47 protein-coding genes, 1 tRNA gene and 2 pseudogenes (2 of these 50 cut by a window edge) are annotated in these 57,671 nt (G+C 43.9%); 45 read left to right on the top strand and 5 right to left on the bottom strand.

Annotated features, from left to right (window positions below; translation table 11 throughout):
• From G636_RS0106400 to G636_RS21160, 8 genes and pseudogenes are all read left to right on the top strand, one after another.
• On the top strand, positions 1–638 hold the 3' portion of the coding sequence (locus tag G636_RS0106400) for a thiamine diphosphokinase (RefSeq protein ID WP_026507367.1). The gene continues 22 nt to the left of window position 1, outside the view; the window shows 638 of its 660 coding nt (coding positions 23–660); its start codon lies off the left edge, out of view; its stop codon occupies positions 636–638.
• 27 nt (positions 639–665) lie between these two features.
• The gene (locus G636_RS0106395; RefSeq protein WP_035778973.1) at positions 666–1,658 is read left to right on the top strand and encodes a serine hydrolase domain-containing protein; all 993 of its coding nucleotides are present in this window, start codon (positions 666–668) and stop codon (positions 1,656–1,658) included.
• Positions 1,659–1,893: 235 nt separating this feature from the next.
• Positions 1,894–2,259: a DUF7674 family protein gene (locus G636_RS0106385; protein WP_026507365.1), complete on the top strand. Its 366-nt coding sequence runs from the start codon at positions 1,894–1,896 to the stop codon at positions 2,257–2,259.
• Positions 2,260–2,369: 110 nt separating this feature from the next.
• Positions 2,370–3,182, top strand: coding sequence for a hypothetical protein (locus G636_RS0106380; protein ID WP_196803047.1), 813 nt, complete (start codon positions 2,370–2,372; stop codon positions 3,180–3,182).
• Positions 3,183–3,256: 74 nt separating this feature from the next.
• A complete protein-coding gene (locus G636_RS19405; protein ID WP_330363922.1) occupies positions 3,257–4,537 on the top strand; it encodes an RHS repeat-associated core domain-containing protein in 1,281 nt (426 codons plus the stop codon).
• Between the two features lie 186 nt (positions 4,538–4,723).
• Positions 4,724–5,146, top strand: coding sequence for a polymorphic toxin-type HINT domain-containing protein (locus G636_RS17555; RefSeq protein WP_051226613.1), 423 nt, complete (start codon positions 4,724–4,726; stop codon positions 5,144–5,146).
• 72 nt (positions 5,147–5,218) lie between these two features.
• Positions 5,219–6,412 carry an ATP-binding protein gene (locus G636_RS0106365; protein ID WP_026507363.1) on the top strand — a complete coding sequence of 398 codons (1,194 nt, stop codon included), beginning with the start codon at positions 5,219–5,221 and terminating at the stop codon, positions 6,410–6,412.
• A 12-nt stretch (positions 6,413–6,424) separates the two neighbouring features.
• Positions 6,425–6,559: pseudogene (locus G636_RS21160) on the top strand (ATPase); the annotation flags it as partial.
• A gap of 93 nt (positions 6,560–6,652) precedes the next feature.
• On the opposite strand, the gene G636_RS0106355 reads toward G636_RS21160, so the two are convergent.
• Positions 6,653–6,736, bottom strand: a tRNA-Leu gene (locus G636_RS0106355).
• 52 nt (positions 6,737–6,788) lie between these two features.
• Complete coding sequence (locus tag G636_RS20475; protein ID WP_242826929.1) at positions 6,789–6,977, bottom strand: hypothetical protein; 189 nt, start codon at positions 6,975–6,977, stop codon at positions 6,789–6,791.
• A gap of 22 nt (positions 6,978–6,999) precedes the next feature.
• On the opposite strand from G636_RS20475, the pseudogene G636_RS0106350 reads away from it, so the two are divergent.
• From G636_RS0106350 to G636_RS0106325, 6 genes and pseudogenes are all read left to right on the top strand, one after another.
• Positions 7,000–7,164: pseudogene (locus G636_RS0106350) on the top strand (hypothetical protein); the annotation flags it as partial.
• A 169-nt stretch (positions 7,165–7,333) separates the two neighbouring features.
• A complete protein-coding gene (locus G636_RS19400) occupies positions 7,334–9,670 on the top strand; it encodes a GGDEF domain-containing protein (RefSeq protein WP_196803046.1) in 2,337 nt (778 codons plus the stop codon).
• Between the two features lie 70 nt (positions 9,671–9,740).
• Complete coding sequence (locus G636_RS17545; protein ID WP_051226610.1) at positions 9,741–10,757, top strand: tRNA-dihydrouridine synthase family protein; 1,017 nt, start codon at positions 9,741–9,743, stop codon at positions 10,755–10,757.
• Between the two features lie 259 nt (positions 10,758–11,016).
• The gene (gene mgtE / locus G636_RS0106335; RefSeq protein ID WP_026507361.1) at positions 11,017–12,372 is read left to right on the top strand and encodes a magnesium transporter; all 1,356 of its coding nucleotides are present in this window, start codon (positions 11,017–11,019) and stop codon (positions 12,370–12,372) included.
• A 387-nt stretch (positions 12,373–12,759) separates the two neighbouring features.
• The gene (locus G636_RS0106330; RefSeq protein WP_035778969.1) at positions 12,760–14,769 is read left to right on the top strand and encodes a methyl-accepting chemotaxis protein; all 2,010 of its coding nucleotides are present in this window, start codon (positions 12,760–12,762) and stop codon (positions 14,767–14,769) included.
• Between the two features lie 2 nt (positions 14,770–14,771).
• Positions 14,772–15,755, top strand: coding sequence for a sugar ABC transporter substrate-binding protein (locus G636_RS0106325; protein ID WP_026507359.1), 984 nt, complete (start codon positions 14,772–14,774; stop codon positions 15,753–15,755).
• Positions 15,756–15,915: 160 nt separating this feature from the next.
• Here the strand turns inward: G636_RS0106325 and G636_RS0106320 are convergent, their stop codons facing one another.
• Positions 15,916–16,560 carry an orotate phosphoribosyltransferase gene (locus G636_RS0106320; RefSeq protein ID WP_026507358.1) on the bottom strand — a complete coding sequence of 215 codons (645 nt, stop codon included), beginning with the start codon at positions 16,558–16,560 and terminating at the stop codon, positions 15,916–15,918.
• A gap of 185 nt (positions 16,561–16,745) precedes the next feature.
• On the opposite strand from G636_RS0106320, the gene G636_RS0106315 reads away from it, so the two are divergent.
• The 13 genes from G636_RS0106315 (at position 16,746) to mscL (ending at position 31,042) form a co-directional block, all read left to right on the top strand.
• Positions 16,746–17,918, top strand: coding sequence for an NAD(P)-dependent malic enzyme (locus G636_RS0106315; RefSeq protein WP_026507357.1), 1,173 nt, complete (start codon positions 16,746–16,748; stop codon positions 17,916–17,918).
• Between the two features lie 200 nt (positions 17,919–18,118).
• Positions 18,119–19,354 carry an EAL and HDOD domain-containing protein gene (locus tag G636_RS0106310; protein ID WP_026507356.1) on the top strand — a complete coding sequence of 412 codons (1,236 nt, stop codon included), beginning with the start codon at positions 18,119–18,121 and terminating at the stop codon, positions 19,352–19,354.
• A 23-nt stretch (positions 19,355–19,377) separates the two neighbouring features.
• Positions 19,378–19,596, top strand: a complete 219-nt coding sequence (locus tag G636_RS17540) for a DUF6465 family protein (protein ID WP_051226608.1) — start codon at positions 19,378–19,380, stop codon at positions 19,594–19,596.
• An 81-nt stretch (positions 19,597–19,677) separates the two neighbouring features.
• Positions 19,678–20,565 (top strand): metallophosphoesterase family protein, encoded by an 888-nt coding sequence (locus G636_RS17535; RefSeq protein ID WP_051226606.1) that lies wholly within the window; start codon positions 19,678–19,680, stop codon positions 20,563–20,565.
• Positions 20,566–20,855: 290 nt separating this feature from the next.
• Positions 20,856–21,140, top strand: coding sequence for a co-chaperone GroES (locus tag G636_RS0106295; protein WP_026507355.1), 285 nt, complete (start codon positions 20,856–20,858; stop codon positions 21,138–21,140).
• A 131-nt stretch (positions 21,141–21,271) separates the two neighbouring features.
• Entirely contained in the window at positions 21,272–22,888 is a 1,617-nt protein-coding gene (gene groL, locus G636_RS0106290; RefSeq protein ID WP_026507354.1) for a chaperonin GroEL, read from the top strand.
• A 560-nt stretch (positions 22,889–23,448) separates the two neighbouring features.
• Entirely contained in the window at positions 23,449–23,973 is a 525-nt protein-coding gene (locus tag G636_RS0106280; protein ID WP_026507353.1) for an adenine phosphoribosyltransferase, read from the top strand.
• 10 nt (positions 23,974–23,983) lie between these two features.
• A complete protein-coding gene (locus G636_RS0106275; protein WP_035778966.1) occupies positions 23,984–26,275 on the top strand; it encodes a RelA/SpoT family protein in 2,292 nt (763 codons plus the stop codon).
• A 128-nt stretch (positions 26,276–26,403) separates the two neighbouring features.
• A complete protein-coding gene (locus tag G636_RS0106270; RefSeq protein ID WP_035778964.1) occupies positions 26,404–27,054 on the top strand; it encodes an MBL fold metallo-hydrolase in 651 nt (216 codons plus the stop codon).
• 3 nt (positions 27,055–27,057) lie between these two features.
• Positions 27,058–28,611 carry a coproporphyrinogen dehydrogenase HemZ gene (hemZ, locus tag G636_RS17530; protein ID WP_051226604.1) on the top strand — a complete coding sequence of 518 codons (1,554 nt, stop codon included), beginning with the start codon at positions 27,058–27,060 and terminating at the stop codon, positions 28,609–28,611.
• 20 nt (positions 28,612–28,631) lie between these two features.
• On the top strand, positions 28,632–29,657 hold the full coding sequence (gene hflK, locus G636_RS17525) for an FtsH protease activity modulator HflK (RefSeq protein WP_155832330.1): 1,026 nt from the start codon (positions 28,632–28,634) through the stop codon (positions 29,655–29,657).
• Entirely contained in the window at positions 29,657–30,532 is an 876-nt protein-coding gene (hflC, locus tag G636_RS0106255) for a protease modulator HflC (protein WP_026507350.1), read from the top strand. Before hflK ends, hflC begins: the two co-directional genes overlap by 1 nt.
• 48 nt (positions 30,533–30,580) lie before the next feature.
• A complete protein-coding gene (mscL, locus tag G636_RS0106250; protein ID WP_026507349.1) occupies positions 30,581–31,042 on the top strand; it encodes a large conductance mechanosensitive channel protein MscL in 462 nt (153 codons plus the stop codon).
• 207 nt (positions 31,043–31,249) lie between these two features.
• Here the strand turns inward: mscL and G636_RS17520 are convergent, their stop codons facing one another.
• Positions 31,250–33,361 carry a hypothetical protein gene (locus G636_RS17520; RefSeq protein WP_035778963.1) on the bottom strand — a complete coding sequence of 704 codons (2,112 nt, stop codon included), beginning with the start codon at positions 33,359–33,361 and terminating at the stop codon, positions 31,250–31,252.
• 762 nt (positions 33,362–34,123) lie between these two features.
• Here G636_RS17520 and G636_RS17515 point away from each other — a divergent pair.
• The 6 genes from G636_RS17515 to G636_RS0106210 all read left to right on the top strand — a co-directional run bounded on the left by G636_RS17515 (position 34,124) and on the right by G636_RS0106210 (position 43,059).
• Positions 34,124–34,582, top strand: a complete 459-nt coding sequence (locus G636_RS17515) for a winged helix-turn-helix transcriptional regulator (protein WP_330363920.1) — start codon at positions 34,124–34,126, stop codon at positions 34,580–34,582.
• 365 nt (positions 34,583–34,947) lie between these two features.
• Positions 34,948–36,021, top strand: coding sequence for an ABC transporter ATP-binding protein (locus G636_RS0106230; protein ID WP_026507348.1), 1,074 nt, complete (start codon positions 34,948–34,950; stop codon positions 36,019–36,021).
• Positions 36,014–36,832 carry an ABC transporter permease gene (locus G636_RS0106225; protein WP_242826928.1) on the top strand — a complete coding sequence of 273 codons (819 nt, stop codon included), beginning with the start codon at positions 36,014–36,016 and terminating at the stop codon, positions 36,830–36,832. Before G636_RS0106230 ends, G636_RS0106225 begins: the two co-directional genes overlap by 8 nt.
• On the top strand, positions 36,832–38,712 hold the full coding sequence (locus G636_RS0106220; protein ID WP_035778960.1) for an extracellular solute-binding protein: 1,881 nt from the start codon (positions 36,832–36,834) through the stop codon (positions 38,710–38,712). The genes G636_RS0106225 and G636_RS0106220 overlap by 1 nt, the downstream gene beginning before the upstream one ends.
• A gap of 7 nt (positions 38,713–38,719) precedes the next feature.
• Complete coding sequence (locus G636_RS0106215) at positions 38,720–41,131, top strand: ATP-binding response regulator (RefSeq protein WP_026507345.1); 2,412 nt, start codon at positions 38,720–38,722, stop codon at positions 41,129–41,131.
• A gap of 14 nt (positions 41,132–41,145) precedes the next feature.
• Positions 41,146–43,059 carry a sensor histidine kinase gene (locus tag G636_RS0106210; protein ID WP_026507344.1) on the top strand — a complete coding sequence of 638 codons (1,914 nt, stop codon included), beginning with the start codon at positions 41,146–41,148 and terminating at the stop codon, positions 43,057–43,059.
• 6 nt (positions 43,060–43,065) lie between these two features.
• On the opposite strand, the gene G636_RS17510 is transcribed toward G636_RS0106210, so the two are convergent.
• The gene (locus G636_RS17510) at positions 43,066–44,376 is read right to left on the bottom strand and encodes a tRNA(Met) cytidine acetate ligase (protein ID WP_051226602.1); all 1,311 of its coding nucleotides are present in this window, start codon (positions 44,374–44,376) and stop codon (positions 43,066–43,068) included.
• Positions 44,377–44,552: 176 nt separating this feature from the next.
• Here G636_RS17510 and pta point away from each other — a divergent pair, with 176 nt between their 5' ends.
• The 12 genes from pta to G636_RS0106145 form a co-directional block, all read left to right on the top strand.
• On the top strand, positions 44,553–45,551 hold the full coding sequence (gene pta, locus G636_RS0106200; protein WP_026507343.1) for a phosphate acetyltransferase: 999 nt from the start codon (positions 44,553–44,555) through the stop codon (positions 45,549–45,551).
• Positions 45,552–45,578: 27 nt separating this feature from the next.
• On the top strand, positions 45,579–46,769 hold the full coding sequence (locus tag G636_RS0106195) for an acetate/propionate family kinase (protein WP_026507342.1): 1,191 nt from the start codon (positions 45,579–45,581) through the stop codon (positions 46,767–46,769).
• 163 nt (positions 46,770–46,932) lie between these two features.
• A complete protein-coding gene (gene rpmF, locus G636_RS0106190) occupies positions 46,933–47,118 on the top strand; it encodes a 50S ribosomal protein L32 (RefSeq protein ID WP_026507341.1) in 186 nt (61 codons plus the stop codon).
• A 145-nt stretch (positions 47,119–47,263) separates the two neighbouring features.
• Positions 47,264–48,271 (top strand): phosphate acyltransferase PlsX, encoded by a 1,008-nt coding sequence (plsX, locus tag G636_RS0106185; protein WP_035778958.1) that lies wholly within the window; start codon positions 47,264–47,266, stop codon positions 48,269–48,271.
• Positions 48,272–48,354: 83 nt separating this feature from the next.
• Complete coding sequence (gene acpP, locus G636_RS0106180; RefSeq protein ID WP_026507339.1) at positions 48,355–48,585, top strand: acyl carrier protein; 231 nt, start codon at positions 48,355–48,357, stop codon at positions 48,583–48,585.
• Between the two features lie 96 nt (positions 48,586–48,681).
• Positions 48,682–49,380: a ribonuclease III gene (gene rnc / locus G636_RS0106175; protein WP_026507338.1), complete on the top strand. Its 699-nt coding sequence runs from the start codon at positions 48,682–48,684 to the stop codon at positions 49,378–49,380.
• Between the two features lie 35 nt (positions 49,381–49,415).
• Positions 49,416–52,973, top strand: a complete 3,558-nt coding sequence (gene smc / locus G636_RS0106170) for a chromosome segregation protein SMC (RefSeq protein WP_026507337.1) — start codon at positions 49,416–49,418, stop codon at positions 52,971–52,973.
• A gap of 53 nt (positions 52,974–53,026) precedes the next feature.
• Positions 53,027–53,947: a signal recognition particle-docking protein FtsY gene (ftsY, locus tag G636_RS17505; RefSeq protein WP_207640245.1), complete on the top strand. Its 921-nt coding sequence runs from the start codon at positions 53,027–53,029 to the stop codon at positions 53,945–53,947.
• 78 nt (positions 53,948–54,025) lie between these two features.
• Positions 54,026–55,252: a threonine ammonia-lyase gene (gene ilvA, locus G636_RS0106160; protein ID WP_026507336.1), complete on the top strand. Its 1,227-nt coding sequence runs from the start codon at positions 54,026–54,028 to the stop codon at positions 55,250–55,252.
• 1 nt (position 55,253) lies between these two features.
• Positions 55,254–56,123 carry a YitT family protein gene (locus G636_RS0106155; RefSeq protein ID WP_026507335.1) on the top strand — a complete coding sequence of 290 codons (870 nt, stop codon included), beginning with the start codon at positions 55,254–55,256 and terminating at the stop codon, positions 56,121–56,123.
• Positions 56,107–57,174: a glycoside hydrolase family 25 protein gene (locus G636_RS19395; RefSeq protein WP_051226598.1), complete on the top strand. Its 1,068-nt coding sequence runs from the start codon at positions 56,107–56,109 to the stop codon at positions 57,172–57,174. Before G636_RS0106155 ends, G636_RS19395 begins: the two co-directional genes overlap by 17 nt.
• A 10-nt stretch (positions 57,175–57,184) precedes the next feature.
• A protein-coding gene (locus G636_RS0106145; RefSeq protein WP_026507334.1) for an AraC family transcriptional regulator crosses the window boundary here: on the top strand, positions 57,185–57,671 show its 5' portion. It continues 410 nt past the right edge of the window; only the first 487 of its 897 coding nucleotides appear in the window; its start codon is at positions 57,185–57,187; its stop codon lies beyond the right edge, outside the window.

Genomic DNA, 57,671 nt, shown 5'->3' with positions numbered 1-57,671 from the left:
TCGTTGCTGCCGGCTCTTTTGTACCTGTTGAGCTGGACAGGGCTGATGGCGATTACCTCATAGCCTGTGACAGAGGCTTTCGTTATCTGAATCTCATGGGGATACTTCCTGATCTGATCATAGGTGATTTTGACTCTCTCAAGGATTCGCCGGATGATCTGCGCAGCATGGCGGAGATAGCTGCTTCTGATCCTGACAGGATCATCAGGCTAAGCGAGCACAAGGATGACACCGACACCATGGCTGCAGTCAAGGAGGGCTTTAAGAGGGGCTACAGAAAGTTCTATATCTATGGGGCTCTGGGCGGAAACAGAGTGTCCCACAGCCTGGCTAATATACAGACACTTCTCTATATCAAGCACAGAGGTGGCAAGGGCTATATCATGGATGAGAAATCCATGATCATGGTCGCTGAAGACGAAAAGATAGATTTTAAAGCGGGTATGACAGGCTATCTCTCTGTATTTGCCCTGGGAGATAAGGCTGAGCACGTGACCATAAAGGATATGGAATATGAAATGGAGGACGGCATTATAACTGCTGATTTTCCCATAGGCGTCAGCAATAGCTTCCTTGCTGACAGAGCAGGGAGCGTTGAAGTGCAAAAGGGGAGCCTGCTTATAGTGGCCGAATGGTGATGAAGGTATTTTTGAGGAGGGGATCAAATGGTTTTTTCAGCTGCTACTTCACAGGAAATAGACAAGCTCTATAAGAAAAGACAGCATGTGGAGCTGACTATTGGGCTTTTGAAGGATGGAAACAAAGAAATCAGTCACTTTGGTCCTGACAGAAAAGAAGATGGAGACATAGACAAGATATATGCAGTTGGCTCTATCTGCAAGACTTTTACTGCGTCACTTCTGGCAAAATATCTGTCTGAGGGTAAGCTGGAATTGTCAGCGGGTATAGATAAATATATCCCGGGACTGCCTGAGCGTTATTATCCAACCCTGGAGAGGCTGGCCTCTCATTCGTCAGGCTTTAAGACGCAGCCCTATACCTTCTGGACCACGCTTCCTGTGCTGCTGAATATGAATAGAGAAGGCGGACTATTCCATACCAATCCTTTCAGGGGCTATCCTAAAGTGGATGATATGATGAAGATCATCCGCGATACAGTGCTGGAGGATAAGACCTATGACTTTGTGTATTCAAATATAGGCATAGGTATCCTGGGATACATAGTAGGCCAGATAAACGGCGAAGGCTACTGGGATAGTATGAACCGCTATATCAAAGAAGATCTGGGCCTTAAGAATACCTTCCTGGGCAATGTATCTATGCCCGGTTACGACAAAAAGGATCAGCCCTGTCGCTGCTGGCAGTGGGAAAAGGAAGATGTGATCGCTCCTGCAGGAGGCCTGTGTGCTACTGTGGATGATCTGCTCACCTATGCACAGATCAACCTTGATGGCTCAAAGCCTTATCTGTCTGCTTGTCATGAGGTACACGGCCCGTGTGAAAAGAATGCTGACAGTGGCCTGAGCTGGAGATTGGAAAAGGATATGCCTGTAAGCTGGCATACAGGATCTGCAGGCGCATTTAACTCCTTTATAGGAATAAACAGAGAGACGAAGCGCGCGGTGGTTGTATCTGTCAACTACGGCCTGGTCAATGCTGAGCAGATCGGCTTCTCAATCCTTAAGAATGATCTGTGAGTGGGTCTGACCGGTACGCTGTTTTTACGCAGCCAAGCTGGAGCCACCTCCAAGACCACTGAGGATAAAAAGAAGCTCTATACGAATATTTGCAAAAAGCTCAAGAAAGGCTTATAGGCTTATATAAGCTCATTGCTTCAGGAGAATTTGGGCTTAATGATTTAGATATTGTGGAAGCTTTGGTGTATGACTTAGAAAAATCAATTGCTCTATTCGTAAAATGAGGAACTAGGCTATGACTACAGATGATTTTATAAAGACGATGGTATTATTTTTTCCTGGAACGAAAACAGATATTGAGGAACATATAAATGAATATGGGGAAAGATTGGATACGATTGTTATTGAAGATTTTATAATGCCTGAAGTAATTGGTATTTTGAAAAAAGATACTGATGATGAGTTGATAAAAGCAGTATTTGGTTACTTTGAAGATGTGTCTATTTATGCTGATAAAAAACTCCATGATGTTTTTTTGTCTACAGCTCTGGAAATATTAGGAAATGATAGGTTGATTCTTGAAAAAGCTAAAAAATATATGGGGCCAATAACAACAGCTCTTCAGATAGAAGCAGATGCGTATATTGGAAGAATCAATTAATTACATATCATTAACAAAGCTAAAGAAAAGTATCAAGCAGTACACCGGCCTTTGACCTTTGTACTGCTGCTTTTTTGATGAAGAGGCGAGTGTACAGATGTTTTGTTTTTTTGAGGGGAAAGGAAAATACGATGAAGTATTATTCTTATTATGTAGAAGGTTGTGAGAATGAAAGTAAATGGAAAAAAATTCTTTCATGCCTGATCGATTACAGTGATGAGTTTTCACTGATTTATTACAAGCCAGATGGTAAAGCTAATAGTACTGCTAAAAAAATGATAAAGAGTTTATCAAAGTATAAAATTGAAAGCAGGACAGTTACCTGTTGGCCCGGAACAACAATTCTTGATGAAGATGAGAAGTCATACAAATTGTACTTGTTCAAATCAGATCGGGAAGTATATGAGCAATTAGCAGAAGTTCCCACCTTATGGGACTGGGATGGATTCGACTATCCTATGGATATCGCATTTTATAAAAATGGTTATGCATGGTTTGCGTCTTGTTCTCACGAACACCTTAATTGGCTGTATCTACAACGTAATAAGGATTTTCCAAGCGCTTCATTTTTTGAGAACAACGGACTGCAGATATTCAGTGATATAATTGTTGATGAAAGTGAACTGTTTTCTTATATATTAGAATACAAAGAAAGAGATGGATCTAACAGTAAAAGAAATATCGAACATGTTGTAAAAAAAGATGTTTCTTTTCAATATTTGGAGGATATTTATGGAGAAAGTGATGTATCAGTCAGTATTAAGGATAAAGAAATAAGAATAACTGCTGATAGAAATGGTCTCATGGCGATAGGTAATCAGTTTTTGAATATGCTTCAGATTGGATATGCCAGCGGAAGTGAAGTTGTTGTTGAAACAGGTAAAGGAAAAGGTGCATTCAAAATCGTGATTACCAAAAAATAAACAGGGCTGTATACAAGATTATTGCCGGTAAGATGCCTTTTTCTTGCCGGCAATAATATTAGGTTTACCTTTGAATAAAACTCATAAGCAACTATGAGTACGACCTCTGGGGCAACATCATCTCTGTGACCAAGGCTTCATCCACATCTGATCCAAGTGGAATCCTTGACAGGAACCCTCTCCGTTACAGAGGCTATTACTACGATGCGGAGACTGGCTTCTGCTACCTGAATGCAAGATATTATGATCCGGTAGCGCATAGGTTCATAAGCCCTGAGCCTAATTTTACAGCAGGTGTATTTGACACAGGCACAGGTCTGACGGCATACAATGTATATGCATATTGCGGTAATGATCCTGTAAATCTGTGTGATTCCACAGGCCAGTTTGTAATAACAACAGCTGCCATTTGTATTGGTGTAGGAGCTGCGGTTGGCATGGCCATTGGCGGCATTGTTGGAAATGTTGTTGCTACCAATCAAGGATTAGATGTATGGCAGAAAGCAAAGTATGTTATATCAGGTGCTTTGTCAGGAGGAATACTTGGAACTATAGGCGGAGATATGATAGCTCCTGCATTAGTTTCTATGTCTGGCATAACTGGATTGTTTGTTACAGGCGGTGGTGTAACATTTCTAAATCAGTATAATTACATTGTTCAATGTGTTGGCAATCCCGTCGAAGTTCTAGGAAGAGGAAGTACAGGACGAATAGTAGCAAATAACCTAAATGAGCAAATGGCAATGCATCAAGTTATGTCTGATCCTTTAAAATACGCTGAGCATCTTAAGATGATAATAATGTCTGATACTCGCTGGCTAGCGGAAGAGGGGTGGATTAAGATGCAGGCTGTTATCGAACATAGTGATAGAACTCGAACGGTGATACACTTTGTATATAATGTAGTTACAAAAGCATTTGATGATTTTAAATTTAATAGAAATGAGGTAGATGTGGATAACATAAAAATATCTAAAATATGGCAAGATTATATGATGTTTGAAGTAAGGGTAATTGCCTATAATGAATATATAAATGCATATCAGGATATATATTTGGACGAAAAATCTCTACTGCAATTATCAGATAGTTTTGCTTCATATATTGAGAATTATAATTGCTGTTATGATTGGAATAATAGAGAAAAGGAACGATTGTTTTCTATAAGACTATTTCCAGCAGATATTCATGGACATGTGAAAATTGAGTTAGATATGGCTATATATGATAGTAAAATAATTGATCATAGGTGCAAGTTTTTTGTGGAAAGTGAATTGGGGCTAGTAGAATCCTTTGGCAAGAACCTTAAAGGTATTATCCAAGGAAAAGTTGGAACAGAAATAGTATTGCAGTAATACAATTCTTAAATGGTAATGGCGGACAAATAATCCACCATTACCTTCTTTATCGGGCACAGTTATAATTGCAGCTATCGCCTTTTTGCCAGTGGAGGGAACCTTAAAAAGACTGGGCAAGTAGCCATAGACGGTGCATGTGATGGCTTTATGTCCGGAGCTATTAGTGGCGCAATAGTAGGAGGTATGAACTCGCCATACTGCTTTGCCTTTGGTACTCTAGTCGCGACCAGTGAAGGATCTGTCCCCATAGAGGAAATACAGGCAGGTGACTATGTTCTGTCAGAAGATCCTGATACCGGTGATGTCACTTGCCAGATGGTATTAGAGACCTATGTCAATGAGACTGATGAGCTGATCCACCTGACTATCAGTAAGGATGGCGAAGATGGCAAGAAGGCTGAGACGGAGGAGATAGTAACAACTCCTACTCATCCCTTCTATGTGAAGGATACCGGCTTTGTAACAGCAGAAATGCTGGCAGTAGGTACAATCCTTGTAGATAACGAAGGCAATGAGATCCACCTTCAGAACAAGCGTTGGCAGCACCTAATAGACTCAGTATCGATATATTATTTTGAAGTCGCTATCTCTAGTAGAGGTATCTGATCTTTTTATTTCGCAAATTTAAAAATTGTTTAAATTTGCGAAATGAAGTATACTGTTTATGAGGTGAAAAATATGAGACTAATTCAAAGGAATCACTATTTAAACGCCCTCTTGGCGGTAAAAGATATTCCAGATATTAAAGTTATAACAGGCGTTCGCAGAAGCGGAAAATCAAAACTTATGGATGCACTCATTGATAATATTTCGCAAGAAAAAACCGCTAATATTGTACGCATTAAGTTGAATCTAAAAAAGAATGAATCTTTTCTTGATGGAGATAAACTTTATGCGTACATCGAACAGCAATATGATGCAGAAAAGAATAATTACCTGTTTATTGATGAAGTTCAGATGTGTGAGGGCTTTGAAAGAGTTATCAATAGTATATATGAGGAAGAATTGTATGATATATACCTTACCGGATCTAATGCATTCCTTCTTTCAAGCGATCTTGCGACATTGTTTGGTGGAAGAGTATTTGAAATAAAACTATATCCGTTTTCATTTAATGAGTATTTGAAATACTATCCATCTGATGATGTAGATGTTGCATTTGATGATTATGTTAAAAAAGGTGGGATGGCTGGTTCTTATTTATATAAGACAGAAGAAGATGCCAGAAAATATGTTAATGGAATATACAGGACTACCATCACAAAAGATATAGTAACAAAATTTAAAATTGAAAATGAAGATCTGCTGGTTATGATAGGTAATTTCTTGATGGATAATGTGGGCAATCAGACTTCTATAAGAAATGTAGCAGCAAAACTTACATCAGGAACCTATAAAACTAATGATAAAACTGTTGGTGCTTATATTGATTATTTATGTCGCTCTTTTTTGTTTTATCAAATTCAGCGATATGATATCAAAGGGAAAAAATATCTTGAGTCAGATAAGAAATATTATCTTGCAGATTTATCATTTCGTTTTGCTGAATTAGGAACCAAGGATGCGGATTATGGACATCTTTATGAAAATATAGTGGCACTGGAACTGCTACGTAGAGGATATGAAGTATATGTTGGAAAACTATACGCAAAAGAAGTTGATTTTGTTGCTATAAAAGAAGGCGAAAAGCTATATATACAGGTATCTGATGATATTTCGCGAGAAGAAACATATAATAGAGAACTGTCACCTCTTTTGAGTATAAAGGATGCTTATCCGAAAATGATTATTGCAAGGACAAAGCATGAAGAGACTCAGCATGAGGGTATAAGGATACTTGATATTGCAAGGTGGCTTTCTGATTCGCAATAATAATAAAATTTTAAAGATGTTGCTGCTATGAAGGAGGCACTATCCAATATTATAGGCGCGTATGAACGCTACTTTGCAAAACACCCCAAGCTTAGCGAGTTCCCAAAGGTTTCTATGATTTGGAAATCTTTGCCGTCACAGCTTGCACCTACGGCTTTTGGTGAGGGTAACCGACTGTTTACGGAGTTTCAGGGGCTCACATAAAAATCCCCCGGAAGAAATCTTCCGGGGGATAATGCGTGCCGATAATGGGACTCGAACCCATACGCCATTGCTGACAACAGATTTTGAGTCTGTCTCGTCTGCCAGTTCCGACACATCGGCATCCAAACGCTTGTTTATAATATCACAGCGAAAAACAATATTCAAGAGAAATTCAGATTAATTGTTTTAGTATATCAATGTAACTAACTGTTAGTTGCGAAGGCGTCAAAAATGCGGGAAGTATATATCCGATTTCCATATGATCGTCTACCTTCAGGGGCCTTGCGATAATATTGGGACCGTTTAATTCTTCGCTGATAACGCCGCTGCATATTGTGTAGCCGTTTAGACCGATCAGCATGTTGAACAAGCTGGCTCTGTCGCTGGGATTATCTGAAATGGATACATATTTTGCTATGGCAAGGGGCTATCAGGGTGAGAAGGGCGATGTCAAAGCTCTTGCCATGAAGAAGTGGTTTAATACCAACTACCACTATATCGTGCCTGAGCTTGAGGATGATACAGAGATTCGCCTCTCAGGTAGGAAGCTGCTATCAGCACATACAAGGAGATCATAGACCTACTGGTCAGTGATACAGATGGGATCCATTTATATACCATGAATGATCCCAGGATTGCGCGCAGGATATGTGAAGGCATACGGAATATAGTTTAGTTATTGTCAGTCGAAGCCGATATATCTAAAGATAGTTTTATGTGTTGTTTTATGCTTTTGGGCAGATAAGGGAGACAATCATGGACGTGGCTTCTACCTTGTTTTTTCTGGGACTGATACTTGTTGCTGATGTTGTGGGACTGATGTGGGTCCTCTTTGAAAGGCGGCCTTCATATAAGGAATTTGCAGGCATGTTTGGCCTGGGATTTCTGGAAGTCTTTATCAATATGATCTGCAGCGTTGCAGGTAATGTTGATACTATTTTGCTGCTGGAATCCCTGTATTATCTGGGCTCTACAGTACAGCTCATGTTCGTCTGGACTTTGGTCTGGGATTATTCCATCAAATCAAGGAATAAGAAGATCTTTTCACTGGTAGGTATCATAGGAGATTGTGATATCATCCTGATGCTGACTAATATCAAGAAAAATACCGTGTTTACAGTGGAGATGGAGCCCACACTGGAAAACGGTAACAATTATGTCCTGCATCATCAGTATCCGGGAGCATATATTCATTTTGGTATCCTGATCATATTCAGCCTTTTCACACTGACGCCCCTTGTTTACAAGTATATAGTATCAAGAGGTGTATATCGCAACAGATACGGCACCATACTTTTTGTATTCCTGATCGCTACCATGGTGGGCCTGTCCAATGGCTATCTTAACCTTAATAAGCTTATCCTGCAGAGCAGCAATGTACTTATTGTATTTGCCTGCTATTTTGTAATGTGCCATTTAAGCCCCGAGCAGCTGACCAAGATCACTATACACGAGACATTGAGAAACCTTAACAGCGGCCTGTGCGTATTTGATGCTGAGGGACATATCATAGAATCCAATGAGCTTGTTTTTGACTTTCTACATCTAAACAGAGGAGATGTGGAAGCTCTTAAGATTAAGCTTGATGAAATTTTGGCAGTCAGGGATGCCCGTAATAAGGACAGGGACAGCTGGATGATAGAGATTCCAAATCTGGATAATTCTGTCAGATATGTCAAGGTGGATTCCGGACGGATCAAGGACAGACACGATGAGCTTATAGGTCATTATATCAACGTATCCGACAGGACCCAGGAACAGATAACCCTGCAGGCTGAGCATTTCAAGGCTACCCATGATGAACTTACGGGACTCCTCAATAAAGAGGGCTTCTATGAGGCTGCATCCGAGAGGATGAGAAAGTATCCCGAGGATGACTATATAGTGATCTGCACCAATGTCAGGGATTTCAAGATGGTCAATGATCTCTTTGGCTTTGATAAGGGCAATGAGATCATACAAAAGATGGGTGCCATGCTCTCTATGGCTCTGCACAAGGAAGAACTTCTGGGAAGGACTGTGGCGGATCAGTTTGCCATATTGTCCAGAAAGAGTATATACGATGAATTTTATTTTCTGGACCAGCTTAGAGGTATTACTAATATTATCACGTCCAGTTATTATACTATGACGATACATTGCGGCGTTTATGAAGTATCCAATCATGAGATGGATGTATCACTTATGTGTGACAGGGCCAATATGGCTATCAGCACCATCAGTGATTTCTCTGAAAATAAGATCGCTGTTTATGATGACGAGATGATGTCCACCATACTCCATGACAGACAGGTGGCCAACCACCTTGACAGGGCTGTTGCAAGGAATGAGTTCCTGATCTATCTCCAGCCTCAGGTTGACCCTGAGGGCCGTCCTCTTGGCGCGGAAGCGCTGGTAAGATGGAATGATCCCGGCAAGGGAATCCTGGCTCCCGGTGCATTTATAAGTATCCTAGAAAAGACCGGCTGCCTATATAAGCTGGATCTTCATGTGTGGGAACTGGCTGCGCGGCAGCTATGCGACTGGAAGGGCACGGTATTTGAGAATCTCCATATATCCGTAAATATCTCGCCCAAGGATTTTTATTATCTTGATATCTATAAAATATTTACAGGACTGGTAGACCGTTATAAAATAGACCCTGCAAAACTTAAACTTGAGATCACAGAGTCAGCTCTTATGAATGAGCCTGATAGGCAGTTTAAGATAATTAACAGGCTTCATAATGTAGGCTTTGAGTTTGAGATAGATGATTTTGGAACAGGCTACTCATCACTGAGCATGCTCAAAGATATGCCTGCGGATGTTCTCAAGATTGACATGGAGTTCCTTCATGAGACAGAGAACAGGGAGCGCAGTAGGATGATCCTGGATTCAGTCATCAGCCTGGCGCATCAGCTTGATATGAAGGTTATCACCGAAGGCGTGGAGAAGAAGAGCCAGGTGGAATTCCTCAGAGATATGGGCTGCTCCATCTTCCAGGGATATTATTTCAGTAAGCCTCTTCCGGTTGATGAATTTGAAGAGAAGTATGTGGGCATGATGAAGCACTGATACAGTTTATGCAAGGAGTTTTTTCAAAAGAAGAGAAGGAGCTTTCTCTTCTTTTGTTTTGGACAAAGATATGAAGATAACTTATGCCCCTATGGAGGGGATCACAAACGTATATTACAGGAGACTTCACAGGGAACTATTTGGCGGTATCGATCATTACTACACTCCCTTTATCAGTGTGTTTTCAGATCATAATATCAAAAAGAGGGATCAAAGAGAGGTAGACCCTGAGAATAACAAGGGGCAGGATCTGATACCTCAGCTGCTTACCAATTCGGCTCCTGACCTGGTATGGGCATTTCATTATCTTAGGGACATGGGCTATGAAGAGATTAACCTTAACCTTGGCTGCCCTTCCGGTACTGTAACTGCCAAGAAAAAAGGATCAGGCTTTCTTAGAGATACGGCGGCTCTAAAGAACTTTTTTGATGAAGTCTTTGACTGCCTGGGAGATGAAGGAGAGCTCTTGTCTGTAAAGACCAGGATAGGAATAAACAGCCCTGATGAGATGGAGGCTATATCAGAAGTATATAAACTATATCCCATTAGGGAGCTGATCATCCATCCCAGGGTTCAGAAGCAGTTCTACAAGGGATTGCCTGATATGACAGCCTTTAGGAAGGCATATGAGATATCACCCTCCAAAGTGGCCTATAACGGTAATATCTTTAATACTGATGACTATGCCAAGGTGGTAGAGGCCTTTGGTCAGGGGGAGGATAGCAAGCTCTCTTCAGTGATGCTGGGAAGGGGGATAGTCGCAGACCCTTCGCTTGCAAGGCAGATAAAAGGCGGAGAGATCATAAATAAGGATGAATTTCGCTTTTTTTTAACTGAGCTGGAAGCTATATACAGGCAGGAACTTAGGACTGACAAGAATGTATTCTTCAAGATGAAGGAGCTGTGGTCCTATATGTCAGGCTGCTTTGAAGGCTCTGACAAGTATCTGAAGAGTATGCTCAAAGCAAAGGACTGGACAAGCTTCAAAGCCGGCGAAAGGGCACTTATGGACTGCTGCAGGATAAGAGCCTTGGAAGGCGGCCTGGAAGATGTCAATATAAAAAAAATAGCTGATGAGTGGGGATAAAAAATCAAGTGATATTATAAAAACATGATACAAAGCGCTCAAATTGTGGTATTGTAATTCGGTAAATACAAATTCTTACAGATTAGCTATCATTATAACAGGCATATGTCTGTGATAATTATGATCTCTAAGAACTAACCTGTTGACCGTGTCATTTGAGAAAAGGAGGTGGTTTTAATGAAGGAAAAACGTATTAGTACTGACAACCCTGTGCCCCGATTATGCACTCTATTAAAACCAAATCCTAAGGAGAAATGGCATGGAAGAGAAGAACTATCTGGAGCTGATCCGCAGCCTTCTTGCGGATAAGCGCTTTAATGATCTGAGACAGCTTCTCACCGATATGCAGAGTGTAGACGTGGCACTTGTAATGGGTGAGATGAAGGATGAGGAGTCCCTGAAACTGTTCAGGATACTCCCAAAAGATATGGCGGCAGATGTATTTGCCGAGCTGGAAAGTGATGATCAGCAGTATATCATCCAATATCTGTCAGATCGAGAAGCATCCAACATCATCAATAATCTGTACGCAGATGATGCGGCAGATTTTCTGGAGGAGATGCCGGCAGGCATTGTAAAGAAACTCCTCGCAAACGCAAACCCTGAGACCAGACAGGATATAAATCACCTGCTCCGTTATCCCGAAGATTCCGCAGGCTCTGTAATGACAGTGGAGTACGTGGATCTGAAGATGGATATGACCATAGGGCAGGCTATAGAGAGAATCCGCAGGATCGGACTTGATTCCGAGACTGTCAACATCTGTTATGTGCTGGATTCCAGGCGTGTCCTTGTGGGCACGGTTGCCCTCAGGTATCTGCTCATACTATCAGAAGAGTCCATAATAGGGGATATCATGAATGATAATGTTATCTCCATCAATACCATGGATGATAGGGAGGATGCAGCAAGGACCATAGCCAAGTACGGCTTTACCGCCATGCCTGTTGTGGATAATGAGAGGCGAATGGTGGGTATCATCACCGTGGACGACGTAGTGGACATTCTGGAAGAAGAGACCACGGAAGATATTGAAAAGATGGCAGCTATCGTTCCTTCGGATAAGCCTTATCTGAAGACCGGTATCTTTGAGACCTACAAGAAGAGGATGCCCTGGCTACTCCTACTTATGATAAGTGCCACCTTTACCGGTGCTATCATTACAAGTTTTGAAAATGCGCTTTCAAAGTACGTGATACTGACGGCTTATATACCCATGCTGATGGATACCGGAGGTAATGCCGGTTCCCAGGCCAGTGTATCCATTATCCGTGGTATATCCCTGGATGAGATCAGATTCAGTGATATATTCAGGACCTTATGGAAGGAGATAAGGGTAGCAGCTATATGCGGCCTGACTTTGGCTACTGCCAATTTTATAAAGCTCCTTCTCCTTGATAAGATCGGTATAGCTATTGCGCTTACTGTATGTCTTACACTGGTAATGGTAGTCATTATCGCTAAGTGCGTAGGTTGCCTGTTACCTCTGCTATCAGACAGGATAGGCCTTGATCCCGCTGTAATGGCCAGTCCTATGATCACCACTATTGTGGATGCTATATCACTGCTCACATATTTCAAGATCGCATCCACGCTTCTTCATCTTACTGCTTAGCGGATGAAGAACTGTTTTTATAATTGCATAGTGGCTTTATAGTTTCTGCCGGAAGCTTCTTAAGCTTTCCGGCAGATTTTTTATGCCCTGCTGATATATGTAATGAATACAAGGATGTATTTGGACATGCTTAGAAGTGTATGGATGCACTTCTATGTCGTGAATACAAGGATGTATTTGGACATGCTTAGAAGTGTATGGATGCACTTCTATGTCGTGAATTGCAGTTGATTACATGATCATAAATGCGTCCATGTTTTCAATAGATATGTTTTTGATCTGAAAGAAAATAAATTAATTCGCTGAGTTTTCCGATATACAAGTAGGCAGTTTGTGTGCTGCCAATTAATACCGATCGATGTCATTATTTAAGAAAGGATAGTGAGAATGGCTAAGAAGGAAAGAATGGTATCTATCAAAACCAAGCTTTTGGGCACCATCCTCCCGGTAGTTATCGTCATCGTACTCCTTTTGGTGGGTATATCTTATTTTATTTCCAAGAATATATTGACGGAATACTCTAGAGGACTGTTAAGCTCGTCTGTTGAAAGTCAGGCCCATGAGATTGAAGCCTGGCTTGAGGAGAATCTGTCTGCATTTCAGATCGTAAAGCATACTATTGAAGGTATACAGCCCGGTGATGATGAGCTGCAGAGTATCCTGAACCAGTATTATGGCTTTAATGATAACTATCCCAAGGGCCTGTATATTGCTGATGAAAACGGAAATCTCATGGCTGCCGAGGAATCTGAAATGACTGAAGCAGATCCCACCTCATCCGTCTGGTACAAGGAAGGACTGACCAGGCTGAACATGGGCTTTACCAGTGCCTATGTGAATTCGGAGGGAGACGCGGTCATCAGTGCATCGGGTATCCTCAATGATGGCTCCGGTGTGATGAAGGTAATATCTGCTGATCTGTCCCTTCAGAGGATCAGTATCATAGTTAACAGCTTTGTACAGATGGACGATGCTCAGACCTTCCTGATCAATTCAAGAGATGGTATGATCCTGGCTCATCGTGACAATACGCTGATATCCAAGAAGATATCCGCTCTGTCAGACTCTTTTATGGCAGGAGTAGAAGAGAAAAGGCTGGCCCATGATTATTCAATGGAAGAGATAGACAAGAATATCACTTCCTTTACAGATGTTGAAGGAACTGACTGGATACTGGTATCCTACATACCTACCTCTATAGTATATTCTGACGTGGAGAGGATCAGGAATACCATGATCATCATAGGTGTGGTATCGCTGATACTTTTGGGTATCCTGATCGCAAGAGTGGTACATGTTACCATTCGCCCTGTCAAGGAACTGACTGATGTGATCACAGCCATGACTGATGGTGACTTTACAGTAGATGTGAGGACCCGGAGTAATGACGAAATCGGCCTCATGAGTAAATGCGTAGAGAAGTTTATAGACTCCATGAGAGGCATGATATCATCTATTTCCGGTGTATCCACCAAGCTGCGGGGACAGGCTGATAACAGTACCAATGTATCAGAGCAGATGTATGATGCCTCCCGTACACAGAGCAGCTCCATGCAGCAGCTTAACAGTACCGTTGAGCAGCTGTCTCAGTCTGTTAATGAGATCGCTGAAAATGCTACCACTCTTGCAATGGTAGTTGCTGATACCAGAGAAGACGGCAGACAGGTTGAGAGCAAGATGAAAGAGACCGTCGAGGTCTCCAAAGAAGGCAAAGCTGACATGCAGAATGTGGACAGCGCTATGCGCAGTATCAATGAATCTGTGCTGGGTCTGCAGGAAGCCATTGATAAGGTTGGTAAGTCCTCGGAAGAGATCACCAATATCACAGGTGTTATCAGCAACATAGCAGAAGAGACCAATCTCTTGTCCCTCAACGCCTCTATAGAGGCTGCAAGAGCCGGAGAAGCAGGCAAGGGCTTTGCTGTTGTAGCTACTGAGATCGGCAAGCTGGCACAGAGCAGTGCGGAATCTGTACAGAATATCGAGACTCTCATAACAGAGATCAATGATCTGGTCAAGGCAGCTGTTGGTCAGGCTGATGACAGTGTTAAGAATATCAACAGCAGTAGCGAGCTGGTAGGCGGAGCGCTTACCACTTTTGATACCATCTTTGGCAATATAGACGAAGTGGGCACTCTTGTCCAGCAAATGATAGAGAAGGTAGAAAAGGTTGATGAAGTTGCAACCAATGTTGCTGCTATATCACAGGAGCAGGCAGCCAGCTCTGAAGAGATTCTGGCAACATCTGATACCATGGTGGAACAGGCCAATAATATCACAGGTAACAGTGAGACTGTGGCGGCTGATGCCAGAGAGCTGACAAGTTCTGCCCAGGAACTGGCTGATCAGGTTGCTGCTTTCAAGATAGATAGTACAGCTGACGCTGCGGAGGGATGATTATGAAGAGAAAGCTGAGAGTTATTATATGCATTCTTTTGACAGGTATCATGTTGTGCAGCGCCTGTGGTAGTTCAGGAGGTGCTTCAGGAAAGGGTACCAGGATACTCCTGACTATGTATAATGAGGCAAAGCCCGGAAGCTTTAGAGGGTCACTGGTGGAAGCTGCGCAGAATAAGGCGGCCTCGGAAGGAGCCAGCCTGGAGGTGGTATATGCCGATAATTCCATTGAGACCCAGGTTGAGCAGATCAAAAATGCAGTGAGTCAGAAATATGACGTTATCATATGCGGAGCTGTGGACGCAGATACTGCCGTGGAACTGGAAGCCAATGCCTCGGGTATACCTATAGTATTTATTTGTAACTGCCCCGAAGATAAGAGACTAAAGGCTGACAAGTATATATACGTTGGCTCTGATGAAAATGTAGCAGGCCAGTTCCAGGCTGAGTATATCCTTAATAAAATCTCATCCAAGTCGGAACTCAATGTTATGATCATCAAGGGACCCAGAGGTCAGTCCGCAACCAGCGGCAGGACTCAGGGAGCAAAGAGAACTCTTGAGGACAGCGGCAAGACTATCAATTATGTTTTTGAAGATTATGCAGACTGGGATAAGGGTATAGCAAGAGATATGTTTGATATCTTCATGCAGACCGGCAATCCTCTGGACTGTGTACTTTGCAACAATGATACAATGGCTATGGGTATCGTAGAGTATTGCCAGGAGAATGGCATAGATCTGGGCGGACTTCCCATACTGGGCGTAAATGCTGCTTCTGATGCCTGCGAAGCCATTATAAACGGAGATATGGCTCTAACAGTATATCAGTCAGGTCTGGGACAGGGCGAGGCCAGCGTGGAAGCTGCTATCAAGCTGGCAGGCGGACAGTCTGTCAAAGGAATGGAAGGCGCGACAGAAGATAATAAATATGTCTGGGTACCCTTTGAAAAGGTAGACAGCTCCAATGCTGCTCAGTATAAGTGATGACAGGACTTTAGACCAGAGGTGCATTAAGATATAAAGCCGGTTAAGAGCAAAGCTTACTTGATATGCTTTTAAGCATTAAATCTTAAAAGCAGGAGGTATGTGAAAAGTCGCATACCTCCTGCTTTATCTTGCGTGATTCTGTGAGAAATACAGCTTATCAGTGGTTTACTTCCGAATAACCAAATCCATTGCAGATGGCGGTGATCCTGGTGCCGCTCTGACAGAGCTTGCATGATTCCGGAGTATAGGAGATATAATCCGGCACATCTGACTTGCCAAAGAGGTAATTGATCTGGTGTCCGGATACGCTGGTGCCTGCTGAGAATATAGCGGATACTCCGTTAACATGGCCACCATAATATTCAATGCCTGAGATGGCCCTGTTAACTGTCTTGCCGGTGGTCATGGATGCCAGCAGCAGCAGTACATGCTTTTGCTCTACCATCATCAGCATATTATCTCTGAAGATCAGCTGACCAGTCTGATCATACTCGGGAGAAACTACATAGATGGTCTTGTGCTGGTTCATAGACAGGATACCGGCTTTGGTCAGCTCATCAGCAAGATAAGCACCTATGACCTCTGTGCCGTCCATACAGATAATGGTGTCGATGATAGTGGAAGAGATGTAGGCCTGGGCCATGGCAGAGGCTACGGCTCTTGCCTCGGACCTTCTGGTCTTCATGGTAGTCATATCAACATAATAATTGATATGGGAATTGGGAGTTACGAAATGTCCCGGAATAATCTTTAGTGCTATGTCCGGGTACTTCTTAGAGTAGACTTTGTTGTACTGTAACATGACCACGCTCCATTCCGGGGAATCCCCCAAACTGATATTTATATTAATTCTATAATAACATGTGACAAACTATTTTTTAATAGCTTTATCATCTTGAATTGATAACTCTTTTGGGCTATAAATAAGTGAATGCGAAAATAGTGGATCACTTTTTTGTAAAAAATAAAAGAAACAGGGGAAAAGAAATGGACTACGCAAAGGAATCACTAAAAAAGCACTATGAATGGGCAGGTAAGATCGAGATAGGTCTGCGTGCTCCCGTAGACAGCGCAGAGGCCCTGAGCCTGGCTTATACACCGGGAGTAGCACAGCCCTGCCTGGAGATCCAGAAGGATATCAATAAGAGCTATGAGCTCACCAGGAGATGGAACACTGTTGCAGTGGTTACTGATGGTACTGCTGTACTGGGGCTGGGTGATATAGGACCCGAAGCCGGTATGCCTGTTATGGAGGGTAAATGTGCTCTTTTCAAGGCTTTTGGTGATGTAGATGCTATACCGCTGTGTGTAAAGTCCAAGGATGTGGATGATATTGTCAGGACTGTAGAACTTCTCCAGGGCTCCTTTGGCGGAGTCAATCTTGAAGATATATCCGCTCCCAGGTGTTTTGAGATAGAAAAGAAGCTTAAGGAATGTACAGATATCCCGATCTTCCATGATGATCAGCACGGTACTGCAGTTATCACTCTTGCAGGCCTTATGAATGCGCTGAAATTCGTGGGCAAGAAGCTGGAAGATGTGAAGATCGTGACCAGCGGTGCGGGAGCTGCAGGTATTGCTATCATCAGACTGCTGATGGCTATGGGCCTTAAGAACGTCATCATGACAGACAGGCAGGGAGCTATCTATGAGGGAAGAGATGGTCTTAACCCTGTTAAAGAAGAGATGGCAAAGATCACAAACTTTGCTCACGAAAAAGGAAGTCTTGCTGAAGTGATAAAGGGCGCCGATGTATTTATCGGTGTATCTGCCCCCGGTACTCTGACAGGAGATATGGTAAAGACCATGGCAGCAGATCCCATCATCTTTGCCTGTGCAAATCCTACACCTGAAATATTCCCTGATGAAGCAAAGGCTGCAGGTGCTGCTGTCATCTCCACGGGAAGGTCTGATTTCCCTAATCAGGTCAATAACGTACTGTGCTTCCCCGGTATATTCAGAGGAGCTCTGGATGTTAGAGCAAGTGATATAAATGATGAGATGAAGATCGCTGCTGCCAGGGCCATAGCAGGTCTTATATCAGATGATGAGCTTTCAGCCGATAATATCCTTCCTAAAGCTTTTGATCCCAGGGTAAAGGATGCAGTTGCAAAAGCTACCGCAGAAGCTGCCAGAAGGACAGGTGTTGCAAGGATCTGATAGGGCCTGTCTGCTGACGCAGTTCTACGGGTACGGGGCTTATAACCCCGCACCCGTAATCAAGATATTCCCACCACCTAAAGGTGGTGGGTTATCTTGATTATTTTATATATTAAAAGAATAAAAAACTATCAAAATCACGACAATGAGTGTACAATATAAAGTAGATAACGAAGTCTGACGAAGAAGGAGGATATCAAATGCTTGCAACTTTGATACCTTTATTTGACGACAAGATGGAAGTGAAGGCCTATTCTATCCTGGCCAAAAGAGAAAATACGCTGGTCAATCCCCGCTATCAGGGAACCGCATCTCTTGACGGCGCAGGAGAAGTGGACGGATTTGAAGTGGTCAACAGCATAGGCATGGACGCACTTGCCAGTGACAGCGAGCTCTTTATTGAGGTCAATAATATATCTGTATTTGCAGATATACCTTCACTTTGCGAGGGTGATCATAGCAGGCAGGTGCTGATCATAGATTCTTATGTCACTCCGGAAGACATCTATGTGAACAGGCTAAAAGAGCTCAAGGCTGATGGCTACAAGCTGGCTATGAAAAAGCTCTCTCCGGCACAGTTTGAAAACTACAAGACAGTGCTGGATCTGTGTGACTATATCCTTTTGGATCACAATAAGATCGATATAGTCAAGGCACATCTCTACTTTAGTCACATGTACCCGGATATCAAGCTTATCGCTGTTAATGTCAACAGCAAAGAAGATTACGATAAGCTGGTATCTGAGAAATCGGGATATGATTTCTACGAAGGTGAGTTCTTCAGGATGCCCATTACCAGCAGCGACACTGAAGTGGCTCCTTTGAAGGCTACATACATACAGCTCCTTAACGTGGTAAATGATCCTGATTTTGAGCTGACCCAGGCAGCTGATGTCATAGGTCAGGATACAGCTCTTGTTATCTCTCTTTTGGAGATGGTCAACAGGATCACTGTCAGCTCCAATATTTCCTCAGTAAGGCAGGCTGCTGCACTATTGGGACAAAAGGAGCTTAAGAAATGGATCACCACAGCAGTGACCAGAGAACTCTGCGCAGACAGGCCCAGTGAGATAGCAAGGCTGTCTATGATCAGAGCCAGGTTTGCAGAGAATCTGGCACCTTCCTTTGGAATGGGCGTAGCCAGTTCCGAGCTCTTCCTTATGGGACTGTTCTCTGTGCTTAACCTGATCCTGGATAAGCCCATGGAAGAAGCACTTAAACTTGTCAATGTTACCAAGGATATAGAAAATGCTCTTTTGAACAGAAACGGCAAGCTTTATCCCGTTCTCGATTTTATAACTAATTATGAAACAGCATCCTGGCAGGAAGTCTTCAGGCAGATCATCGTAGGAGAGCTTGACATGGATGAGGTATACAAGGCATATCTGGATGCCCTTGTATGGTATAGAAAACTGGTCGCACCAGCTAATAAATAATCATATATGGAGGAAGAATCGAAATGGCAGCTAAGGCAGCAGTAAAGACAAATGTTGAGATCCAGTATGACGGCAAGAGCGTGACTTATGATGAGATCCTGACAAAGGCAAAGTCATTCTGGACCGGCGAACTGGGCAAGAAGGCATCAGAGCTTAAGACCCTTGACCTGTATGTTAAACCTGAAGAGGGCAGGGTATATTATGTGGCTAATGGCGTAGATTCCGGCTCGTTTGAACTTTGATAGTTTCAAGATATGTGAATTTCAGGGCCTGCTATCCTTATTGGATGGCAGGTCTACTTTTGTAGATGGAGATATTGATAAATGGATATAGCTGTATTTAGCGATATACATGCCAATCACAGCGCGCTCCAGGCTTGTTTTGACAAGGCGGTGAGCCTGGGTATCACTCACTTTGTCCTCCTTGGGGATTATGTGAGCGATTGCCCTAATCCGGGCAAGACCATGGAGCTCATCTATATGATGAAGAAGTATTTTACCTGCTATATGATCAGGGGGAACAGAGAGGACTACCTACTGGATTACAGGAAAAAAGGGGAAAAGAGATGGAAAAAAGGTTCTGCCAGTGGAGCGCTTTTGTATACATATGAGAATCTGACGGTCAAAGATCTGAATTTCTTTGACTCTTTGCCAATATATGATATCTGGAAAATGAAGGGGATGCCTTCTTTTGAGTATTGTCACGGTTCACCCACGTCCTCCAGGGAACTTATGCTGGAAAAAGGGCGTAATACCAGAAAGATAGTGTCACATTTAAAGACAGGACTACTGCTTCATGGTCATCATCATGAGCAGGAAAGCTATAGCTACAAGGATAAGAAGGCCGTTAATCCCGGATCTATAGGTGTGCCCTGGAATCATGGTGGCAAGACCCAGTTTGCAGTGATCAGAAGCGAAGGAAGGAGCTGGGAAGAAGAGTATTATGCTCTTGATTATGACAGAAAAGAGATATTATCCGAGTTTGCTTCTTCCGGCCTGTCAGAGATGGCACCAGCCTGGGCTGCAGTCACTATGCATACCATAAGGACGGGGCTGGACCTCAATGAAGCTGTTCTCCTAAGAGCTACCCAGCTGTGTGAGCAGGAAAGGGGAGAGGCCAGATGGCCGGATATACCTGAGCGCTATTTTGCCCTGGCCCTCAAGGAATACAGGATAGACCTTAATGGCAAGGATATTCCTCTTAAAAAATAAAAAAACAATAAATAAAGAAGAAGCTAATTCTTACTGAGCCTGTAAACGCCCATGAAATGGGCGTTTTGCGGGCTTTTATCATGTCCCTTTCATGGGTGCAAAGAGTAAATAAGAGAATAAACGAGTATATAAGAGATTATGCGAGAAATACATTGGATATATTTGCATATCCGGGTTTGCAACTTGTATATTGTAAAAGTATTATATCTTTTGTGAGTTAGCACTCGATAGATGTGAGTGCTAACAAAATGAATACGTTATTTTTTTATCCATATAAAGGAGGCTTTATCATGAAATTAACACCACTTGCAGACAGAGTTGTATTAAAGCAGCTTGAAGCAGAGGAAACCACTGCATCCGGAATCGTACTTCCCGGTAAGGAAAAGGAAAAACCCCAGCAGGCAGAAGTGATCGCTGTAGGCCCCGGCGGAGTTGTTGACGGCAAAGAGATCAAGATGGAAGTTAAGGTTGGCCAGCATGTTATCTATTCCAAGTATTCAGGAACAGAAGTTAAGCTGGATGATGAGACCTTCATCATTGTAAAGCAGAATGATATCCTGGCTGTTATAGAATAATAGCTGATCAGGAGTCGTTTGATATAAACAATTGATCCGGATATCCTTTCCGGTATCATTTGCCGGAAAATAATACTCATTAGCAATAAGAATTCAATACTTATAAAGATATAACTTTAGGAGGTTTTATCATGGCAAAGACGATCAAATCAGGTGATGATGCACGTATGGCAATGGTTGCCGGCGTCAACAAGCTTGCAGATACAGTAGGCGTTACAATCGGACCTAAGGGCAGAAACGTAGTTATCGATAAGAGCTACGGTGCTCCCACTATCACAAACGACGGTGTGACCATCGCCAAAGAGATCGAGCTTGAAGATCCCTATGAAAACATGGGCGCTCAGCTTGTTAAGGAAGTAGCTACAAAGACCAATGACGTAGCAGGTGACGGTACAACAACAGCTACAGTACTGGCTCAGGCTATGATCAACGAGGGTCTCAAGAACCTGGCTGCAGGTGCTAACCCTATCGTACTGAGAAAGGGTATGAAGAAGGCTACAGACGCTACAGTTGAAGCTGTTAAGAAGATGGCTACAAAGGTAAGCGGCAAGGAGCAGATCGAGAGAGTTGCTGCTGTATCATCAGGTGATGATGAAGTAGGTAAGATGATCGCTGACGCTATGGAGAAGGTATCCAACGACGGCGTTATCACAATCGAAGAATCCAAGACCATGCAGACAGAGCTTGATCTGGTTGAAGGTATGGAATTTGACAGAGGTTATATCTCTGCATACATGGCAACAGATATGGACAAGATGGAGGCCAACCTTGAGGAGCCTGCTATCCTGATCACTGATAAGAAGATCTCCAACATCAACGATATCCTGCCTCTTCTGGAGCAGATCGTTAAGACAGGTCAGAAGCTTCTGATCATCGCTGAGGATGTTGAAGGCGAAGCTCTTACAACACTGATCGTAAATAAGCTGCGCGGCACATTCAATGTAGTAGCTGTTAAGGCTCCCGGATACGGCGACAGACGTAAAGAGATGCTTCAGGATATCGCTATCCTGACAGGCGGTAAGGTTATCTCTTCAGACCTTGGCCTTGAGCTCAAGGATGCTACTCTTGATGACCTTGGAAGAGCTAAGAGCGTAAAGGTTACCAAGGAGAAGACTACAATCGTAGATGGCGAAGGTGACAAGGACGCTATCGATTCCAGGATCGCTCAGATCAAGAAGCAGATTGAAGATACAACATCTGATTTCGACAGAGAAAAGCTTCAGGAAAGACTGGCTAAGCTGGCTGGCGGTGTTGCAGTTATCCGCGTAGGTGCAGCTACAGAGACAGAGATGAAGGAAGCTAAGTACAGAATGGAAGATGCTCTGAATGCTACAAGAGCAGCTGTAGAAGAGGGTATCATCTTCGGTGGCGGAAGTGCTTACATCCACGCTTCCAAGGAAGCAGCAAAGGCTCTTGAGAACCTTGAAGGTGATGAGAAGACAGGTGCCAAGATCGTACTGAAGGCTCTTGAAGCTCCTCTCTTCCGCATCGCAACTAACGCAGGTCTTGACGGATCCGTTATCGTAAACAAGGTTAAGGAATCCGAAACAGGCGTAGGCTTCAATGCTTACACAGAGCAGTATGTAGATATGGTTAAGGACGGTATCCTGGATCCTGCTAAGGTTACAAGATCCGCTCTTCAGAACGCAACATCAGTTGCTTCTTCATTCCTGACAACAGAAGCAGCAGTAGCTACTATCAAGGAGCCCGCTCCGGCAGCTCCCGCAGCACCTGCTGGGATGTATTAAAACAGGTTCATAAAAAGAGGGGTCGGCAAGCTCGCTTGCCGGACCCCTCTTTTTCATGAACCGCCCTGATATGAGGAAGTAGCCCTTTGCGAAGCAAAGGAGCGGTTTCCGAATATTCGTGTTTTAATCTCAATATGTATCATTTGGAGAATATTCTATTTTGCTGTTCACTCGCAATCACAAGAATTGTTGCGCAGCTGTAGAAGTATATTTTACAAAGTGAGCATTTACTTCAGATGACAGTTTTACTTATTCTTCATATGCAGCCTTCAAAACGCCCACGAGAAAGATGTTTGAGGATGGCGAAGGGGGATGTAATCATCCTTCGCCAGACGAGTTTCTTTCGAGTGCGGCGTATTGAAAAGAAGGCTGCAGAAGAATTTAGTAAAACGTCATTTGAAGTATGGCGAACGTGGAAAATAACTTCTATAGCTGCGACAATCTAATAATGTTTGCGAGTTTAACTATCCAATAAGCCCCGCCATTCTTGCATCCAGAGTCTTTTCCTGCTAGAATATGCTTATATTCATGCGCCATAACGGCGTTAGGAGGAAGATGAAATGAAAGAACTTAAAGATTACGTACGTACTATTCCTGATTTTCCCGAAGAAGGAATCATGTTTCGTGATATTACTACCGTAATGCAGGATCCCGATGGCCTTAAGCTTGCTATTGATACTATGCAGGACAAGGTAAAGGATCTTGATTTTGATGTGGTAGTAGGTGCTGAATCCAGAGGCTTTATCTTTGGTACACCTATTGCATATAATCTGCATAAGCCTTTTGTACTGATCAGAAAGAAGGGTAAGCTTCCGGCAGAAACTGTTTCTGTTGATTATGATCTGGAGTATGGAAAGGCTACTCTGGAGATGCATAAGGACAGCATCACTCCCGGTCAGAAGGTACTGATCGTGGATGATCTTATAGCAACAGGCGGCACTACAGAGGCTATGATCAAACTGGTCGAGTCCTTGGGCGGCGAGGTTGCAGGTGTTCTGGTAATGATGGAACTGGCGGGTCTTAATGGCAGAGACAGAATCAAGGGATACCGCCTTGACAGTGCAGTAGTATACGAAGGCAAATAATACTGACGTTATGATAGAACAACGCTTTGATGACGGCAAAATTGAATCCATAAAAGAATTTCAGGCTCCGGAGGATCTCTACAGGGGCCTTATTGAGCGTGTTCGTAAATATCACCCTTCCGATGATATCACTATGATCGAGAAGGCATACAATATAGCACACGAAGCTCACAAGGATCAGCTAAGAAAGTCCGGCGAGCCTTATATCATCCATCCTCTTTGCGTGGGTATCATACTTGCTGATCTGGAGATGGATAAGGAGACTATAGCTGCAGGACTCTTGCATGATGTGGTTGAGGATACTATCCTGACCAAGTCTGAGATAGAAGATGAGTTTGGCGAAGACGTAGCTCTTCTTGTAGATGGTGTTACCAAGCTGCAAAATCTGCAGTTGCCTGAGGATTACAGGAATAAACCTGCAGAGCAGCTTGAGATGCAGGCTGAGAACCTCAGAAAGATGTTCCTGGCTATGGCAAGGGATATCAGAGTCATACTCATCAAGCTTGCGGACAGACTTCATAATATGAGGACGCTGGCTCATATGCCCAGCGAGAAGCAGCATAGGATAGCCCAGGAGACACTGGACATCTATTCACCTATAGCAGGCAGGCTTGGTATCAGCAAGATCAAGGTAGAACTTGATGATCTGTCACTGAAATATTTAAAGCCTGAGATATATGCCGATCTTAAGGCCAAGGTGGCCCAGAAGAAGGAAGAACGTGAATCCTATGTTGAGTCAATCGCTCAGGGGATAGAAAAGGCCATTGCAGATGCCGGTATAAAGGGCGAAGTTAATGGAAGAGTAAAGCATTTCTTTAGTATATACAAGAAAATGCACAATCAGGGCAAGACTCTGGATCAGATATATGATCTCTTTGCAGTGAGGATCATAGTGGAGAGTGTCAAAGACTGCTATGCAGCTCTGGGCGTGATCCATGAGATGTACAAGCCTATACCCGGCAGGTTTAAAGATTATATAGCCATGCCAAAGGCTAATATGTATCAGTCCCTGCATACTACTCTCATTGGTACTGACGGTGTACCCTTCGAGATACAGATCAGGACCTATGATATGCACCGTGCTGCTGAGTACGGTATCGCAGCTCACTGGAAATACAAGGAAGCCTCTGATGGCAAGAAGATAGAGACTCAGGAAGAAGAAAAGCTGGTATGGCTCAGACAGATCCTTGAATGGCAAAGGGACATGAGTGATAACCAGGAATTTATGAATCTCTTAAAGAGTGACTTGAATCTCTTTAGTGATGATGTATATTGCTTTACCCCTCAGGGTGATGTCAAGAATCTGGCTAACGGTTCCACTCCTATAGATTTTGCCTATAGCATACATTCTGCAGTAGGCAATAAGATGATAGGAGCCAAAGTCAATGGCAAGCTGGTGCCTATAGATTACAAGATCAGGAACGGCGACCGGGTAGAGATCATCACCAGCCAGAATTCCAAAGGCCCTTCCAGAGACTGGCTCTCCATAGCCCGCTCTACTTCTACCAAAAATAAGATCAACCAGTGGTTCAGGACTCAGTTTAAGGAAGAGAATATTACAAAGGGCAGGGAACTGATCGCGGATTATTGCAAGACCAAGAGTATAGAGCTGTCCGATATAGCAAAGCCCGAATATATGAATATCATAGTGCGCAAGTACGGCTTCCATGATTGGGATGCGGTACTGGCAGCTATAGGACACGGTGGTCTCAAAGAGGGCGGCGTAGTCAATAAGCTGGTAGAGCTCTATGACAGAGATCATCATAAGAATCTCACTGATGAAGAGGTGCTGGCTGCAGCCAATGAATCCTACGGCCCTGTGGGCGTAGGCGGTAACTGGTCCGGCGGTGCCATCATCGTAAAAGGCGTACATGATGTGGCTGTGAGATTCTCCAGGTGCTGCAATCCTGTACCGGGAGATGACATCGTAGGCTTTGTCACCAGAGGAAGAGGCGTATCCATCCACCGAAGCGACTGTGTGAATGTGACCAAGATGGTGGCAGAAGACAGATCAAGGCTTATAGAAGCCAAGTGGGAGAGTGATTCTGTCCTTAGCGGCGAGAAGTATGCTGCGGATATCAAGATATTTGCCAATGACCGTAAGGGCCTTTTGGCAGATGTATCAAGAGTACTGACTGAGAACAATATCAGTATCATATCCCTTAATACCAGGACCAGTAAGCAGGGCCTGGCCACCATGGAAACCTCATTCCAGGTATCCAGCAGAGAAGAACTGATAACTGTTACAGATAAGCTTCGCGCTATTGAGAATGTTATAGATATAGAGCGAAGTACCGGTTAATGCTATAGAATGATCGTAAAATGTTACTGCATGTCCCCGGCCGGTAGCCGGATCGCAGTAACAAATAAGGCCCTGTGCTGACAGGTGATCAGCCGGGGCCTTTGTTAATGCTCTCCAGGAGGTGTGACATGGAAACTAAGCTTGGTTCGATGCTACTTGGCCCTGTGGCCACCAATTGCTATTTTATCTACAAGGATGACGACGATGAGAACAGTGAGAAGAGCTGCATAGTCTTTGACCCTGCAGACAGAGGTGCACTGATATATGACAAGCTATCTGAGAAAGGTCTGAAGGTGAGCATGATTCTGCTTACCCATGCTCACTTTGATCATATAGGAGGCCTGGATGAGCTTAAGGATAGGAGCGGTGCTCTTGTAGCAGCCTATGAAGGAGAGAAGGCCATGTGCGCAGATCCGGAGATGAACCTCTCTGCAGGAAATGGCGCTCCCATAGTGGTAAGGCCTGATAAATGGCTAAAGGACGGAGAGATAATAGAAGAGGCAGGCTTTAAGATCAAGGTAATAGCTACTCCCGGGCACACTGAAGGGAGCTGCTGCTACTATATAGAGGAAGACGGTATACTCATAAGCGGAGATACTCTCTTTGAGGGCTCTGTGGGAAGGACCGACTTTCCTACAGGATCCATGTCGTGGCTGGTGCGCAGTCTTAAGGACAAACTGTCAATACTCCCTGATTCTACTCTGGTACTCCCCGGACACGGCGGATCCAGCACAATAGGTGACGAAAAGCGCTATAATTACTATTTTAATATGGTTTAAACTATGATATTAGTATATATAAATAAAGATAAATATTTTTATGATATACATTCTCTGGTAAAAAGCTTTTATCCGGGCGAAGAGGTAAAGCTTGAACTGAAAGCAGAGCCTGAGCAAGGTGAAGAGCTAATGAATGCTCCTGGATTAAAGTCTGAGTCCGTGGATAAGAATCCAAAAGAGAATGGCGAAGCAGTAAGGCTTGTCATCTATATCGAGCTTAGCTGGGAAGAGGGCTATATATCTCTTAAGGCATGTCCTGAAGAAGGTAAAGAGCTATCTCTTAGAGAAAAATGCCTGAAGGATGAAAATGTAGATTCTTCAATTGTAGCGGACTCGCCAAAGAATGTATGCAAACAGCTCCTGTACAGGGCTCTCAGCGCTATTACAGGCTCTGGCCTTCCCTGGGGTACACTTACAGGCATCAGACCTGTGAAAATAGTGCTAAACAAGCTTGATAGAGGAGAAAGCCGGGATGAAGCTTACAGCTATATGACGGATACCTTCCTCTGCAGCAGGGAAAAGGCTGATCTGTCTATGGAGATAGCGGGCAGAGAGAGGCGGATACTTCAGGGCACTGTGGATGGCAGAGGATATTCCCTATATGTCAATATTCCTTTTTGTCCCACAAGATGTGCATATTGTTCCTTTATGTCATCACCTGCAGCTGTATGGGAGAAGAAGATAGATGATTATCTGTCCTGCCTTGAATATGAAATGAGACAGATGTCGTCTGTTTTTAAAGACATGAGATGTGACAGTGTCTACATAGGAGGTGGTACACCAACAACATTATCACCGGGCAGGCTTGAGAGGCTCTATGATGCGATCTACAGCTCTTTTGACCTGGGACAGATCAGGGAGTTTACAACAGAAGCCGGAAGGCCAGATTCCATAGATATGGACAAGCTAGGGGTCATGAAGAAATGGGGAGTGACCAGAATATCCGTCAATCCCCAGACCATGAAGGATGAGACCCTAAAGCTCATAGGAAGAGCACATGACAGCAGGCAGACCATAGAAAGCTATTATGCTGCAAGAGAAGCAGGATTTGATCATATCAATATGGACCTTATCCTGGGACTTCCCAGGGAGACAGAGAAGGATGTGGAGAACACACTCCGGAAGATATTGGAGCTTTCTCCAGATGAGCTTACAGTTCATTCTCTGGCTATCAAGAGGTCATCATATCTTTATCAATACGTGGAGGAAAATGGCCTGGGAGGCCTTGATACCTCTGGTGAGATGATGAACCTGGCATCAAGCTATGCAGCGCGCATGGACCTTCATCCTTATTACCTCTACAGGCAAAAGAATATTGGAGGTAATTTTGAAAATACAGGCTACGGCAGGGAAGGGAAGATGTGCTTTTACAATGTAGTCACAATGGAGGAGACAGAGAGTATACTGGCTCTGGGGTCAGGCTCTGTATCCAAGAGAGTATATAGCGGAGCAGAGAAGGGCAGGATAGAACGCTTTGGCAATCCCAAGGATGTAAAGTTATATATGGAAAACTGTAAAGAAACATCTCATAAGATGAAGGAATTCTTTATCAATTAACAATATAGAAAGGGAGGCTTATGAAGAAGGACAAAGTAGTAGATGTGGATTTTAGTGAAAGCATCAAAAATAATAAGGGCAAGATCGGAGGCCTGATCACAGCAATAATAGTTGCAATCATCGCTTTTGTGATCATCTCCGGCAGCTTTTATTCCGTAGAGGAAGAGGAGCAGGCTGTTGTAGTACAGTTTGGTAAGGTGGTGACCACCAATACAGCGGGTCTATATTTTAAATTGCCTATTATACAATCGGTATACAAGGTGGATATGACTACCCATGGTATCGGTATTGGTTATGCGGTGGATGATAATGGCCAGAATATCACTATTGATGATGAAGGTATCATGATCACTTCGGACTTTAACTTTGTAGATATAGATTTTTATATGGAATACAAGGTGTCTGATCCTGTAGGATATCTCTTTAACTCAGAGGATCCCGAAGAGATCATGAAGAACGTGGCTCTGGCAGCTATCAGATCAACAGTTATTAATTATTCTGTAGATGAGGTAATTACCACAGGTAAGAGCCAGATCCAGGCTGAGGTCAAAGAGATCCTGGCAAAAGAGCTTATGAATCAGGATATAGGTCTTATGGTTACCAACATATCAGTACAGGATGCCGAGCCCCCTACCGCAGAGATCATACAGGCTTTTAAAGCGGTGGAAACAGCTAAGCAGAGCAAGGAAACCAAGATCAACAATGCAAATAAGTACAAGAGTGAGCAGATACCTGCAGCAGATGCCAGCGCTGATGCTATAATCCAGGCTGCAGAGGCTGCCAAGGAAGCAAGGATAGCAGAAGCTGAAGGTGAGACAGCAAGATTCAATGCTATGTATGAGGAGTACAAAAAATATCCTCTGATCACCAAACAGCGTATGTTCTACGAAGCCATAGAGAATGTACTTCCCGGTGCCAAGGTTATAATCACTGATGGCCAGACCCAGGAGATGCTGCCTCTTGAGAGCTTCACGGGAGAAGAATCTGCAGCGCCAAAGAACAGCTTAGCAAATGATACAGCTTCAGCTGAGGGAGGAAATAACTGATGAAGAAGAAAATACTGATCCTGCCTCTGGCAGTGATAGCGATCGCTCTATTCATTTTTTACTCATGCACATATACTGTATATCCCAAGGAATATGCTGCTATAAGACAGTTTGGTAAGGTTACAAGGATTGAGAGTGATCCGGGGCTTTATTTTAAGGTTCCCTTTATAGAGACCAGCCAGTTTATATCAGCAGCTACTGTGATCTATGATATTCCCGAATCAGATGTTATCACCAGGGACAAGAAGAGCATGATCACTAATACATATGTACTCTGGAAAGTAACTGATCCCAAGAAGTATATCCAGACACTAAATGCTATATCCGACAGGGCTCAGGAGAGGATCGAGGCAGCTGTTTATAATGCTACCAAGACTGAAATATCATCCATGACCCAGGAAGAGGTCATTGCTGCAAGAGGTGAACAGCTGACCAGCGCTATCACCACCAATGCCCAGGAGGATCTTGAGGGCTACGGTATAGAAATACTCCAGGCTGAGATAAAGGCTCTGGATCTTCCTGAGGATAACAGGGAAGCAGTATATGAGCGTATGATCTCAGAAAGACAGAATATCGCAGCATCCTATACTGCAGAAGGTGAGTCTGAAGCTCAGAAGATAAAAAATGAGACAGACAAGCAGGTATCCATTAAGGAATCTGCAGCCAGGGCAACAGCTGCCAGCCTTGAAGGTGAGGGCGAAGCAGAGTATATGAAGATATTATCCGAGGCTTATAATACTGAGGATAAGGCTGAGTTTTATAATTATTCCAGATCCATAGAAGCTCTAAAGAACAGTCTTTCAGGCAGTGAAGATACCATCATTCTTGACAAGGATTCTGAGCTTGTTAGAATATTGTATGGGAATGCTGATTGAATAAAAGGCAATTAACTCGTATATTCTGTACAGGGAAAGGAGCCGAAGATGGCAGGAGAAAAAAAGGGTTTCATCGGTGAGTTCAAGGAGTTTATCACAAAGGGCAATGTGATGGATATGGCAGTGGGTGTTATTATCGGAGGAGCATTCCAGAAGATCATAACCTCTCTTGTAGACGACATCATCATGCCTATAATCAGTGTCATTACAGGCGGTATTGATTTTACCAACTGGTTTGTTGCACTGGACGGCGGCAAGTATGCCACACTGGCACAGGCTCAGGAGATGGGAGCAGCTACACTTAACTATGGTACATTCATTACAGTAGTCATTAACTTCCTGCTCATGGCAATAGTAGTATTCTTCCTGGTTCGCACTATGAACCGTCTTAGGGACAAGCTTTCCAAGAAGGAAGAAGAGGCACCTAAGCCTGTTAAGATATGCCCTTATTGCAAATCTGAGATCAATAAGGATGCTACAAAGTGCCCTCACTGCACATCAGCGCTTTGATAGAATCATGATAGATTGAATTGCAGGATTGAAGTCTTGTGACTTTTATCTTAGAATGATCATTTGCAAAACAAACTCACCATTAGGAGTACTTGCTGCTCTTGATGGTGAGTTTTTAATATGTCTATTTATTTCAAAAAGTGATTTGATCACTAGTTGAATTAAGACCTGTAACAGTTTGATTTCTACTGGCTTTTTGAGCTTTTTTTACATTTCCAGGAACTTTTTCTGCTTTATGAGTTCCTGAGGCATCTCGGCTCCTGTCTTTTCGACCTTGGCCATAAGGTTTGCCAGAGTATGCAGTTCTGCGCTCTTCTTGATATCATAGGCCTTTAATAGCTCTCCGTATTGGGGAGAGGAAGCAAGACGCTGCCTCAGATCCTTACTAAAAGGGCAGTAGCTAAAGATAATAGAGCGCGCAGGCTTGTTCAGACGCAGGGAACCTACTCTTTCAAATTTCATATAGGACATGTAATTGGCTATAAATACAGTATTATATCTATTGGAGTATTTCTTGAGTTCCTGGTATATCTTTTCCTTTTGCTCGCTGCTGAGCATCCTGTTCTTCTTGTAGAACTGGAGATAATCACAATATTCTGCAGTAAGTGAAGGATCTGTCACATCATTCCAGTGTACACCCTGTATGGTCTTGCACATTTCCCACCTGTATTCACCGCAAGCTCTAAGGAGATTATCATAGAGGTCTGCAGTATGGAAGAGGGATATGGCAAATCTGGCCGGGGTGTTTCTCTTTTTGCCCTCGATCTCCTGCCAGAGGCTGAGCTTGGAGCCGCAATTGGGGAGGAGTACAAAATAGGGCAGGACCTCTTCATTGTAAAAGTAGGTGTTGAGCCCTGCTTTGGGATTGGAATACATGACCTCTCTGTAGAAGAGGCTGAAATCATCATGCCTTATCTTATCCAGCTCGCCATATATGGCAGAAGCGTTCATGATACATTCGGCAGGTGACTTTATCATGTCTTCATCCTTCATAAGGGGGATGAAGCTGGATGCCTGGCCATAGGTCACCCTGTTTTCTACCATAAAGAAATTATTGATCTCGAATAATACTCTGTTGGCAGGATCATCAAAGAGCCGCTTTACTTCGTCCTCGTCTATGACGCCCTGACTTTTTTGCTCCTTGAGATAGCCTGCATAGTCAAGGTTGAACTCGTTTCTGGAAGGCTCTATTTCCATGTAGTATATTTTTTTGAGCCAGTCATAGAGGGTCATGACCTTGCCGGATTTATCCGGGATAATGGATTTCATGGTCCTGTAGAGGTTCTCTGTCATAGGCCTTGAGAGCAGATCTTCATCGGAATAGCCAAATAGCAAGAACATCATAACTACTTCGGGTATATTGTCATCTGTTAGCGTCTTGAAGAATACCTTGGAATATAGCTTATAGAAAAGCGGAGTCAGGGAATTCTTGACATGTCTGTATTCGTCGGAATAGCTGTCCCTTGTGGTCATGTGCTTGTAGTTATTCAGGGCTACTAAAAACATGTCAGCAGTTTCGGCGTCAAGACCGGCATAGGACATAAGGGTCTCTGCAACATTCTTGAATTCCGGTACGGAATCATCATCGCCGGTATTATTGGTTATGGATTCAGCTTTTGCACGGATGATATTGATAGTATTACGAAATTCCCTTGTCTTTTCGTCAAAATCTTTTTTGTAGGAGCTAAGCTCAATAGCGGCTTCTTTCAAATCTTTGAGTATATATGAGAGAGAGCAGATGATGCCTGTATCAATGTCAGCGCTTATGCTATAGAGATTCTTTCTAAAATAGGAATCGTGCTCAAAGAGCCCCTTGATGGCAGGTATGGTCCAGCCGGGAAGAGGATTGGGCCTGGGACAAGGAGTTAAAGTGATAAGTTCGGTAAAGGTCATTTGGTTGCTGCCTGTGAAAGCGCATAGAGTTGGATAATCGGCCTGGTCTGATTTTACAGAATCATAAGCAGCTGCGATTTCCTCATAAGCAGCATTCAGCGCATCATCTACGGAGTGGATAGTCTTGATGATCCCTGAGCACAGAAGCGGCGCTATTTTGGGATTGGCCTTTATGATCGCTGTGAGGTCGGATAAGTCAGAATAGGGATATGAGCATACAACGCAGCTGTCTGTTTCGCACTGATAGTCAAAACGTCTCTCGCCCCCGGCTGCCTCCATGAGGGCGACGATCTCGCTTCCTCCCAGTCTGAATTCCAGGTTTTCTCCGCTGACACGCAGTTCACCCTTGGAGATGATATCTATGGTGGATACGGTGCTTCCTTTTTTATGGAGATATTGCCCCTTGGTCAGTTCAATGATCTGCATAAGGAATCCTTCCTGAATACTTTCTCACTACGTTAATATATCGGCATCTTTCCGTGGGTACTATAGTAATTTTAATAATGTTTTGGGCTTACCCCGTATTTGGCATGAACTGCGCTGCTGCAGAAGTTATTTTCCTCGTTTGCTGCACTACAAATGGCGTTTTACTATATTCTTCCGCAGCCTTCCCTTTAATGCGCCGCACTCGAAAAAACTCCGGGCTTTCAGCCCGTTCAGACAATTTTCTCGTGGGCGCCTGGAAGCCTGCGTATGAAGAATAAGTAAAACATATAATCTTGGATAAAGAATCCAAGATTTTATGCCATTTGTAGTGAAAGCTCACTGCGGAAAATAACTTTCTGTGGCAGCGCTATTATGAAGACGCCTTGCACCATTATTATGCAGTTCGATTGTGCGCAAACGTGGAATGCTGCCGTTTGGATGCTGGAGGAGGATGCTGCGGAATGCTGCCGTTTGGAAGCTTGGAGGATGATGCTCGTGATCATCTAGCGGGGAATTGGTTGTGCGGAATAAATCTGCAAAAAAGACAAGTGAATTGATGGTATGAAAAAACTTGGGTATGATATAATGAGTAGGTATAAAAAAATGAGTATGGACAAAGAAGAGTAGGAATATAGATAATCCTGCTGATGGCTATGATGGCTATGATGGCTATGATGGCTGTGTTATATCCGGCAGGAAAAAATAGTTAGAGATTGAGATCAGGTAAGTTTCATAAAGAAAAAGTGATGCGTGAGGTGAACTATGGCAGAGAAGGAAAAGCTTATAAATAAAAAGAAAACAGTAAAAGGTGAAAAGAAGGCGGATAGTGCTCAGATGGAGGCTAACAGCTGCACTCCGCTTAATGTAAAGGAGAAGACAAGTCAAAAGGAGAAGCTCTGTGAGACCATAGGCGGAGAAGGCTGCGGTCTTAAGAGGGTCCTTGATATTATAGGCGGTAAATGGAAGATAATGATCCTATGTCTCATAGATTTTAAGGGCGTGGGCCGCTTTAATGACATGAAGAGGGAGATATATGGTATCACCAATACCATGCTGTCTGCATCACTTAGGGAAATGGAAGAAGACGGGCTGGTAGAGCGCAAGCAGTACAATGAGATGCCACTTAGGGTGGAATATACCCTCACTCCCAAGGCGGAGAGTATGATACCCATACTTCTGGAGTTAAAGGCCTGGGGAGAGAATAATCTAATTTCACAATGATTTGTTGACGTAAGGGTCAAAAGTCATTTCGATTCGAGCTTGCTCGAAATCGAATATGAATTTATGACCCGCAAAACATGAGCAAAGTAGCACGTAGTGCGGATTTGCTCATGTTTTAGGATTGTGAGAGTTTCGAAGAAACGGAACAATCCGTTAGTCATAAGGTGTCAAAAGGAACTTTTGACACCTACCTCATTTGTTGCTATTCACATTTTATTAATGACCATGATAGCACTGATAACAGGCAAGCAGTAACAATGACGGTTTTATCCGTCATTTTTGGTCAATTATTTAGGTATCATTTAAATCTCAACTGTGATATAAAAGTCTTTGGACTGTATATTTATAAATTCGGAGGGTGTAAGTTGGCTAAGGATCTAATATTATTGGAGAACATCTCCAAAGCATATGGAGACCAGGTGATCCTGGATGACCTGAATCTGAGTATTCATGAAAATTCATTTGTTACTATACTGGGACCATCAGGTTGTGGTAAGACCACTACCTTGAGAATAATAGGCGGGTTTGAGAGTCCTGACAGCGGACGTGTGATCTTTGACGGCAAGGATATCACCTCCCTGGCTCCCAACAAGCGTCAGCTTAATACTGTATTCCAGAAGTATGCTCTTTTTACCCATATGACCATAGCAGAGAATATTGCTTTTGGCCTGAAGATCAAGAACAAGACTGATCAGTACATCAAGGACAAGATAAAGTATGCGCTGAAACTGGTGAATCTGGAGGGCTTTGAGAAACGTATGCCTGATTCTCTCTCAGGCGGTCAGCAGCAGAGGGTAGCCATCGCCAGGGCTATTGTTAACGAACCTAAGGTGCTGCTTCTTGATGAGCCTCTTGGAGCTCTTGATCTTAAGCTCAGGCAGGATATGCAATACGAGCTTATAAGGCTCAAAAATGAGCTGGGCATCACCTTTATATATGTCACTCACGATCAGGAAGAGGCTCTTACCATGTCTGATCATATAGTGGTCATGAATCAGGGCTATATCCAGCAGGAAGGCTCTCCCGAGACTATTTATAATGAGCCTGAGAATGCCTTTGTTGCTGACTTTATAGGTGATTCCAATATCATACCCGCTGTTATGGTAAGAGATGAGCTTGTTAATATTCTTGGGACCAATTTTGCCTGTGTGGATAAGGGTTTTGGAGAAAATAAGCCTGTGGATGTGGTGATCCGCCCTGAAGATGTGGAACTTGTAAAGGCCGGAAGCGGTACTTTGCCCGGAGTAGTCAAAAATGTCATTTTCAAAGGGGTTCACTACGAGATGGAAGTGGAAGCCGGCGGCTACGAATGGCTGGTTCACTCTACAAGGATGGCGGAAGCCGGAAGGGAAATAGACATCTGTGTAGATCCCTTTAATATCCAGGTTATGAAGAAACCTCAGTCTGAGGATGAGGAGGCAATCGCGATCGATGTTTAAGAAATCTAAAGCTTCGGCTGCCCTGGTGTCCCCCTACATAGCCTGGTCAGTGATCTTTATCGTGGTCCCTTTGATCATGATACTTTTTTATGGTCTTTCTGACACTTCAGGGGCTTTTACCTTTGACAATGTGGCAGCTATACTTACTCCCGAGAACAGCAAGGCCCTGGCTCTTGCCATGGTTCTCTCTGTTATCAGTACATTTATATGCTTCATGATCGCATATCCACTGGGGATGATACTTGCTTCCAATAAGGTGAGCTCACAGGGTATCATCACCACTTTATTTATCCTGCCTATGTGGATGAATTTCCTCCTTAGGACATTGGCGTGGATGACTCTGCTGGAAAACAAGGGCGTGATCAATGGCATACTGTCTTTCTTTGGGCTTCCTCAGATAAGTGTGATCAATACTCCTGCGGCTATTGTGATCGGCATGGTATATAACTTCCTGCCCTTTATGATACTGCCTATATATAACTCTCTGGCCAGGATTGATGACAATGTTATCAGTGCTGCAAGGGACCTGGGGGCCAACGCTCTGCAGACCTTCTTTAGGATCACCCTGCCGCTTACCGTACCCGGTATCCTTTCAGGCATCACTATGGTATTTATTCCTGCCCTGACCACTTTTGCCATCTCCACCATGATGGGCGGCTCCAAGATACTGCTTATAGGTAATGTGATAGAGCAGGAGTTTACACTTGTGTACGACTGGAATATGGGATCTGGACTGTCTCTGGTGCTGATGGTATTTATTGTGATCAGCATGGTTGTCTCCGCTCTTACTGAGCAGAAAGGAGACAACTGATGAAAAAGTTTTTGGAAAGATTCTATATGGGTCTGATACTGGTATTTATGTATCTGCCTATTGTGACCATGATAGTGCTGTCCTTTAATGCCAGCAAATCAAGGGCCCGCTGGGGAGGCTTTACCTTTAAATGGTACCTTAATCTCTTTGGAGATTCTGAGATAATCAATGCTCTTGCCAATACCATGACAATAGCCCTGATCTCTACCCTGGTGGCAACTGTTATAGGAACCCTTACCTGTGTGGCTCTTATGGGAGTTGGGCGTAAGTCCAGAGCGTTCATAATGGGTATCACTAATATACCTATGATCAATGCTGATATTGTGACAGGTATCTCATTGATGCTCCTGTTCAGGTTCCTACATATGAATACAGGCTTTATTACTGTACTCATAGCTCATATCACTTTTAATATCCCTTATGTGATGCTTAGCGTCATGCCTCGTATGAAGACCATCAATCCTTCTGTGTATGAGGCTGCACTGGATCTGGGTGCAGAGCCTTTCTTTGCATTCAGAAAGACCATTCTCCCTGATCTGATGCCGGCAGTGCTCTCGGGAGCCATGATGGCCTTTACCATGAGTCTGGACGACTTTATCATTACCTACTTTACCAAGGGATCCGGCTTTGATACCCTCTCAACCAAGATATACAACGAGGTCAAGAGAGGTATCCAGCCCGAAATATATGCTCTGTCAGCCATAATCTTCCTTATGGTGATCGTGATCATGCTGGGTAGCAGGATCATGAGATATAATAAGGCCAAGAGGGCAGGCAGCAAGGAAGACAGTTATGCTGCCAAAAAAAGGCTTCCCATTGGTAAGACCATCGCTGTTATTGCACTTGCAGTAGTCATGATCACAGCGGGCCTTGTCTTTGGAGGCGTGTTCAGGAGCAAGTCCAATCAGGTATATGTATATAACTGGGGCGAATATATAGATCCGGAGGTCATAGAGATCTTCCAGGAAGAGACCGGTATAGAAGTGGTCTATGACGAATTTGAATCCAATGAGATCATGTATGCCAAGCTGGCATCAGATGGTGCTGCATATGATGTTGTATGTCCCTCTGATTATATGATCTCCAAGCTCATAGGCGAAGACATGCTTTCTCCTCTTGACTGGGATGAGCTGCCCTATGCCAAGGAGAATCTGGACGAAGCTTATATGCAATCAGCTGCGCAGTTTGATCCCGGCAACAAATATACTATACCAAACTTCTGTGGCACTGTTGGTATATTGTACAATAAGACCATGGTAGACGGACCTGTAAATAGTTGGGACATCCTCTGGGATCCTAAATACAAGGGCAGTATATTGATGCAGGATTCTGTAAGAGATGCTTTTATGGTGGCTCTTGCCAGAAACGGCTACTCCATTAATTCCACGGACCGCATGGAACTGGAGAAGGCTGCCGCTGATCTTATAGCCCAGAAGCCTCTGGTACAGGCCTATGTCATTGACCAGGTAAGAGACAAGATGATAGGCGGAGAGGCAGCTCTTGGTGTGATCTATTCGGGAGAGGCAGTATATACACAGAGAGAGAATCCTGATCTTGAATATGTGATCCCTGATGAGGGTTCCAATGTATGGCTGGACGGATGGTGCATCACCAAAGATGCAAGGCACAAGGAAAATGCCCTTAAATGGATCAATTTCCTCTGCAGAGAGGATATTGCCCTTAAGAATTTTGAATTTGTGACTTATACGACTCCTAATAAAAAAGCTCAGGAGCTTATAGAAGATGAATCTATTAAAAATTCTGAAGTAGCATTTCCTTCAGAGGAGTCACTATCTAATTGCGAAGTGTATCAATATCTGGGAAATGATGCCGATAAAATATATAACGATCTGTGGAAAAAGGTGAAGGCAGCGGAGTAAATATCCTATGTTAAAAAAGATGAGGCCTACGGTCGGTGCGGCGGTATGCATTATTATCTTTTTATCCATATTGGTCAGGTTCGTTTCTCTTGTCCTCAATACAGGCGAAGGCATGTATGGGGATGACTTAAAGTGCACTTTATTTGACGAGGGTTGGGAGCAGGTGTTCCTGGATGGAAGAAGGGCACCTGCTGATATCCCCGGGAATCTTTTTCCTGAGGATGATACCGTTGTCATTGAGAATATTCTTCCTTCGGTTATCTCCGAGGGTACATACTTTTCGCTGGAAAGTAATCATCAGGATGTTGATATCTATATAGACGGCAAGCATAGGTATCATTACGGCAAGGATAGAGCCACTTACAGTTCCTATGCCAATCCCAAAGCCTATCTCTTTACTCTGCTTTGGCCTGAGGATGCAGGCAAGGATATGAGGATCGAACTCTATTCTCCTGCAAGGGATTTTACAGGCCTTATCAGCAATATTTATATGGGGACAGAAAGCGGTATCTGGTTGCACTATTCAGGTGGAGCCGCTGAGAGTCTTGTTTTTTCTTTTGTTGTTCTGGTCATCAGTTTTATAAGTCTGATCATATCCATTGTCATAACCTTGAGAAGTGGTAATAGGAGTATGCTCTCATATATATCTGTAGGCGGCATTCTCTATACCATGAGGGAACTGACAGGAAGCAGTATCAGACAGTTGATTTACAGTGATATTGAAACAGTATCGAACGTTTCTTATATCATCTCTGCCATGCTCATGGTGCCTTTCATAGCTTATCTGGATAAGATCCAGGAAAAAAGATATCATATTTTCTGCAAGATATTTGAATATTACTATATGTTTCTGGCCCTTTTCCTTCATGTCATGGATAAATATGAGATCTTGAATTATGTCCATTTCGTAAAGTTTATTCTGGGTTCTGTTATGGCCGGTATCATATTTATGGGTATGATCATCTATATTGAATATCTGCGCTGTCTGACAGCTTCATACAGATTCATTGGTACAGGCTATGTTATATTTGGTCTTTCGGGTCTTATCACAGGACTTATCTATTTTATCGATCCCGGTACTTTCTTTAGCGGCATTGTTAATTTTGGTCTGGTGGTCCTTCTTACAGCAGCTATGCTTGATTCTGTATTTCGAATCATGGACAGGCGTAAAGAAGAGGAGATGGCCGGCAGGATGGGTAATGTCAGAGCCGACTTTATAGAAGGAATGAGTGATGACATTGGAAGCCCTGTGGAAGAGATCATTGATGCGGGAAGAGTTCTGGCCAAGGATGATTCCAATAAGCACGGCTATGAGATAGTCAAGTCGGGGCTTGAACTTAAGAAGACTCTATCAGATATCCTGGAATTTTCCAGACTTGAGAACCACAAAGTGGCACTTCTTGACAGGAGCTTTAATCTATCTGAGATGCTATGGGCATTTAATGAATATTACAGAAAAAAGGCTGCTCTCAAGCATCTGATGTTCATCTTTTACCTGGATAAAAACTGTCCTGCCAAGGTAAGAGGAGATAGCAAGAAGCTGGAAGCGGTATTAAAAAAGCTTATAGATAATGCACTGGAATATACTGATAAGGGCGGTGTTTCATTTACTGTATCTCTATTAAAGTCCAGAGAAAAGACAATTGATGATGAAGGTGAAAAGACCTTTTATCTGTCATTCCATATCAAGGATACGGGAAGAGGCATTTCCAAAGAGAAGATGGACGAGATCTTTATGCCCTTTAACAGAAATGATGACAATGCCTACCACAAAGAAGGAGGTCTGGGACTGGGTGTACCCGTTGCCCAAAGGCTTCTGGAAATGATGGGGAGCAAAATGGAGATCGATACCAAGCCCGGTTATGGTACGGATGTATTCTTTACCATCCCTTTCAAGGAGGATCCGGAGTATGATAAGCACATTGACAGCACTATCTATAACGAGAGGGGTATCCCCAAGTTTACAGCTCCAACTGCCGAGATACTGGCAGTTGATGATACCCCGGATAATCTTAATGTGATCTATGCCCTGATCAAGGGACTGAATGTCAACCTGTCTCTGGCCAGGAGCGGCAAAGAAGCAGTGACTCTGGCTGCCTGTCACTTTTACGATATCATCCTTATGGACTATCACATGCCTGATATGGATGGTGCCCAGGCTATGAATATAATCAAGAAATCGGGCAGATGCGGACCGGGAGGCAAGAACAGCATCATACTTGCAATGACTTCGCGGGATGATGAACAGATTAGGGACAGGTTCAGAAGAGAGGGGTTTGATGATTTTCTGACCAAGCCTCTTGCTCCGGGTGAGCTTGAGAACTTTATATGGAATAATCTGCCTGAAGAAGCCAAGATCGTATCAGATCATATATTTGTAAGTGATGAAGATGATTACATGCTCTTATCCAGGGCGTGAAGAAAAGAGTGACCATGGACAAGATTAGAAGCAGTGTATTATTTAATAAGCTAAAAAATAATATAGCTCCCTATACCTTTGCGCTGATGATCCTTATTGTGTTCATGATCCTGTTTTTTTCGGAAAAAAATGCCGGCCCCAGAAGCGAGAAGATGAGCCTGAGGACCATTACGGAAGGATGGGTGGAGGTCTTTGATAATGATGAGCATCTGCCTGTAAATATACCGGGCAACGTCAAGACTGTAGATAACGGCTATGTGATCGAAAACGTGCTGCCTGTCAATATCACAGCCGGGAGCTGGCTGGCTATTCCCAATAATCGTCATGATATGAAGATATATGTGGATGACAAATTAAGAAGGGAATATGTGATACATCCCGGTGAGAACGGTCTTGGAGCCCGTACCAGCCCTGACAGTTATGTTTTTGCCAAGCTCTATATCAATGATTCAGGGAGGAAGGTAAGGATTGAGGGAGTGTCTGATTCGTTATTGGCAGGTGAAGTTGGAGAGGTGATGCTGGGCAGTCAGACCGGTATCTGGGTATATCTGCTTCACGAGAATCTCAAGGTCTTTATGACTACTCTTATTACCTTTGTCATGTCGCTTATTATTTTTGTAGCATCTCTTGCTGCTGCGGTCAATAAAAGGGATAATCCCACAATATTCCTTGCAACAGGTATCTTTCTTATCGCTATCTGGAGGATGTGCAGAGGTTATACTGATAACACCTTTATGCAGCTTGTCATTCCTGATCTTACAGGCGCGAGGAATCTGAGCAATATCATTGCCGGATTTATATCTTTTCCTTTTTTGATATTCAGTAACAGGCTGACAGAATACAGATATAACAAGATCCACAGGATTGGATGCGTATTAACGATCGTTGTAGGACTTTCCATGTCACTTTTACATTATCTGAATATTGCATACTTTTCATATACGCTGCCGTTAACTGTGATCCCTGTTACTTATACCATGATAGTGATCTTTTATTCCACTGCAAGTGATATTCGGCTTGGATATTTTGAAAGATATAAGATACTGGGATACGGAATGCTGTTGTTCTTCTTCTGCGCCATGATGGAGATTGTGGGATACTTTATTCCTTTTATGTCCTTCACCAGGGGCATGTATGGTTTTGGTATCGTGTTTCTTATTACCTCTGTTGTGGGCAGCATGGTCTATGATCTGGTAAAGCTGACTCATGACAGGCAGATCTCAGAGCAGGTCAGGAGGCTAAAGACCGATTATCTCTCCCTTATGAGCAGAGGTGTCAAGAGCCCTGTTAATAAGATAATGGCAAGCGCTGATATCATCGAGAGAGAAATGGAAGGCGCCAGCAATAACGAGTATGTAAATATTATCAGGGACAGAGTCAGGGATCTGACTGATCTCATAGATAATATGCAGGATTATTGCAAGCTGGAATCCGGTGAGCTACTCATCAATGAGGATAATTATTTTACCAGAGAACTCTTTAATGATTGTATATATAGTGCCAGCAAAAGAGCTGAGAACAAGGGTATAAGCTATAAATGCATGCTGGACAGGAATCTTCCCAGTATCCTTAGAGGGGATGAAAACAATATCAGGCAGCTGTTTCAAGCAATCTTCATGAATGCATTGACTAATACCAGAGATGGTAAGGTTGAGATGTCTGTATCTCAAAAGAATCTTGGAGCCCTTTTTTATCTGATCATAAGTGTAAAAGGGCCGGAAAATGATAGTCCCCAGTCTTTTTTCTCATCGATGGAGAAGGGATATGAAGAAACAGATGATGAGAGGACGGAGCTAGGGCATATCATTGCAAAGCGCCTTGCGGAAGCTATGGGCGGCAGGCTTCAGTTTGAAAGCGGTAAGGGCAAAGCGTCAATGATCAATGCTGTGATTCCCCAGAAGGTAGTGGATAAGAGTCCCATAATGTGAGGGTTTTCATAGTCTGATAAGGGTCCGGCTATAATCACTCACGGCATCACCGTTTATCTGATGATATATATCAGAGGCGGTGATGTTTTGGCGAAGCAGACTAAGAGCAGTGCCTGAGAGCATTTTGTCTGCATCTGAGAGTCTGCTGATGATTGGGGCATCATCACTTACGCTTCTTAATATATCAGATGAAGCAGTGCGAAGGCCCAGAAGGCGCAAATATACAGGATATCCCTCTTTTCTTGCAGTCTCTGCCAGATCGGATCTGATATTCAGGACTATATGTAAAAGGGCTCTTGAGATTCGGGTGTAGGCAAGGTCCTTACTCTTGAGCAATTGGATAAAGCTCTCTGTATCTGTAAAGAGGGGGAGCTTGGCCCTGATCTTATTGGACAGGTCATCGTCAATGTCGAGATATTGAGCAAAGCCTTTGTCTCTTTCAAGAGTAAGCTTGTATTTTAGAAGAGATGAGAAGTTATTTGGGTATACTCTTGGTGAAGACATGAGGATATCGTAGGCAAACTGCGGCATGGATGATCTTATGAGATCATGTATTGAGTCTTGCCGGTTATCCGGAGAGTTTTGGAGAGCTTTTGCGACAGATGCGGGAGAAACTGCGTTGTAAGAATTGACAATAGCTCTTCGGATAGCGGTGGCACTGGCTGTTATGGATGCTGTATTTTTCGGGGAGCAGCTATCGTTTACCCGGTGTATCTTTGTGTTATTGTAGGAGGCTCCCAGTCTTTTGATAGTAACGGGCTGTATGGTAGATCCGGTGACTCTTAGGGCTCTTAGATACTCGATAGCAAGGATGTTGTTTGACAAAGTCAGAAAGTTTGTTTCTTTTTTGTCAAAATAAACTGCCAGTGCTTTCATTCTTGCAGCGGCGTAGCTAAGACCCTCACTCTGAGCATTTATCAGCATTTCCCTGTATTTGACAGGTTCATCTATCAGGATATCCGCGGCTTTGGATAACAATTCAAGGCTGCCTTCTTCACTTGCAAATAAAAGTATATCTATGCATCCAAGTGCATTAAATACAGATATTGCTCCTCTGGCAAAATACTCTGCGCTGGAGGCGCAGTAGAGAAGGGGGAGCTCAAAAACAGCATCGGCTCCGGATTCAAGTGCCATGCGGGTTCTGGCTTCTTTTGACACTATTGCAGGTTCTCCCCTTTGCACATAATCGCCGCTCATGACCAGTATGATCCTGTCTGCTCCAAGGGCTTTTCTTGCATGGTCCATAATGTATTTGTGACCGTTATGAAGGGGATTAAATTCGCATATTATTCCGATTGTTTTATATTTTTTAGTCATTCTGAGCAATACCTGTAGTAACAATTTTTGTTAAAAAAATATCTTTTCTTGAAGTATAATTTCACTCTGCTATGATTGTTTATGTGTGCTGTGTTATGCTGATAGGCCCTGTGATGATTGGGGGATGGGCCCTGGGCAAAAGCCACATCTTTAATATATCACAAAGGAGAGAAGATATGTCTTACATCGACGGAATAAAGGAAAAGGCCAAGGCAAACAAGAAAACAATCATATTGCCTGAGACCGAAGACACAAGAACACTGCTTGCAGCAGAGGAAGTACTTAAGGAGGGGCTTGCAAATCTTATACTTCTGGGCAATGTGGATACTATCCTTACAGATGCCAAGAAAGAACGTGCTGATCTTACAGATTCGGTCATCATCGATCCTGAGAGATTTGAAAAGACTGATGAACTTATAGAGATGTTTTACGAACTTCGTAAAAATAAGGGAATGACTCTGGAGAAGGCAAGAGAGATCCTCTTGTCTGACAGGACATACTTTGGTGTAATGATGCTTAAGGCAGGACTGGCAGACGGACTGGTATCCGGTGCATGTCATTCCACAGCCAACACCCTTCGTCCTGCTCTTCAGATTCTCAAGACAGCTCCGGGTGTCAAGATGGTATCCGGCTTCTTTATAGTAGATGTACCTCACTGTGAATATGGTGAAAATGGAACCTTCGTTTTTGCTGATTCCGGTCTGAACCAGGATCCTACATCTGAAGAGCTGGCAGTGATCGCAGCTTCATCTGCAGAGAGCTTCAGGCTCCTTGTTGGTGCTGAACCCAAGGTGGCATTCTTGTCACACTCTACCAAAGGTTCTGCAAAGCATGCCCTTGTAGATAAGGTTGTAAATGCTGTTGAGATCGCTCACAGGGATTATCCTGATATGATCTGTGATGGTGAACTGCAGCTGGATGCAGCGCTGGTACCTGAAGTGGCAGCCTCCAAGGCTCCCGGAAGTCCTGTTGCGGGACATGCCAATGTGCTTGTATTCCCTAATCTTGATGGCGGTAATATCGGATATAAACTGGTGCAGAGACTGGCAAAGGCTGAGGCCTATGGACCTATGCTCCAGGGAATAGCAAGACCTGTCAATGACCTGTCCAGAGGCTGCAGCTGGATGGATATAGTAGGCGTAGTCGCTCTTACTGCAGTACAGGCACAGCTCTAATAAACTAATTTGCATTTGGAGGATATGATGAAAGTACTTGTTATCAATTGCGGAAGCTCATCACTTAAGTTTCAGCTTATCGATGCTCAGAGTCAGGAGCTCCTCTTCAAGGGACTCTGTGAAAGGATAGGGATTGACCACAGTCAGATCTCATATACTGCTACAGGAAGCGAAAAGGTGAAGAAAGAGGTGGCAATGCCTGATCACAAGACTGCTGTCAGCCTTGTTCTTACGGCTCTCACCGAAAGCGGAGCAGTGGCATCCCTGTCTGAGATAGATGCTGTAGGTCACAGAATAGTACATGGCGGTGAGAAGTTCACCAGTTCTGTAGTCATTGATGAGGAAGTGATAGGGGCTATTGAGGAGGTATCTGATCTGGCACCTCTTCACAATCCTGCCAATATTATCGGTATCAGAGCCTGCATGGAGCTCATGCCCGGTGTTCCCATGGTAGCTGTATTTGATACAGCTTTTCATCAGACCATGCCTGAGGAAGCATATCTCTACGGACTTCCTTACAGCTATTATACTGAATACGGTATCAGAAGGTATGGCTTCCATGGCACCAGCCACTCCTATGTCAGCAAGAAGGTAGCTGAGATCGAGGGCAAGGATTATGAGTCTATAAAGACTATTGTTTGTCACCTTGGCAACGGCGCTTCTGTCAGCGCTGTCAAGAATGGCAAATGCGTGGATACATCCATGGGTCTGACTCCCCTTGAAGGTCTTATCATGGGCACCAGGTCAGGTGCTATAGATCCTTCTGTTGTAGAGATGATAGAGAAGAAGACCGGCAAGGATACTGCCGGCGTTATGAATGTTCTCAATAAAGAGTCCGGTGTATACGGCCTCTCCGGCAACATCAGCTCTGATTTCAGAGATCTGGAGGACGCTTATATTGAAGGCAATGAAAATGCTATTCGTGCAGTTGACTGCTTTGTATATCAGGTTGTGAAGTATATCGGAGCATATGCTGCAGCCATGGGCGGCGTTGATTGCATCGCATTTACCGCCGGCGTAGGCGAGAACAGCGGCTTTATCAGAAAGCTGATCGTGAACAGACTTGGCCTTTTTGATATCACACTTAACGAAGAAGCCAATAAGGTCAGAGGCGAAGAGAAGCTGATCTCCATGCCCGGCTCCAAGGTGAATGTATATGTAGTTCCAACCAATGAGGAACTGGCTATCGCCAAGGATACATATGCACTGCTTGCTTAAGCCATATTTTGATATATTTTCCTTTGTCTATTGACAAAGGACTGTGATATGAGTATAATCACTTAGGTGTGCGAGAAGTTTGCGCACAAATTTTGATGAGTAGAATTGTTACCGGCGCCTTTTGCTGGTAATCGAATACGACCAGCGTAAGGAGGTGTTACAAATGTCTATTTGCCCTAAGAATAAATCTTCCAAAGGCCATCGTGATCAGAGAAGAGCGAACTGGAAGATGACCGCACCGACTCTTGTTAAGTGCAGCCACTGCGGAGCTCTTACACAGCCCCATAAGGTATGCCGTGCATGCGGATACTATGCAAATAAGAGCGTTGTAGCTGTAAACGAGGATTGATCGTCGATAGTTTATAATGCTGATAATGCATGATTTTCAAGGCTTTCCGTCTAACGGGAAGCCTTGATTTATATCCGGATGTCGTATAGTATGAAACATAAGTTTGTATAAAAATTGTTGCGTGCTAGGGGGAAATTGTCTAAAGATGATCAGAGTATGTGTTGATGCTATGGGCGGCGACAATGCGCCCGGAGAGATCGTTAAAGGTGCTGTAGAAGCTGTTAATGAGTCGGACCTGGTAAAAGTCATACTTGCAGGCAAAAAGGAATTGATAGAGGAAGAGCTTGCAAAGTATAGCTATGATAAGGACAGGGTAGAGATCCTGGATGCCAGGGAAGTGATCGAGATGGCTGAAGCTCCTGTTAATGCTATAAGGACCAAGAAGGATTCATCAATTGTTAAAGCTATGATGCATGTTAAACATGGCGAAGCGGATGCTTATGTGTCTGCCGGAAGTACCGGAGCCAATCTTGTAGGTGGTCAGCTTATAATAGGAAGAGTAAAAGGCGTGGAAAGATCTCCTCTTGCTCCTTTTATCCCTACAGAGAAGGGTGTGTCACTGCTCATAGACTGCGGAGCCAATGTGGATGCCAGATCCTCACATCTTGTACAGTTTGCCAAGATGGGCAGTGTGTATTATGAGAATACCATTGGTAAGAAGAATCCCACAGTAGGCCTCCTTTCCATAGGTACCGAAGAGGATAAGGGCAATGCCCTTGTTAAGGAGACTTTTCCACTCTTGAAGGAATGCGGTGATATTAACTTTATAGGTAATATTGAAGCAAGAGATATTCCTGCCGGTGTATGCGATGTTATAGTATGCGAGGCTTTTGCAGGTAATGTGGCCCTTAAGATGTATGAAGGTTCTGCCAAGATGTTCATGCATGCCCTAAAGAAGGGACTCTTGTCATCTGCTATGTCCAAGCTTGGAGCTCTTCTTATCAAGCCTTCGCTTAAGAGCGCCCTTGCAGACTTTAATCTGGAGAAATACGGCGGAGCGCCTATGCTGGGGCTTAGAAGCCTTGTAGTCAAGACACACGGCAGTGCAAAGGCTGTGGAAGTAAAGAATTCCATTCTCCAGTGCGTGTCCTTTAAGGAGAATAATGTGGACGACAAGATTGTGGAAATATTAAATCTTGGCGGAGACAAATAATTTAACATTTGCTAAAGAGGCTCAATTAAAATACAATATCTAAGGAATATAAGATAAGGTCCTATGACCTGACAGGAGGAATTATGGAACTGGATAAACTTAAAGAACTGATCGCTGATGTGCTCAATGTAGATCCCGAAGAGATCACAAATGACACTACTTTTATTGACGACCTGGGCGCTGACTCACTGGATATATATCAGATCATCATGGGTATCGAAGATGAATTCGGTATCAAGATGGCTGAAGACAGGATTGAGAATATCAAGACAGTTGGAGAAGCAGTAGCACTTATCAAAGAAGCAAGAGCCTGATATACAACGTATTTAATTACAGGGCCCCTTCCCCGGACAGAGGAAGAGGCCCTGCATCCATGCACTTCTATATAAAAGGCTCTGCAGAGGAATCATATGCAGAATATTGAAGAATCTATTGATCTATTAGAAGAAAAGATAGGGTATCATTTCAAGGATAGAAAGCTTATCAGAACGGCTCTTACACATTCATCTTTTTCCAATGAGATGAAGACCTTGAAGCAGGAAGACTATGAGCGCCTGGAGTTCCTTGGCGATTCCGTTCTTGAAATGGTATCCAGCAGCTTTCTCTACCATAACCATCCCGACAAAAAAGAGGGTGAACTTACCAGGATGAGGGCTTCTATGGTCTGTGAGCAGGCTCTTGCCTTTTGTGCAAGGCAGTTTGACCTTGCTTCTCATATAAGGCTGGGTAAGGGCGAGGAGATGACAGGTGGCAGACACAGGGATTCCATTATCTCTGATGTAATGGAAGCTGTTATTGGAGCGATCTATCTTGATGGCGGCATAGAAGCTGCCAGCAGACATATAGACCGCTTTATATTGACCGATCTTGAAGACAGACAGATATTCGTAGATGCCAAATCAATCCTCCAGGAAATGGTACAGGGAAAACCCGGCTGCAGCCTGGAGTACAAGATCACAGGTGAAAACGGCCCTGAGCATGATAAGGTCTTTAACACACAGGTTTGGATCGACGGCAAAATACTTGGGGAGGGCGAGGGACATAGTAAGAAGGCCGCAGAGCAGGCAGCTGCTTATATGGCTATCAAGGAGCTGAGGAATAAAGCCTGAAGACTCTTTTTTCATAATGTCTCTTACAGCTGAAAATGTATTTAAAAAGTATCGAGGTACACGGTTTCAAATCATTTGCAAACCGTATGAAGCTTGATTTTCATAACGGTATAACAGGCATTGTAGGTCCTAACGGTTCCGGTAAAAGTAATGTAGCGGATGCTGTTAGATGGGTTCTGGGCGAGCAGCGTGCCAAGCAGCTCCGTGGCGGATCCATGCAGGATGTCATTTTTTCAGGAACAGAGCTCAGAAGACCACTGGGCTTTGCTTTTGTGTCTATTACTCTGGATAACAGTGACAGGGCTTTGGCCATAGATTTTGACGAAGTGACTGTATCCAGGCGTCTGTACAGGAGTGGTGAGTCGGAATATATGATCAATTCCGCACCTTGCAGACTTAAGGATATTAATGAGCTCTTCTATGATACCGGTATAGGTAAAGAGGGCTATTCTATTATCGGACAGGGTCAGATCGACCAGATTCTCTCCAGCAAACCCGAAGACAGACGTAATCTTTTTGATGAAGCTGCGGGTATTGTTAAATTCAAGATACGTAAAGAGGCTGCCATAAGGAAGCTGGAAGAAGAGAAGGTGAATCTCACCCGTCTATCTGATATACTCCAGGAGCAGGAAAAGCAGCTGGAGCCTCTGCAGAAGCAGTCTGAGACTGCCAAGATATATTTGGGACATAAGGAGAGGCTCAAGGTCCTGGATATCAATATGTTCCTCATAGAGTCCGCGCGACTTGAGCAGCTCCTCGATGATGCATCTGGGAAGCTTGAAGATGCTGAAAAGAACCTGGACGATACTGTAAGGGCATATGAAGAGGCCAGGGAAGAATATGATAAGGTCCAGGCTGCACTTGAAGAAGCAGAGAGGACTGTTGACAATGCCAGATCAGCAATGACTGATTCCAGTGTGCTAAAGGAAAAGCTGGAGGGTCAGCTGGGTATCCTTAGAGAGCAGATCAGATCTGCTGCGGCTCAGGCCGGTCATTTTGAAGAGAGAAAAAATGAGATCAGTGCCGAGATATCTGCCAAGGATGAGGAATTGTCCCTTGAAAATGCCAAATGCAGTGAAGTAGACAGGGAGATCACATCTCTGGAAGAAGAGAGAAATACTGCTGTCGCAGGTCTTGAAGACATCAGAGGCAGGATAAAGGATATCACTGACAGGATCGAAGAAGCCAAGAGCAGTGTTATCGAGAGCATGAACAAGAGGGCTTCTATCAAGGCTCGTCAGTCATCCATTGCTACCATGAAGGAGCAGCTGAGTATCAGAAAGGCTGAGCTGACAGGTCGCCTTGTATCTGTACGAAGCGACGAAGCAGAGAAGAAGGCAAGGCTTGATGAATTAAAGAAAATTTTTGAAGATCTGGGAACAAAGATCAGAGAGCTGGAAGAGAGCCAGAAGGCCTATGACACAAGGCTATCCGAGATCAGGGATGACCTTGCCGCAAGCGATGATAAGATGCGCGTATCCAGAGACAAGGCAATGGAACTCAGGTCCAGATACAATGCCCTTGCCAATATGACAGAACGTTATGAGGGCTATGGCTCTGCGGTCAGGACGGTAATGAGCATAAAGGACAACGAGAAGGGTGTGATCGGTGTTGTAGCCGATATCATCAAGACCGATCCTGCTTATGAGACAGCCATAGAGACAGCTCTGGGCGGCAGCATACAGAATATTGTTACAGATAATGAGGATACAGCCAAGAAGATGATCTCATATCTGAAACAGAACAGAGCAGGAAGGGCTACCTTCCTTCCTCTGACAGCTATGGAAGGTAGCAAAGGTCTCACTAACAGGGATGTACTGTGTGAGAAGGGAGTTATCGGTACAGCAGATACTCTTGTAAATGTGGACGACAGATATAAGGGCGTAGCAGTTAATCTCCTTGGCAGGGTAGTAGTTGTCGATAATGTGGATAATGCTACTGCTGCTGCAAGAAAATATCACTATAGCGTGAGAATGGTCACCCTGGAGGGAGAACTCCTTACTCCCGGCGGTGCCATTAGCGGTGGTGCCTTCAAGAACAGCTCCAATCTCCTGGGAAGACGAAGGGAGATGGATGACCTTAAGAATGAAAGTGCAAGGCTATATGCCCAGGCTGAGGAAATAGGCAATCATATAAATGCAATCAAGGGCGAGAGAGCAGATATCAGAGGCAGGATAGAAAAGGCAAGAGCCCAGCTCCAGGAAGCCTTCATTGAGCAGAATACTGCCAGGATGAATGTGGAGAGAGAGGAAGAGAAGCAAAAAGAAGAGACTGCTCTCTACGAAAACCTGAAAGAAGAAAATGAAGATATCAGGGTAAAGAGCCTGGAACTGGAAGAAGAAGAGATCAGGATACGCGCAGAGCTGTCTGAACTGGACAGACAGGAAGAAAAGAGCCAGGAGGATGCCAGTCTCCTGACAGGAGAATCCGGAGAGCTCTCCGACAAAGAGGAGGAAGCTCTTAAGGAAGTAACAGGACTGGATGCAAGGATCGCTGCAATTAACCAGAAAAAGGAATATATCCTGGAGAATATAAGGAGAATAGAAGGCGAGAAGGCTCAGAAGAAGGCTGATCTGGAGGAGGTAGTCAGCCATCTGGAAATGAGCCGAAAAGAGTCCCTTGAAAAAGAAGAAAATATAAGGACTATAGAGGGGACAATTGAAGCTTCCGGCCAGGAGAGCAGGAAGGCCAGACAAGAATTGGAAGAAGCTCAGAAGGTAAGAGAAGAGCTCTCCGGCAAGCAAAAGGGCTTTTTTGAAAAGAGAGAGCATCTTGCAGAGCTCAGATCCGGCCTTGATAAGGAAGTTAACAGGCTCTCATCCCAGAAAGAGAAGCTGGACGGCCAGATTGAAGGCTTATCAGCATATATGTGGGATGAATATGAGATCACTCTGTCATCGGCAAGAGAGCTTCGTGATGAAGAGATGAATGATGCCTCTGCCATGAAAAAGGAGATTGCTTCTCTAAAGAACTCCATAAGAGCACTGGGAGATGTTAACGTTAATGCCATAGAGGATTACAAGAATCTTTTGGAGCGTCATGATTTTATGAAGACTCAGCATGACGATCTGATAGTGGCAAGGGATCAGCTCCTGGTGATCATTGATGATCTGGACAGTGGTATGAGGAGCCGCTTCAAAGAGCAGTTTGATCTTATCAACAAGCAATTTGATAAGGTATTTAAAGAGATGTTCGGTGGCGGACACGGCAGTCTTGAGATAGATGAGAATGAGGATATACTGGAAGCAGGCATCAGGATCATCGCTCAGCCGCCGGGCAAGAAGCTGGTCAACATGAATATGATGAGTGGTGGAGAGAAAGCTCTTACAGCCATAGCGCTTCTCTTTGCTATACAGAATCTCAAGCCTTCACCCTTCTGTCTCCTTGATGAGATCGAGGCGGCCCTTGATGAGAATAACGTAGTAAGATTTGCCAGGTATCTCCATAAGCTCAAAAACACACAGTTCATTGTAATTACCCATCGTCGTGGTACAATGGAGAGTGCAGACAGACTCTACGGTATCACTATGCAGGAGAAGGGTGTGTCGGCACTGGTAAGTGTTAACCTTATAGACAAGGAGTTGGAAAACTAGTGAGTGGATTTTTTGCAAGGCTAAAGGGCGGCTTGTCCAAGACAAGAGAATCAATGGTCAAGGGCCTGGATAATGTTCTGGGAACAGCCAATGAGATTGATGAGGATTTCTATGAGGATCTGGAAGAAACCCTTATCATGGGTGATATAGGTATCAATGCCACAAGCCGTATAATCGACAGGCTCAGGAGCCAGGTCAAGGAATTAAAGATAAAGAGCGGCTCGGAATGCAGAAAGCTGCTGGTAGAGGATATCAGAGAGCAGATGCACCAGGATGAGCATGCATATGACTTTGAGAATAATAAGTCTGTACTCTTCATAATTGGTGTGAACGGAGTGGGTAAGACCACATCTGTAGGCAAGCTTGCAGCGATCTATAAGGCCAGGGGCAAGAAGGTACTGGTAGCAGCTGCCGATACCTACAGGGCTGCTGCAACAGAGCAGCTTAATGAATGGACCGACAGGGCAGGAGTACCCATCATCAAAGGCGCAGAGGGTGCGGATCCCGCATCTGTGATATATGATGCTGTAGGAGCTGCAAAGGCCAGGGATATAGATATCCTCATTGTGGATACTGCAGGAAGATTACATAACAAGAAGAATCTGATGGAAGAGCTGCGCAAGATGAACAGGATACTGGATGCACAGCTTCCGGAATATATGCGCGAGAATCTCATAGTACTGGATGCTGCCACAGGTCAGAATGCTCTGTCCCAGGCAAGGGAATTCTCTGAAGCTGCCCAGCTTACAGGTATAGTACTTACCAAGATGGATGGAACCGCAAAGGGTGGTATAGCTGTTGCTATAGTATCTGAGCTGAATATACCTGTAAAATATATTGGTGTGGGTGAATCTCTTGAAGATCTTGAAAGATTCGAACCCAATGAATTTGTAGACGCCCTTTTTGATGTGGAGAAACTCACCGAGAAGGATGCCATAGAGATACTGACAGGAGATGCAAGGAATTATGATTAGTCCTTGTGGACAGCCCCGTTCATAGAAGCGGCGGACTTGATCTGCCAGCATGAAATACTGCAGTATGGGAGGACAATAATGAGTGACGAAAAGAAGATGACATTGGAGAAATTCGAGGAGGCCTGCGAAAAGGTCAAAGAGGTCACTGTAGAGACCAAGCTTTGCTACAGTGATTACTTTAGCAGCAGCTGCGGCAATAAGGTATACCTCAAGCCTGAGAATATGCAGAGAACCGGTGCTTACAAGGTAAGAGGTGCTTATTACAAGATCAGCACCATGTCTGATGAAGACAGAAAGAAGGGCCTGATCACCGCATCTGCAGGCAATCACGCTCAGGGCGTGGCATATGCTGCAGGTCAGTATGGTGTGCATGCTACCATTGTAATGCCTACCACTACTCCTCTTATCAAGGTCAACAGGACCAAAGCCCTGGGAGCAGAAGTAATATTAAAGGGTGATGTATATGATGAAGCAGCAGACTATGCGATCAAGCTGGCTGCTGAAAAGGGATATACCTTTGTTCATCCCTTTGATGATCTGGATGTGGCTACAGGTCAGGGCAGCATAGCTATGGAGATATTCAAGGAGCTTCCCACAGTTGATTATATACTTGTACCCATCGGCGGAGGCGGACTGGCCAGTGGTGTATCCACTCTTGCCAAGTTCCTCAATCCCGCTATCAAGGTAATAGGTGTAGAGCCTGCAGGAGCTGCCTGCATGAGTGCATCACTTAAGGAAGGTAAGGTCACTACGCTTCCCGGTGTCAATACCATTGCTGACGGTACTGCAGTCAAGACTCCCGGCGAGAAGATATTCCCTTATATCCAGAAGAATATCGATCAGATCATCAAGGTAGATGATGAGGATCTGGTAGTCGCTTTCCTGGATATGGTCGAGAATCACAAGATGATCGTGGAAAATTCAGGTCTTTTGTCTGTAGCAGCTCTTAAGCAGCTCAGATGCAAGAATAAGAAGGTAGTATGCGTTCTCTCCGGTGGTAATATGGACGTTATCACAATGTCTTCTGTAGTTCAGCAGGGACTGATCAGAAGAGACAGGATCTTTACAGTATCTGTACTTCTTCCCGACAAGCCGGGTGAACTGTCAAGAGTATCCGGTATTATTGCTGAACTGGGTGGCAATGTTATCAAGCTGGAGCACAACCAGTTTGTATCCATCAACCGCAATGCTGCTGTAGAGCTGCGGATCACACTTGAGGCTTATGGAACCGAGCATAAGACTCAGATCATGGAAGCTTTGGAAGAAAAGTTATATCGTCCAAGGCTTGTGACCACACAGATCTGATATGAACAAGAAGATCAGAAAGCTTCTGATTCAATACTTTTTTATAACAGTGGGTTCCTTTCTCTACGGCATCGGAACAGCGCTGTTCTCAGACCCCAATAACCTGGCTCCCGGCGGCTTTACAGGTATCGCTATCGCTCTGAACAGGATAGTGCCTTTTGGTACCGGTGCCTGGTTTATGGTTCTCAATATCCCGGTCCTTATACTAGGTACCTGGAAATTTGGGCTGCATTTTATAGTATCAACATTATATGCGACCGGCCTTATTTCCGCTGTTACGGATATACTGGCTAGGTTCGCTGTTGTATTTGCTGTTAACGATAAAGTGCTTGCAGCTTTCTTTGGCGGTGCGCTTACTGCTATAGGTATGGGACTGATCTTTATGCAGGGAGGCACCAGCGGAGGCTCTGATATCATCATCAAGATATTAAGGCTCCGTTATCCTCATGTAAAGACAGGCGGTATTCTTTTTGCTACTGACCTGGTAGTCATATTCTTTGCTACCCTTGTAATGAAGGATGTCCCTGCAGGTTTGTATTCCATCATATCCGTATTTGTCAGCGGCCTGGTCTTGGATGCTGTATTGTACGGTAGGGACGAAGCCAAGGTGTTGTATATAATATCTGATGAGTACAAGGCCATAGCGGAAAGGCTGTTAAAGGAACTGGATGTGGGTGTGACCTATGTTTACGGACAGGGTGCCTATTCCAAGACGTATAAAAGGGTCATTCTCTGCGTTGTGAAAAAGAGAGTATCACCTCTTGCGGAACAGATAGTAAGAGAAGAGGATCCAAAAGCATTTCTGATCGTATCCAGCGCCATGGAAATATTTGGAGAGGGATATAAGAGCTATTTTGAAGAAAAGGTATGATCATATAAATTCGGACAAGAATCTCTATAAGAACCCTGTTCACAGAAGGACGCAGATCAGGATCACAGCACTCAGGCTCCTTGCTGTGATCCTTCTGATATGCATACTCCTTGTGATCTACAGGAATATCAGACTCAGAAAGGAGAATTCCAGGATAAGCGCTCTGGAAGAGGGCTATTATTCTGAGGAAGAGCTCTATGCCCTGGTGGAGAATGCTGAGGGTGAGGGCCGTAATGAGATACTCAGTGATATTAAGGGCGGGCTTGAAAGCGGTACTCCTGTAAGCGGTATCCTAAGGAGCCTATTTAGTGATCAGATACTCATAGCCAGAGATGGAAGATACTATTTTGTGCCTATTGATAAGAATCTTAGGGCCAATAGCTTTGCTGATAAGGATTTTGAGAAAAACGACAAGGGTATACTCACCTATACCGGCAGCAGAGAAGATGTATCAGGGGCAAAAGGAATAGATGTTGCTAAGTTCCAGGGAGATATTGACTGGGAAAAGGCAGCTGCTGACGGCGTTGAATTTGCTTTTATCAGAGTTGGGAACAGAGGCACAAGTCAGGGAGCCATGTCAGAGGATCCTAATTTTGCAGCAAATATAGAAGGTGCTCATGCTGCAGGTATCAAGGTGGGAGTATATTATTTCTCACAGGCTGTAGATGAAGAGGAAGCCTATGAGGAGGCGCTCTTTACCCTTGAAGCGGTAAAGGGCTATGATATAGAGCTTCCCCTGGTAATTGATATAGAGAGGCCCGACACTGATTCCAGCAGGACCAGTGGCCTTTCCAAAGAGGAGCTTACAGATGCAGCTCTTAAGTTTTGCCATACGGTAGAGGAAGCCGGGTATAAATCCATGATCTACGGTAATGTGGAGACCTTCACACTTATGCTGGACATGACAAGGCTTGAAGATATTGAGAAGTGGATCGCATACTACAATCTTCCTCAATACTTCCCCTATGATTTTACATATTGGCAGTATAGCTCTACGGGACATGTGGATGGTATAGATACGGATGTGGATCTGAATATCTGTGTAAAGTAAGAGGATATCTATGGATGATGCATTTAATCCTGCTGCAGATTATGAGCAGAGAGGATATCTGAATTGTGATTTCAAATTATTCTGTCTTGATGAGAACAGGGCGCTTTATACGCCCTGGCATTATCATGACTTTGATAAAATTGTCTTTTTTCTGAGGGGCAATGCTTCTTATAGCGTGGAGGGCAGAAGTTATGAGCTTCGTCCTTATGATCTCATTATAGTGCCCCATCATTCCATTCACAGAACATTTGCAGATGATGAGAGAAATTATGAGAGGTATGTCCTGTATCTTCGCCCGGATATACTCAGTCGTCTCTCGTCCATGGAGCTCTTTGAGCCTGACAGGGATCAGGAAGGTGGAACTGATATATGCGATATATTTGAGCTTCCTTCGGAAAAGAAGTCTAATCTGGTCCATTTCGATGCAGGAGGAACTGCTCTTATCATGGAGGACTTTACAGAGCTGAAAAGGCTCATGGAAATGGATAAGGGCCCGG

Source organism: Butyrivibrio sp. MC2013 (genome assembly GCF_000424585.1).
In the GTDB taxonomy this organism is placed as follows: domain Bacteria; phylum Bacillota; class Clostridia; order Lachnospirales; family Lachnospiraceae; genus Butyrivibrio.
The sequence above is the reverse complement of the archived record's forward strand: the minus strand, read 5'-3'. Positions and strand labels throughout refer to the sequence as shown.

Excerpts from the sequence above, each read along its gene's own strand:
- hemZ (WP_051226604.1), top strand. The coding sequence starts at position 27,058 with ATGATATTAGTATATATAAATAAAGATAAATATTTTTATGATATACAT.
- G636_RS17515 (WP_330363920.1), top strand. The coding sequence starts at position 34,124 with ATGGCAGAGAAGGAAAAGCTTATAAATAAAAAGAAAACAGTAAAAGGT.
- G636_RS17540 (WP_051226608.1), top strand. The coding sequence starts at position 19,378 with ATGGCAGCTAAGGCAGCAGTAAAGACAAATGTTGAGATCCAGTATGAC.
- G636_RS17520 (WP_035778963.1), bottom strand. The coding sequence starts at position 33,361 with ATGCAGATCATTGAACTGACCAAGGGGCAATATCTCCATAAAAAAGGA.
- rpmF (WP_026507341.1), top strand. The coding sequence starts at position 46,933 with ATGTCTATTTGCCCTAAGAATAAATCTTCCAAAGGCCATCGTGATCAG.
- G636_RS0106310 (WP_026507356.1), top strand. The coding sequence starts at position 18,119 with ATGCTTGCAACTTTGATACCTTTATTTGACGACAAGATGGAAGTGAAG.
- G636_RS0106220 (WP_035778960.1), top strand. The coding sequence starts at position 36,832 with ATGAAAAAGTTTTTGGAAAGATTCTATATGGGTCTGATACTGGTATTT.
- G636_RS17535 (WP_051226606.1), top strand. The coding sequence starts at position 19,678 with ATGGATATAGCTGTATTTAGCGATATACATGCCAATCACAGCGCGCTC.
- G636_RS20475 (WP_242826929.1), bottom strand. The coding sequence starts at position 6,977 with ATGCTGATCGGTCTAAACGGCTACACAATATGCAGCGGCGTTATCAGC.
- G636_RS0106395 (WP_035778973.1), top strand. The coding sequence starts at position 666 with ATGGTTTTTTCAGCTGCTACTTCACAGGAAATAGACAAGCTCTATAAG.
- G636_RS0106295 (WP_026507355.1), top strand. The coding sequence starts at position 20,856 with ATGAAATTAACACCACTTGCAGACAGAGTTGTATTAAAGCAGCTTGAA.
- pta (WP_026507343.1), top strand. The coding sequence starts at position 44,553 with ATGTCTTACATCGACGGAATAAAGGAAAAGGCCAAGGCAAACAAGAAA.
- ftsY (WP_207640245.1), top strand. The coding sequence starts at position 53,027 with ATGGTCAAGGGCCTGGATAATGTTCTGGGAACAGCCAATGAGATTGAT.
- rnc (WP_026507338.1), top strand. The coding sequence starts at position 48,682 with ATGCAGAATATTGAAGAATCTATTGATCTATTAGAAGAAAAGATAGGG.
- G636_RS0106195 (WP_026507342.1), top strand. The coding sequence starts at position 45,579 with ATGAAAGTACTTGTTATCAATTGCGGAAGCTCATCACTTAAGTTTCAG.
- hflK (WP_155832330.1), top strand. The coding sequence starts at position 28,632 with ATGAAGAAGGACAAAGTAGTAGATGTGGATTTTAGTGAAAGCATCAAA.
- G636_RS17545 (WP_051226610.1), top strand. The coding sequence starts at position 9,741 with ATGAAGATAACTTATGCCCCTATGGAGGGGATCACAAACGTATATTAC.
- G636_RS0106315 (WP_026507357.1), top strand. The coding sequence starts at position 16,746 with ATGGACTACGCAAAGGAATCACTAAAAAAGCACTATGAATGGGCAGGT.
- plsX (WP_035778958.1), top strand. The coding sequence starts at position 47,264 with ATGATCAGAGTATGTGTTGATGCTATGGGCGGCGACAATGCGCCCGGA.
- G636_RS0106155 (WP_026507335.1), top strand. The coding sequence starts at position 55,254 with ATGAACAAGAAGATCAGAAAGCTTCTGATTCAATACTTTTTTATAACA.
- acpP (WP_026507339.1), top strand. The coding sequence starts at position 48,355 with ATGGAACTGGATAAACTTAAAGAACTGATCGCTGATGTGCTCAATGTA.
- G636_RS0106330 (WP_035778969.1), top strand. The coding sequence starts at position 12,760 with ATGGCTAAGAAGGAAAGAATGGTATCTATCAAAACCAAGCTTTTGGGC.
- G636_RS0106365 (WP_026507363.1), top strand. The coding sequence starts at position 5,219 with ATGAGACTAATTCAAAGGAATCACTATTTAAACGCCCTCTTGGCGGTA.
- smc (WP_026507337.1), top strand. The coding sequence starts at position 49,416 with ATGTATTTAAAAAGTATCGAGGTACACGGTTTCAAATCATTTGCAAAC.
- groL (WP_026507354.1), top strand. The coding sequence starts at position 21,272 with ATGGCAAAGACGATCAAATCAGGTGATGATGCACGTATGGCAATGGTT.
- G636_RS17510 (WP_051226602.1), bottom strand. The coding sequence starts at position 44,376 with ATGACTAAAAAATATAAAACAATCGGAATAATATGCGAATTTAATCCC.
- mgtE (WP_026507361.1), top strand. The coding sequence starts at position 11,017 with ATGGAAGAGAAGAACTATCTGGAGCTGATCCGCAGCCTTCTTGCGGAT.
- G636_RS17555 (WP_051226613.1), top strand. The coding sequence starts at position 4,724 with ATGAACTCGCCATACTGCTTTGCCTTTGGTACTCTAGTCGCGACCAGT.
- hflC (WP_026507350.1), top strand. The coding sequence starts at position 29,657 with ATGAAGAAGAAAATACTGATCCTGCCTCTGGCAGTGATAGCGATCGCT.
- G636_RS0106320 (WP_026507358.1), bottom strand. The coding sequence starts at position 16,560 with ATGTTACAGTACAACAAAGTCTACTCTAAGAAGTACCCGGACATAGCA.
- G636_RS0106280 (WP_026507353.1), top strand. The coding sequence starts at position 23,449 with ATGAAAGAACTTAAAGATTACGTACGTACTATTCCTGATTTTCCCGAA.
- G636_RS0106215 (WP_026507345.1), top strand. The coding sequence starts at position 38,720 with ATGTTAAAAAAGATGAGGCCTACGGTCGGTGCGGCGGTATGCATTATT.
- ilvA (WP_026507336.1), top strand. The coding sequence starts at position 54,026 with ATGAGTGACGAAAAGAAGATGACATTGGAGAAATTCGAGGAGGCCTGC.
- G636_RS0106225 (WP_242826928.1), top strand. The coding sequence starts at position 36,014 with ATGTTTAAGAAATCTAAAGCTTCGGCTGCCCTGGTGTCCCCCTACATA.
- G636_RS0106325 (WP_026507359.1), top strand. The coding sequence starts at position 14,772 with ATGAAGAGAAAGCTGAGAGTTATTATATGCATTCTTTTGACAGGTATC.
- G636_RS0106210 (WP_026507344.1), top strand. The coding sequence starts at position 41,146 with ATGGACAAGATTAGAAGCAGTGTATTATTTAATAAGCTAAAAAATAAT.
- G636_RS0106270 (WP_035778964.1), top strand. The coding sequence starts at position 26,404 with ATGGAAACTAAGCTTGGTTCGATGCTACTTGGCCCTGTGGCCACCAAT.
- G636_RS0106385 (WP_026507365.1), top strand. The coding sequence starts at position 1,894 with ATGACTACAGATGATTTTATAAAGACGATGGTATTATTTTTTCCTGGA.
- G636_RS0106275 (WP_035778966.1), top strand. The coding sequence starts at position 23,984 with ATGATAGAACAACGCTTTGATGACGGCAAAATTGAATCCATAAAAGAA.
- mscL (WP_026507349.1), top strand. The coding sequence starts at position 30,581 with ATGGCAGGAGAAAAAAAGGGTTTCATCGGTGAGTTCAAGGAGTTTATC.